General features: G+C 42.0%; 36 protein-coding genes and 1 tRNA gene. 17 read left to right on the top strand and 20 right to left on the bottom strand.

What is annotated here, in order from left to right:
* Nucleotide 1: 1 nt before the first annotated feature.
* Nucleotides 2-75, bottom strand: a tRNA-Arg gene (locus AC4PL9_RS10050).
* Nucleotides 76-229: 154 nt separating this feature from the next.
* Between AC4PL9_RS10050 and porZ the strand changes: the two genes are divergently transcribed.
* Both porZ and recO read left to right on the top strand, forming a co-directional pair.
* Nucleotides 230-2,554, top strand: coding sequence for a type IX secretion system anionic LPS delivery protein PorZ (porZ, locus tag AC4PL9_RS10045; protein ID WP_491604619.1), 2,325 nt, complete (start codon nucleotides 230-232; stop codon nucleotides 2,552-2,554).
* 2 nt (nucleotides 2,555-2,556) lie between these two features.
* A complete protein-coding gene (gene recO / locus AC4PL9_RS10040) occupies nucleotides 2,557-3,273 on the top strand; it encodes a DNA repair protein RecO (protein WP_491604618.1) in 717 nt (238 codons plus the stop codon).
* Here the strand turns inward: recO and AC4PL9_RS10035 are convergent.
* Complete coding sequence (locus AC4PL9_RS10035; protein ID WP_491604617.1) at nucleotides 3,270-3,620, bottom strand: hypothetical protein; 351 nt, start codon at nucleotides 3,618-3,620, stop codon at nucleotides 3,270-3,272. The two genes, recO and AC4PL9_RS10035, sit on opposite strands and share 4 nt — an antisense overlap.
* A 74-nt stretch (nucleotides 3,621-3,694) precedes the next feature.
* On the opposite strand from AC4PL9_RS10035, the gene hemW reads away from it, so the two are divergent.
* The 3 genes from hemW to AC4PL9_RS10020 are packed head-to-tail and all read left to right on the top strand — an operon-like array spanning nucleotide 3,695 to nucleotide 7,021.
* Nucleotides 3,695-4,819, top strand: coding sequence for a radical SAM family heme chaperone HemW (hemW, locus tag AC4PL9_RS10030; protein WP_491604616.1), 1,125 nt, complete (start codon nucleotides 3,695-3,697; stop codon nucleotides 4,817-4,819).
* Nucleotides 4,820-4,874: 55 nt separating this feature from the next.
* Nucleotides 4,875-5,357 (top strand): GAF domain-containing protein, encoded by a 483-nt coding sequence (locus AC4PL9_RS10025; protein ID WP_491604615.1) that lies wholly within the window; start codon nucleotides 4,875-4,877, stop codon nucleotides 5,355-5,357.
* Complete coding sequence (locus AC4PL9_RS10020) at nucleotides 5,348-7,021, top strand: Ig-like domain-containing domain (protein ID WP_491604614.1); 1,674 nt, start codon at nucleotides 5,348-5,350, stop codon at nucleotides 7,019-7,021. Before AC4PL9_RS10025 ends, AC4PL9_RS10020 begins: the two co-directional genes overlap by 10 nt.
* Here the strand turns inward: AC4PL9_RS10020 and purQ are convergent.
* Both purQ and AC4PL9_RS10010 read right to left on the bottom strand, forming a co-directional pair.
* Nucleotides 7,018-7,701: a phosphoribosylformylglycinamidine synthase subunit PurQ gene (purQ, locus tag AC4PL9_RS10015; RefSeq protein ID WP_491604613.1), complete on the bottom strand. Its 684-nt coding sequence runs from the start codon at nucleotides 7,699-7,701 to the stop codon at nucleotides 7,018-7,020. The two genes, AC4PL9_RS10020 and purQ, sit on opposite strands and share 4 nt — an antisense overlap.
* A gap of 90 nt (nucleotides 7,702-7,791) precedes the next feature.
* A complete protein-coding gene (locus tag AC4PL9_RS10010) occupies nucleotides 7,792-8,742 on the bottom strand; it encodes a hypothetical protein (RefSeq protein ID WP_491604612.1) in 951 nt (316 codons plus the stop codon).
* Nucleotides 8,743-8,805: 63 nt separating this feature from the next.
* Here AC4PL9_RS10010 and AC4PL9_RS10005 point away from each other — a divergent pair, with 63 nt between their 5' ends.
* On the top strand, nucleotides 8,806-8,994 hold the full coding sequence (locus tag AC4PL9_RS10005) for a hypothetical protein (protein ID WP_343785692.1): 189 nt from the start codon (nucleotides 8,806-8,808) through the stop codon (nucleotides 8,992-8,994).
* Nucleotides 8,995-9,073: 79 nt separating this feature from the next.
* On the opposite strand, the gene AC4PL9_RS10000 is transcribed toward AC4PL9_RS10005, so the two are convergent.
* The 3 genes from AC4PL9_RS10000 to AC4PL9_RS09990 all read right to left on the bottom strand — a co-directional run bounded on the left by AC4PL9_RS10000 (nucleotide 9,074) and on the right by AC4PL9_RS09990 (nucleotide 12,359).
* The gene (locus AC4PL9_RS10000) at nucleotides 9,074-10,045 is read right to left on the bottom strand and encodes an OmpA family protein (protein WP_491604611.1); all 972 of its coding nucleotides are present in this window, start codon (nucleotides 10,043-10,045) and stop codon (nucleotides 9,074-9,076) included.
* An 89-nt stretch (nucleotides 10,046-10,134) separates the two neighbouring features.
* The gene (locus AC4PL9_RS09995; protein WP_491604610.1) at nucleotides 10,135-11,073 is read right to left on the bottom strand and encodes a PorP/SprF family type IX secretion system membrane protein; all 939 of its coding nucleotides are present in this window, start codon (nucleotides 11,071-11,073) and stop codon (nucleotides 10,135-10,137) included.
* A complete protein-coding gene (locus AC4PL9_RS09990; protein WP_491604609.1) occupies nucleotides 11,070-12,359 on the bottom strand; it encodes a T9SS type B sorting domain-containing protein in 1,290 nt (429 codons plus the stop codon). The genes AC4PL9_RS09995 and AC4PL9_RS09990 overlap by 4 nt, the downstream gene beginning before the upstream one ends.
* Nucleotides 12,360-12,474: 115 nt before the next feature.
* On the opposite strand from AC4PL9_RS09990, the gene AC4PL9_RS09985 reads away from it, so the two are divergent.
* The gene (locus tag AC4PL9_RS09985) at nucleotides 12,475-17,769 is read left to right on the top strand and encodes a hypothetical protein (RefSeq protein WP_491604608.1); all 5,295 of its coding nucleotides are present in this window, start codon (nucleotides 12,475-12,477) and stop codon (nucleotides 17,767-17,769) included.
* Between the two features lie 54 nt (nucleotides 17,770-17,823).
* On the opposite strand, the gene AC4PL9_RS09980 is transcribed toward AC4PL9_RS09985, so the two are convergent.
* Nucleotides 17,824-18,576: a uroporphyrinogen-III synthase gene (locus tag AC4PL9_RS09980; RefSeq protein WP_491604607.1), complete on the bottom strand. Its 753-nt coding sequence runs from the start codon at nucleotides 18,574-18,576 to the stop codon at nucleotides 17,824-17,826.
* A gap of 12 nt (nucleotides 18,577-18,588) precedes the next feature.
* Nucleotides 18,589-19,290 (bottom strand): DUF4271 domain-containing protein, encoded by a 702-nt coding sequence (locus AC4PL9_RS09975; protein ID WP_491604606.1) that lies wholly within the window; start codon nucleotides 19,288-19,290, stop codon nucleotides 18,589-18,591.
* A 174-nt stretch (nucleotides 19,291-19,464) separates the two neighbouring features.
* Between AC4PL9_RS09975 and AC4PL9_RS09970 the strand changes: the two genes are divergently transcribed.
* The 6 genes from AC4PL9_RS09970 to AC4PL9_RS09945 all read left to right on the top strand — a co-directional run bounded on the left by AC4PL9_RS09970 (nucleotide 19,465) and on the right by AC4PL9_RS09945 (nucleotide 24,049).
* A complete protein-coding gene (locus tag AC4PL9_RS09970; RefSeq protein WP_491604605.1) occupies nucleotides 19,465-20,664 on the top strand; it encodes an acyl-CoA dehydrogenase family protein in 1,200 nt (399 codons plus the stop codon).
* Between the two features lie 53 nt (nucleotides 20,665-20,717).
* Nucleotides 20,718-21,074 carry an arsenate reductase family protein gene (locus AC4PL9_RS09965; RefSeq protein WP_491604604.1) on the top strand — a complete coding sequence of 119 codons (357 nt, stop codon included), beginning with the start codon at nucleotides 20,718-20,720 and terminating at the stop codon, nucleotides 21,072-21,074.
* Between the two features lie 3 nt (nucleotides 21,075-21,077).
* The gene (locus AC4PL9_RS09960) at nucleotides 21,078-22,022 is read left to right on the top strand and encodes a DMT family transporter (protein ID WP_491604603.1); all 945 of its coding nucleotides are present in this window, start codon (nucleotides 21,078-21,080) and stop codon (nucleotides 22,020-22,022) included.
* 23 nt (nucleotides 22,023-22,045) lie between these two features.
* Nucleotides 22,046-22,936 (top strand): glycerophosphodiester phosphodiesterase family protein, encoded by an 891-nt coding sequence (locus AC4PL9_RS09955; RefSeq protein ID WP_491604602.1) that lies wholly within the window; start codon nucleotides 22,046-22,048, stop codon nucleotides 22,934-22,936.
* Nucleotides 22,936-23,529 (top strand): Crp/Fnr family transcriptional regulator, encoded by a 594-nt coding sequence (locus tag AC4PL9_RS09950; protein ID WP_491604601.1) that lies wholly within the window; start codon nucleotides 22,936-22,938, stop codon nucleotides 23,527-23,529. Before AC4PL9_RS09955 ends, AC4PL9_RS09950 begins: the two co-directional genes overlap by 1 nt.
* A 70-nt stretch (nucleotides 23,530-23,599) precedes the next feature.
* Nucleotides 23,600-24,049, top strand: coding sequence for an SRPBCC family protein (locus tag AC4PL9_RS09945; protein WP_491604600.1), 450 nt, complete (start codon nucleotides 23,600-23,602; stop codon nucleotides 24,047-24,049).
* A 12-nt stretch (nucleotides 24,050-24,061) separates the two neighbouring features.
* Here AC4PL9_RS09945 and AC4PL9_RS09940 read toward each other — a convergent pair whose 3' ends face one another.
* On the bottom strand, nucleotides 24,062-24,454 hold the full coding sequence (locus AC4PL9_RS09940; RefSeq protein ID WP_491604599.1) for an RNA-binding S4 domain-containing protein: 393 nt from the start codon (nucleotides 24,452-24,454) through the stop codon (nucleotides 24,062-24,064).
* Between the two features lie 102 nt (nucleotides 24,455-24,556).
* On the opposite strand from AC4PL9_RS09940, the gene AC4PL9_RS09935 reads away from it, so the two are divergent.
* Nucleotides 24,557-25,627, top strand: coding sequence for an Mrp/NBP35 family ATP-binding protein (locus AC4PL9_RS09935; protein WP_491604598.1), 1,071 nt, complete (start codon nucleotides 24,557-24,559; stop codon nucleotides 25,625-25,627).
* Between the two features lies 1 nt (nucleotide 25,628).
* Nucleotides 25,629-25,877, top strand: a complete 249-nt coding sequence (locus AC4PL9_RS09930; protein WP_491604597.1) for a NifU family protein — start codon at nucleotides 25,629-25,631, stop codon at nucleotides 25,875-25,877.
* A gap of 81 nt (nucleotides 25,878-25,958) precedes the next feature.
* Here the strand turns inward: AC4PL9_RS09930 and AC4PL9_RS09925 are convergent, their stop codons facing one another.
* From AC4PL9_RS09925 to AC4PL9_RS09915, 3 genes are all read right to left on the bottom strand, one after another.
* A complete protein-coding gene (locus AC4PL9_RS09925) occupies nucleotides 25,959-28,655 on the bottom strand; it encodes a PKD domain-containing protein (protein WP_491604596.1) in 2,697 nt (898 codons plus the stop codon).
* Between the two features lie 400 nt (nucleotides 28,656-29,055).
* Entirely contained in the window at nucleotides 29,056-30,522 is a 1,467-nt protein-coding gene (locus tag AC4PL9_RS09920; RefSeq protein WP_491604595.1) for a lipopolysaccharide biosynthesis protein, read from the bottom strand.
* Between the two features lie 142 nt (nucleotides 30,523-30,664).
* Nucleotides 30,665-31,219, bottom strand: coding sequence for a hypothetical protein (locus AC4PL9_RS09915; protein ID WP_491604594.1), 555 nt, complete (start codon nucleotides 31,217-31,219; stop codon nucleotides 30,665-30,667).
* A gap of 204 nt (nucleotides 31,220-31,423) precedes the next feature.
* Between AC4PL9_RS09915 and ileS the strand changes: the two genes are divergently transcribed.
* Nucleotides 31,424-34,825 (top strand): isoleucine--tRNA ligase, encoded by a 3,402-nt coding sequence (gene ileS / locus AC4PL9_RS09910; RefSeq protein ID WP_491604593.1) that lies wholly within the window; start codon nucleotides 31,424-31,426, stop codon nucleotides 34,823-34,825.
* Nucleotides 34,826-34,943: 118 nt separating this feature from the next.
* Here ileS and AC4PL9_RS09905 read toward each other — a convergent pair whose 3' ends face one another.
* The 5 genes from AC4PL9_RS09905 to hemJ form a co-directional block, all read right to left on the bottom strand.
* On the bottom strand, nucleotides 34,944-35,720 hold the full coding sequence (locus AC4PL9_RS09905; RefSeq protein ID WP_491604592.1) for an enoyl-CoA hydratase/isomerase family protein: 777 nt from the start codon (nucleotides 35,718-35,720) through the stop codon (nucleotides 34,944-34,946).
* Nucleotides 35,721-35,780: 60 nt separating this feature from the next.
* Complete coding sequence (locus tag AC4PL9_RS09900; protein ID WP_491604591.1) at nucleotides 35,781-35,957, bottom strand: type II toxin-antitoxin system antitoxin; 177 nt, start codon at nucleotides 35,955-35,957, stop codon at nucleotides 35,781-35,783.
* Nucleotides 35,957-36,118, bottom strand: a complete 162-nt coding sequence (locus AC4PL9_RS09895) for a hypothetical protein (RefSeq protein WP_491604590.1) — start codon at nucleotides 36,116-36,118, stop codon at nucleotides 35,957-35,959. Before AC4PL9_RS09895 ends, AC4PL9_RS09900 begins: the two co-directional genes overlap by 1 nt.
* 13 nt (nucleotides 36,119-36,131) lie before the next feature.
* Nucleotides 36,132-36,986 carry an SPFH domain-containing protein gene (locus tag AC4PL9_RS09890; RefSeq protein WP_491604589.1) on the bottom strand — a complete coding sequence of 285 codons (855 nt, stop codon included), beginning with the start codon at nucleotides 36,984-36,986 and terminating at the stop codon, nucleotides 36,132-36,134.
* Nucleotides 36,987-37,120: 134 nt separating this feature from the next.
* A complete protein-coding gene (gene hemJ, locus AC4PL9_RS09885) occupies nucleotides 37,121-37,672 on the bottom strand; it encodes a protoporphyrinogen oxidase HemJ (RefSeq protein WP_491604588.1) in 552 nt (183 codons plus the stop codon).
* A gap of 40 nt (nucleotides 37,673-37,712) precedes the next feature.
* Here hemJ and AC4PL9_RS09880 point away from each other — a divergent pair, with 40 nt between their 5' ends.
* Complete coding sequence (locus AC4PL9_RS09880; RefSeq protein ID WP_491604620.1) at nucleotides 37,713-38,225, top strand: acyl-CoA thioesterase; 513 nt, start codon at nucleotides 37,713-37,715, stop codon at nucleotides 38,223-38,225.
* Here AC4PL9_RS09880 and AC4PL9_RS09875 read toward each other — a convergent pair.
* Both AC4PL9_RS09875 and polA read right to left on the bottom strand, forming a co-directional pair.
* Nucleotides 38,222-39,205 carry a glycosyltransferase family 9 protein gene (locus AC4PL9_RS09875; RefSeq protein WP_491604587.1) on the bottom strand — a complete coding sequence of 328 codons (984 nt, stop codon included), beginning with the start codon at nucleotides 39,203-39,205 and terminating at the stop codon, nucleotides 38,222-38,224. The genes AC4PL9_RS09880 and AC4PL9_RS09875 overlap by 4 nt on opposite strands.
* 45 nt (nucleotides 39,206-39,250) lie before the next feature.
* Nucleotides 39,251-42,046 carry a DNA polymerase I gene (polA, locus tag AC4PL9_RS09870; protein ID WP_491604586.1) on the bottom strand — a complete coding sequence of 932 codons (2,796 nt, stop codon included), beginning with the start codon at nucleotides 42,044-42,046 and terminating at the stop codon, nucleotides 39,251-39,253.
* Nucleotides 42,047-42,123 lie beyond the last annotated feature (77 nt).

The raw sequence follows: 42,123 nt of genomic DNA, 5'->3' as shown, positions 1-42,123 counted from the left end.
GTGACCCCGGCAGGATTCAAACCTGCAACCCTCAGAGCCGAAATCTGATGCGCTATTCAGTTGCGCCACGGGGCCATTTTTGACTTATAAAGCGCAAAGGTAATAAAAATACGAATCCATCAAAACAAAAATATTCTTCAACCTCATCCTGCTTATTTCCGGAATTATCCGGTTCATTTATTCAATAATTCGGATATTTGTTCGTTCCATATTTGATTAATTATTGATTATGCGGAAAATTCTGGTTTTCTTCTTTCTTTTCGGTTGGGTGATGACCCCCGCTCTTTTTGGTCAGACTCCCATGGGAGAATGGCGTCTTTTCACTCCTCCGGGAAAGGCAATTGATATCACCGCTTCCTCGACGCATGTATACGCCGCACTGGAAAACGGGCTTCTGGAACGCGAAATTGATGGTGTTGAAAAATACTTGTGGACCGCAGCAAACAACCTTTCTGACATTGACTTATCCACAGTACATTATGACGCAACAAGCCAGACGCTATTCATCGGTTATGCCAACGGAAATCTTGATTTGATCAAAAACAATACAGTTTACAATATTCCGGCACTTCTTTTAGCAAATATGTCCGGAAACAAACGATACAACACCTTCACCTCTTCGGATGGCTTTGTTTATGCAGCTACGGGCGTGGGGATTATCAAATTTGACCCTGTTAAGCAGGAAGTTCGGGACACCTATTTCCCTTTTCCCACTACTACCGCGATCATGGATGTTGCCTTTAAGGGAGATACCATCTTTGCACTGGCCGGAGACCGTGTGCGGTACGGAAATAAAAATAACATCGCCCTCGCCGATTATACCCAGTGGAATGATTACACACTTATTCCTACCGCATCAGGGGGTAACTATCACAGTTTGCTGAATAAAAACGGCCAATTGTTGTTACAATTTGACAGTGACACCAATTTCGAAGACACGTTGTTTATCCAGGAAGGCAGTACATTTTCTCCGTTCAACCCACTTTTAGACAAGGAAATTAAATCCGTATCGCTTTCGGGTGAAAATCTCCTGATCAGCACGGAAGGAACACTGTACGAAATGGATGCCGATTTTAACCAGATAGATATTGTCTTTCAATACAGCGAAGGCGAATATGTCTATCCCAACAACGCAGTAAAGCCGGGAGAAGATTATTACATCGCCGACAACAACAACGGACTGGTGAAGGCCCGAAACTCGTTCAGCCACGAAAAAATACGCATTCCCGGACCTTCCAGTAACAGTTATTACCGACTAACCTGGGAAGGGGGCAAACTTGCCATCGCAGGAGGAGGGTTGTCCGGAAATCAGGCTACCTACAACACTGCAGGAGTATATCTTTTCGAAGACGAAGAGTGGATCGGCATCAACTTGATGAACCAACCGGAAATGACCGTCAACACCTGGGACATTTTAAGTGTTTCCATAGATCCGAATAATATTGATCACGTTGCTTTTGGCACACAATCCGGACGGGGTCTGTTTGAAGTGACAGACGGACAAAATATTGCCGCGTGGTTTGATGAGAATAACTCTCCGCTTGAACTGACCACATTGGGAAATAACATGTACGCCGTACCCGAAGTGTTTTTTGATAACAATTCCAATTTGTGGATCGCTCAGTCGTATTCGAACCTTCCCCTGAAAGTAAAAACAAAAGACAATGCCTGGTACGAGTTTGATCTCGGTGCTCCGATGAAATCCAAAGCAATTACTGATCTGGCAATTGACTTCAATGGTATAAAATGGGTCGCTGCCTCCGGATCCGGAGTTGTTGCATTCAATGATAACGGAACGATAGAAGATCCATCGGACGACTCCTTTAAGCGACTGACGATGGGAGAAGGGTTGGGTAACCTTCCTTCCAATATTGTCCGATCCATTTGTGTGGATTATAACAACGACATCTGGTTCGGAACCGAAGCAGGGTTGGCAATTCTTTACAGTGCTGATAATATCACGGAAGCAACTGCCGGACAATACGACGCCCAACAGATCCTGATTCAGGTGGATGAATTTGTTGAAATTCTATTAGGAGAAAGTGTCATTACTAAAATCGTGATTGACGGAGGAAACCGAAAATGGATCGGAACCGAAGCTTCGGGTGTATTCCTGCTTTCTCCGGACGGAAGAGAAGAGATTTACCGCTTTACGGCAGAAAACAGCTCGTTGATCTCAAACAACATTCTGGATATCGCAATTGACCAGAATACCGGTGAAGTCTTTTTTGCCACCGATAAAGGATTGGTTTCCTTTAGGAGTGATGCCTCGGAAGGTGATCCTGAATTTAATTCGGTAAAAGTGTTTCCCAATCCTGTACGACCGGATTTCGCAGGACCGGTTACGATTCAGGGACTCGCTTATAACTCGGATGTAAAAGTGACTGATTCGGGAGGGAATCTGGTCTATCAGACGCAATCCAACGGAGGAACAGCTACCTGGAACGGGAAAACCTTACAAGGTGAACGCGCTAAATCGGGAGTCTATCTGATCTGGACCGCTGATCCCTCAGGCAAAGGAAGAAAAGTAGGAAAAGTCGTTTTCATTAACTGATTATGAAAACCAAAGACCAGGCAATTCTTCTGCGTAAAATCAATTACTCGGAGACCAGTCTTATTCTGACACTTCTGTGCAGACAATCCGGACTTCGTACATTTATCTTTCAGGGAGGGAAAAAAAAACACGGGAATATACTCCAGCCCCTTACCTTACTGGAAATCGAATTTTATGAACGACCCGGTTCGGATTTGGCTAAAATTTCCGCTGCTTCTCCTGAGTTCGTTTTCACGTCGATACACAGTCATCCTTACAAATCAGCGACAGCATTTTACCTGGCCGAACTATTGTACAATGTAACAAAACAGGAAAGTGAACAGGAAGAAGATTTTTTTCTTTTTCTGGCGGCGGAAATTCACGAATTGGATCTGGCTCCATTTGAAGCCAATTACCCGCTTTGGTTTACAACGGAACTGACACGGTGGATTGGTATAGAACCGCAGGTCAATTCACCAGATGCCGGTTTTTTCTACCCGGACGAAGGGATCATAGCAGACCGGGCAGAGAGTACATCAGGAAATTACGAAACAGGTGAACACATCCGGATAGTGTCCCGGTTTTTTTCAGCCCCTAAAGACATCGTATTACAATACAGTTTAAACGGAAAACTCAGGAACAGGTTGTTGCGACTAATGCTCAGGTATTACGCTACACACATCAATGGATTTCACTTCCCGAAATCGGTCGAAGTGCTTGAAGAAGTCTTTAATGATTAATTCCAGTGAATTACTGATTTCATTCTGAAAGACTCGTTAAAGGTTTCACGCATTCTGTCCATCTTAAGTTTGGCAGATACATCACCGTTTCGGGCTTTCTCTTTCAATTGATAATACCGATCCAGTGAAAGACCAAAAAGATCGTGATCAAGAATCATTTTCAGATCTGAGATACGTGCATTCACCTCAATCAGAAAGTATTCCAGCTCTCCTAATTCCGTCAGCTCCTCCTCACTCAACTCTTGCTTTCCTACCAGTTCCGAATACCGGGGTATTAAACTTCTGAGTGTAGTCAGAAATTGCTCCAGCTCATGATTGACCTGCTCTTGTTTATTTCTGTACTTCATACTCTTATAATTTGGAGGCAAATTACAAAAGTTGTTCAACGAATAAAATTTATTTTTGTTAAAATAATCATAACATGGCAGGCATCTATATCCACATACCTTTCTGTAAAAAGAAATGTACTTATTGTGACTTTCATTTCTCCACGACTTTTGAATCGTACCGGAAAGAAATGATTGCAGCACTTTGCAATGAAATTCAGATGCGGAGCCCAGATTTCTTCTCCGGAGAACTGGTAACAACGATCTACTTCGGAGGAGGAACGCCCAGTTTGCTGACACCCGAGGAACTGGAAACCATTCTTACTACTGTTCATCAGAATATCTCGACCGATACCGTCGAAGAAATCACGCTGGAAGCCAACCCGGATGACATCACGGAAGAAAATCTGACGGGCTGGAAAAAAGCAGGCATCAACCGACTGAGTATAGGGTTGCAGTCATTCCGAGAACAGGATCTGCAATGGATGAACCGGGCACATTCTGTAGAAGAAGGAGAATCCGCCATTCGCAAAGCACAGGAATTTGGTTTCACCAACCTCACTGTAGATTTGATGTACGGACTTCCCAATCTCTCTCAAGCGGAATGGAAAGAGCATATTTGCAAACTAACGGATCTGAACGTTCCCCACATATCCGCCTATTGTCTGACCGTAGAACCGAAAACAACACTGCACCATCTGGTAGGAACTAATAAAATCCATGTCCCGGATGAGGACACCCAGGCAGAGCAGTTTGAACTGCTAATCCAAACCTTGCGGGAAAAAGGATATGAACACTATGAGATTTCCAATTTTTGCCTTCCCGGACAATACGCCAAACACAACTCCAATTACTGGAAGAACAGAAAGTATCTTGGAATTGGTCCTTCAGCACACAGCTATGACGGAGAAAACAGATTTTGGAATCCTGCGAATAATACGCGCTATATACAATCTGTACAATCCGGAGAGCATACACCTGAAAAAGAAGCGCTTTCTCCCGAAAACCGCTTTAACGAATTATTGCTCACCGGACTGCGAACAATCTGGGGAGTGAATTTGCAACAACTTTCTGCTGCGCTTCCACTGACAGATGCCTTTCGTAATGAAATGGATCATTTTATACAAGCGGGAGACATGCAGCAATCCGGAAATACAATACGGTTAACCCAACAGGGAAAATTAAAGGCAGATTATATCGCTTCAGCCCTTTTTGTCTGAAATATACAATCGCTTTTTTCGCTATCTTCACGGGATAAAGCATTATTTTTGAAACATGGCAGAAGATTTAGATATCGTAGAGGGAACCAAACAGCAACGCTATGATTCTCTATACCCGCAACTGGAAGCATTACTCGAAGGTGAAGAGGATACAATTGCCAATCTCGCAAACATTTCAGCTGCACTAAAAGAGATGTTCGGTTTTCTTTGGGTCGGTTTCTACCGCGTACAAGAAAACGAACTGGTTCTCGGGCCTTTTCAGGGAACAGTTGCCTGTACACGTATTGCAAAAGGTAAAGGGGTTTGTGGAACATGTTGGGAAACTGCCGCTGTACAGGTCGTACCTGATGTGGATGCGTTTCCGGGACATATTGCCTGTAGTTCACTTTCCCGATCGGAAATCGTACTTCCGCTTTTTAAGAATGCACAGGTAGTGGGTGTTCTTGATATTGACAGCGAAAGACTCAATGAATTTGATGCAATAGATGTTCGTGAACTAAGTAAAATTTGCCGATTGGCAGAACGCAAATGGGATTGATTCGTTTTTTAGTACCCGTCTTACTGATTTTGTTTTTTGCCGGATGTGCACAAATGGTTCCGCTGGAAGGAGGTCCAAGAGACATGGCTGCACCCGTACCTGACAGTGCAGGCATTACCCCTCCCCACGCATCCGTCAATACAGTACCCGAAAAAATACGGATTCCCTTTACGGAATTTATCCGCCTGAATAATCCCACTGCAAATATTGTTGTTGTACCGGAAATCAAACCCCGACCCGAATATAAAATCAAGGGGAAAGACCTGATCATTGATCTGTCTAAATCCCAACTCGATTCGAATACAACGTATTCCTTTTACTTTAACCGCGCCATACAGGATTACAGTGAGGGAAATGACAGCATCATGAATTATGTATTCGCAACGGGACCTATTATCGACTCACTCACCTATTCCACCGTTGTTATCGATGCCGAACAGGGAGTGCCTGTGTCAGAAGTTCTGGTTGGTCTTTACACCCCTTCGGATACCTTAGATCCATACTTGCATAAACCGAAATACTTTTCCCAGACAAATCAACAGGGGATTGCTAAATTTTCGTACCTCGCAGAGGGAGAATTTGAAGTGTTTGCTTTTAGTGGCTCGACGACTACTCTTCGACCCGGGAAAGCCGACCCGGTCGCTTTTCTTTCGCACACCATACAAATCGACACTACGGCAAATACAGATACCTTGTTCATCTTCCCGACATTTGAGAAACGTATGCGCCTCTTGACAAAAGAGATCACAGCCCCCGGGAAAATTCTGTTAACCGCAACCCGGGAATTTACCGACGCGGATTTTGTTGTAAAAAAGGATTCAGTTCCTATTGATTTTCTTTTGCAGGAAACGGAAAAAACAGATTCGGTTTACCTCTGGATCAAAGCGGAAGAACTCAATTCGTACAGCGTTGACATCAACTGGCCGGATACCAGTCTCAGCGCACGATTATTTCTAAAGAGATCTTCTTTTTCAGAGCCTTTCACGTTGAAGACAAATCTTGCCCGCGAAAACCGGTTGGGAATTTTTGATACCTTACAACTCATTTCAACAGTGCCTCTGCAAGATTTCGATACCAGTTTACTCTCTGTGGTAGATAAGGACACAAACCGTGTACATGTTAAAAGCATTTTTCAGGAACCATCTACTCTGGTTATAGACGGAGATTTCACTCCCGGAGAACCTTATGAAATAACATGGCTACCGGAATTTGCAACTGATTTCTATGACCGAAAACTGGAGGACACTGTAGTCGTACGTTTTCAGCGGAAGGAAGAAAAAAACTACTCAGTTCTTGAACTTGTTTTGAAAGATCGCCCTGATCGCCCAATGGTATTGCGCCTGTTCAACGATAAAAACCTCATTGCCGAGGAAATGGTATACAATCCGGAAGATACACTCTATACGTTTTCGTATCTGGAACCCGGGAGTTATATTGTCCAGTTCGTACGGGATGACAACCGCAACGGTCAATGGGACACCGGATCGTATAAAGATAAAATTCAGCCTGAAAACTGCCTGTGGTTCAGAGATCCGATTACACTTCGCGCCAACTGGGAAAACAGAGTAACTCTTGAGTTCTCTACTCCAAAAGAAGAAAACCCGGATGAGCAGAAAGAAGAAACAGGAAACTCCTCAGAATCAGGAGAAGTGAATGAGGATTAACAGAACTTAAGAAGCGAATCAAAAATCAGCTTTCCGTCTGTATTCGCCAATTCAGAATCAGCAGCACGTTCAGGGTGTGGCATCATTCCGAACACATTTTTTCCTTTGTTGGTAATTCCGGCAATATTATCCAACGCTCCGTTAGGATTCGATTCAGGAGTAGCAGCAAGTTCTTCGTTTACATACTGAAACAAAACCTGGTCATTATCCCAGATGCTTTTCAACATTTCATCCGGCGCGAAGAATCGTCCTTCACCGTGTGCAACAGGAATTTTGTACGCCTTGTCCTCTAACCCTTTAGTAATTGGTGCTGACTCGGAAACAGGCTTCAATAAGACATTCTTACAAATAAACTTTTGGTTGTTATTGTGTAACAATGCTCCTTCCAACAAACCTGATTCACAAAGAATCTGGAAACCGTTACAAATCCCCATCACATATCCGCCTTTTTCTGCGTGTTTGATCACTTCAGTCATAATAGGGGAAAAACGTGCAATGGCTCCGGAACGCAAATAGTCACCATAGCTGAAACCTCCCGGAAGAACAACAAAATCAACTCCTTTCAGATCAGTATCTTTATGCCAGAGACGCTCTACTTTTTGTCCAAGCTTCGTCTCAAGTACATATACCATGTCTTCATCACAATTTGATCCGGGAAAAGTTACAACACCAAATTTCATCTTTTATCTCATTTAAAGGGCAATACCCTGTTTGCTAACACCCTTTTCATCATGAAAAGGAATAATTCACTGCAAAAATAGTCAATTCTTTCAGAAGAATTTCAAACCTACCTGTATGTAAATTGCAAACAGGAGTAAAAAATACAGTAAAATGTTATAAACAGCAGGGACGCGGGCCAATGAAATTCCGGTCGCAACCAGAAAAGTAGTACCTACCTGACTGATCATTACATATTCTTTGATATTCAGAAAATGGATAAACTCGGAAAAGATCAATAGCAAGACAGAAATCCAGGACAATGTAATTAAACGCTTGAACCGCAAACCACTTCTGATGATCTTTTTGTTAATCACAAAAAAGGAAACCAACAAAAGTAAAACCCAGGCAGAAAACTGAATAAGGCTGATAAGCGACCAGGAGAACCCTGAGTTCTGCTCCCAAAAATGATGAATAAAGTTTCCTGAAGGATAGTAGTGTTCGTAAGTGATAATATAGGCCAACACGCTCACGTATGCCAAAAAAATCAAGGCGTACTCCCGCCATACAAACGGACGAATAACTATCAGAGTAAAGAAAGGGAAAAGTAATAACGGAAAAGCATGCGGGAAGAAACTCAACCCAATACCAAGTAATAATGCTCCGTTGAATATCGCCCTTCTGGCGTCTTCATTTTGACGAACAAAAAACAACTGGCGAATGCTCAGGATATCAAAAAAGTGGAAAAGAAGTACCCCCGGATTATCAACAATACTGATCGTAAAACATCCGACGATATAGACGAATCCCACAACGTAGGTGTTCCGTTCAAGGAAATCATTCGAGTTAAATGTATTGTTAATGAGATAAGCATTAAAAGATACGGTAACTGCAGAAATGACCGTAAGCCAGATGATATCCGGAGAAGGATAATTCCCCCACACGCCCAAATCCAGCTCTTGCGGAATCTCCTGGTACATGAGAAAAACACCACTCATCACCATTGCCAATACCGGAAACAATAAAACAGCCAATGGCTGGTTCGATTTAAAAAGTCGTATCATTTCTGCGAATATACATCACAGAAAAGAAATTATTCATTACATTTGGAGCAAATATTTTAGGTTATGAATTCATCTGTAGTATTCAACGGAATTGCTGACTTGTTACAGTGGACGTTGCAAATTTTTGACGTTATCGGTAACTCTTTTAATTATGCAGTTATCGCTCTTGGTTTTTTCGGACTTTTCTACTGGTTGCGTTACCAGGCGAAATTTAATGCCGAGGCAGCGAATAACCCGAACCAACTCAAATAAGAGATTATACAATCGGGATAAAGAAATTAAAAAAGGGTGGTTAATTAACCGCCCTTTTTTTGTGATTTGCTTTTTCTAATTACTCGTCACTGTTCAGAATTTCGAACAGTTGATCAAGATTCGGCGCTATAATAATCTCAATCCGACGATTCTTTGCCTTGTCATTCTCATCCACAGGGTGGTATTCCGAACGACCCGCAGCAGTTAAAATCTCCGGTTTTACGGATGAATTATTCAGAATAATATCAATTACCGAAGTGGAACGGAGAACAGAGAGTTCCCAATTATTCTTCGGATGACTTGAACTTGCCAAACGATCGGTATCTGTATGACCTTCTACGACAATTTCAATATCTTCTGTTGTTTCCAGCACTTTTGCCAGATCAACCAGTGCCCGTTTTCCTTCCGACTCGACACGCGTTGAACCGGAAGCAAATAACAACTTGGCCTCAAGACTAACATACACCTTACCGTTTCTTTCCTCCACAGTAAGACCTTTTCCTTCAAACCCTAGTAGTGCTTTTGCAACACGCTCTTTTAATGCTTTTACGGCTGAGTCCTTTTTTGCAATTAATTCTTCCAGCTCGTTCACTCTTGCTTCACGTTGCGCCAATAATCTTTGCTTTTCAATTAATTCGGCTTCAAGCTCCCGCAGTGCGTCTTCTTTTCGCTGTACTTCCAATGCTTTTGATTCCAGTTCAGCCTGCAAACGAGCCGTTTGTGCCGCACTGAGTGACCGGTTCTCGTCAAACTTCTTCTCCAGAATAATATTCAGTTCAGTTGCCTTATCATATTCTGCCTGCAACGATCTGAATTGCTGCCCCAACTCAGTCGTATCACTTTTCAATGCGCTGACATCTTTCTTCAGATTTTCGGACACAACCTCCAGATCTTTATACTTCGCCTCATTCTCTATTGCCATCGACTTATACTTCGCCAGCTCCTCAGCACAAACGCGTTCTTTTTCCAACAATTCGTTATACTTCTTTGAAGGAACGCAAGCAAAGAAAAGCGGCATCCCCACCAGTAGTAACCCCAAATTTCTTTTCATGATCTTGACTTTTTTACAAAGTAACAAGAATTAAAGGTTCTCCGGGAAGAGGTGAAACCTTTCTTATACACAACCCGGCTTTAACAACTCTACTCAAACACCGGGCAAACGTCAGATTGTGTACTTTTCTTTTTGCAGGTAGTAATTCCGATCGACAATTCGTGCGTATGCCCCATGCTCCCCTTTAATTTGTTCGTAATGAGATCAAACGAGTACGCAACCGTAAAATAACCTAAGAACTTAACCCGCGCCAGGAACAAAACCGATTCCTGTTTCCGGTATCCGACTCCGAATGTAAACGTATTCCGAAAATCAAGAAGGGCATGAAGATCTATCCCAATAGGCCCGGCAGGTGGAAAGCGAAAAGTAGCTACAGGTAAAAGACTTAGTCCGGCATCATTCAGTTTTATCTGACCACCCCCATTGAGATAAAAATGTAGTCTCTTGGATGCTTCATAACCAATCGGGTAATCCAAAGGAATTAAATTCTGCAGGGTAGCCCCAACAAAGAAATGCTTTCCTGTTAACCAGGTTCCGAACGAAGCATCCGGTCCCAAAAAGGAAAAAGAGGAGGTCTGCACTGCAGGATCCGGATCGATCGAAGTCACACGCGATGCATCAAAAGTCATATTATCAATTCCTGCATAAGCTCCCATCGAAAGGGTAAGCTCCTTTTTTAAGGGAATATGTAACGCATAGGCAAACTGTAAACGATTATGTGCAAACGGACCAAACGCTTCGCGCTCGAATTTGAGTCCGACTCCATGGTAAGCCCCCATGTACTTTCTCTTTTTCCCTCCAACACGCGCCGACAAGGTGAAAAAACCACCGGACGGAGCTTGTGGAACCCCGATCCATTGCTGCCGGTACAAAATACGCATATCCACACACGTATTTATTCCTGCTAACGCCGGATTCAGTGAAAACTGATGAAAAGGCAATTGAGAATACTGAGGCATCTGCTGGCCGGATACCCGAACAGTAAACAAAAGAAAAATTACTAGTTGTATGGTTAAAAATCGTCTCATCGTACAATTGTCACTGCCCCTTTATATACCGTATCATTCGGCCCCTGCTCATTTAGTGAGATCACATAGTAATAAGTCGATGTAGGCAACAACTTGCCGTTGAATGTTCCATCCCAGAATTTTTCTTCGTTGTAACTGACACTTTCAAAAACCCTTTGCCCCCATTTATCATACACCTCTATTCGCATATTCGGATAACGGGAGGCGCCTTTGATTTCCCAGGTGTCATTAATTCCGTCTCCATTCGGGGAAAAAACATCCGGAATTAGAAGGTCACTTGTAACTGTTATGACCATTTCGTCTGTTAATTCACACACTCCATTAGTTGCCGTAAGAAAAAATGTGGTCGTTTGTTCCGGAAAAGCAATCGGATCCAGAACATCTGTTGCACTGAGCCAGATTGCCGGTTCCCAATAAAAATTTGCCCCATCTGTATAACCGTTCAACTTTACGGACTCTCCTGCATAGATATCCAGATCCGATCCGGCATCTATAATAAATTCCAGCACTGTGAACTGGATGTCTCCACTCGTTACCGCTACCGGACAATCTTCATAGCAAGCTGTTTCCGCGCGAATGATATCATCGTCTTCTATCTCGGCCGTAATAATTTCTGTCCCGACGGAAGTAAACCAGAATACACCATTCCGGTACCAGTTTACTGAAGCGGGTTCGGGACATAGTGTAGTATCTACGCTCAGATTAACGGTTTGTCCCTTGCAAAATATAGTGTTGGAGGCAACCAAAGCAATCGAAGAAGCCGGACGGTTCACTCCCGGTCCTGCAACCTGCAAATCAAGTTCAAACTGACTGGGGTCAATAGCTCCTGCGCCAACCATCGTACCTGTTAAGGCAATGTAATACTCCGAATCAGGTGCAAGTCCTGTTATCGGAAGATTAAACGCCCCGTTTTGATCCGTTAAACAACCCAACTGCACATAACTGGCAGCATTGCATGGAACAGAAGTTTCAAGTACTGCAATACTCAACGAATTGTTTGTGTTATTAACGGAATTATCAAAAAGAAGATTCGTTCCCGAAACGGTTACATCTCCCCCCGTTGCATTCGTTCTGAAAACAAACCAAATCGTATTCAGCGGTGTAAAGCAAGTAGTAAAATCATCTTCACAGGAAGGACAGAAAGTAATGTTCGCATTATAGTTGTTGACACGAACGGTTTCCTGCGGACAAAGTGTATCTGCATTACTACATTGGTTATAATCCTCTTGTGAATAAACAGAAGAGATCAGAAAGAAAACAGATATGCAGAAAATTACGTATTTCATTACTAAAATGGTATGTAAAACTATAAATTTCCATTCAGTTATCCATACATTTGCATGGTAATGAACAAAATTGGCATGAAAAATGTATTAACAGGTTTGTTCAAAAAAACTACGTATGAAAAAAATTTACGCACTGTTTTTAGCTGTCTTTGTGCTAAACACTTTATCTGCTCAACGCGTTTTTACGGAGTACGAAACAGATTCCAAATGGTTTATCGGCCTAAATGCCGGGGCAATCTGGCACACCTCTGATGTGAAAAACAAGACCCAATTGGGTTGGGGATTTATGGTCGGTCGATCTTTCAATTACAACTATGGAACTCCCGTAAGTTTTGATGTCCGGTTGCGCTATCTTCGTGGATTCTGGATTGGTCAGGACAACGACCTGTCGATAGTATCTCCGAATGATGCTTCGCTAAGTGGATCTGCCTACCCGCAGGTAAATTACTACAAACCCGACACAGCTACTATTGTGCGTAATTTCCAAACCGACCAGCACAGAATAGCACTCGAACTGGCTATTCATGCGAATCGTCTGCGTGAACGTACAGGACTTGACCTCTATCTTTTTGGAGGAATCGGACTGAATTGGTGGCAGACCTATTCCAACGTGTTAAACAATACCGATTCTACAGCCTATATGTACGATTACACATCATTGAATGGTGATTATTCAAATACTGTTATCAATAATCTTCAGGATGCAACGTACGACACGCCTCTTGACGGAAGCACCAAGACGGGGTATAACGTTTCCTGGATGCCCAGTGTGGGATTGGGAATCGGGTATCAGGTTGGACCTCGATTTCAGGTTGGTGTAGAGCATAAAACTACATTTACCAGAACGGATCTTTGGGACGGAAAGAATTATGATAAATCAGGAAACCCCAGCGGATCCAATGATATATATCACTACACAGGAATTTATCTGAAGTTTAACCTGCGAAAAGGAAAGAAAAAATTCCCCAAAGAGGAAAATGAACAAACGACAGAAACACCGGTAGACAACCTCACCCCAACTACACCCGGCGGAAATTGTCTGACACCAACCGTAGCTATCACAGATCCAGCGCGAACAAATTACTCAGTACAGAATCAATCATTCCTATTCAGAGCAACGGTAACTCATATCGAAGGTGCACATCAGGTAGCTTTTAAAATCAACGGTCAGTACAACACGAACTTTACGTATGATCCGGCAACGGATCGTTTTCAGAGTAATGTAGTTCTTTCACCCGGACAGAACATTTTGGAAATACTTGCTACCAACGCATGCGGAAGTGCAGAAGACAATAGAATTCTTATTCTTGAAACACCACAGATAACTCCTCCTATTGTTAGTTATCAAAACCCTCCGCAAAGTCCGTACGAAACAGAACTTACTGTTTTCCCTCTTGCTGCTCAGGTTTTGAATGTGGATACCAAAAATCAGATAACACTTTCTCTGAACGGCACCAACATCAGTACATTTACGTTCAATCCTACATCAAAAGCTGTTACAGCCCAACTTTCTCTTGTTGAGGGCAACAATAGCGTTGTTCTGACAGGAATCAATCAGGCAGGAACAGATAGTAAGCAAACGATTATCATTCGGAAACGACCTCGTTTGAGACAACCTCCGGTAGTTAATTTTATCAATCCTGCCAGTTCACCCATTACTGTAGACCAGCAAAGAGCTTCTATACTGGCAACCGTTCTTTATGTCGAACAGAAAACCAATATTTCCGTACTGGTTAACGGCAGATTGTTAGGGCAACACCAATTTGAGTACAATACCGCCAATAACATGGTTTCGTTTACTACAGATCTGATTGAAGGAGCTAATATTGTCCAGATAAAAGGAAGTAATGAAGCAGGAACAGCTGAAAAATCAACAACTATTATATACAGAAAAGCTGTTGTTGAGTATCCTCCAATCGTAACTTTCCTCGATCCGTTCGAAAATCCGAAAACGGTTACCATTTCGAATTACGGAGTACGGGCACGCGTACAAAATGTAACCAGTCAGCGACAAATAAGTGTTTGGGTAAACAGCATTCCTACGACGAATTTTACTTACAGTAATTCGTCTCAGGAGGTCTTTCTGCAAACAGGATTAGTAAATGGCGCCAATACCATTACCGTTCGGGGAACCAATTCGGCCGGATACGATGAAAAGTCAACGACTATCATCTATCGCCAATATAATCCGGTTAAACCACCTGTTGTGGACATCACATTCCCCGTTGGAAACCCTGCTGAAACAAGCACACCTACAGCACAGGTACAGGCTACCGTATTGAATGTAAATTCTCAACAAGAAATTTCGGTCTTTGTCAACGCGACACAACTGACTTCTTTCTTCTATGACGGAAATACACATCAGGTAAGTTTTAACGCTCCCCTGAATATAGGTTCCAACCTTGTAAAAGTTGTGGCGTCTACTACTTCCGGATATGCTGAAGACGTACAAACGATTGTCTACAAACGTATTATCCAACAACAACCGCCTGTGGTTACTTTCGTCAACCCGGCTTCTTCACCACAGACAGTTACACAACAAGCATACAATATGCAGGCAACCGTTCTGAACGTTGCTAATAAAGGACAAATCCGAATCCGTCATAATGGAGTTATCATCACTCCTGATCTGTACACATTTACAAGTATATCCAAACAAGTATTCTTCACCACCAATCTGGTTCCCGGAAACAATATATTTGAAGTAACAGGGACCAATGAAGCGGGAAGCGATACTGAAACAGCAACCGTTATTTACAAACGGGAAGTAACTCCGTGTAATAAACCGGTGATAACAATAAATCAACCGCAGCAGAATAGTACGAGCGAAAATCAATCGGTACGTTTTGCCGCACAAGTGACCGGAGTTTCCTCCGTTAATGATATCACAGTTCTCTTAAACGGACTGCCGCAAAACAATCTAAATTTTGCTGCTACAACCGGTCAACTGGCAGGAACCTTCACACTAACTGAAGGGATGAACAACATTGAAATACTGGCAACAAACCAATGTGGTTCTTCCAGAATTTCTACTAGTGTAAAATACACACCAGTTCAGGAACCTTGTTTTGTTCCCGAGGCAAGCAGGGTGAATCCGGTAAATACCACTGCACAGATTCAGGAAGGACAAATCAGTATAACAGCCTCTCTTCTGAATATTACGGAAAGCGGACAGATCACGCTCAACATCAACGGACAGGAAAGTCAGGCCTTTATTTATGACCCCGCACGTCACCTTGTAACTGCAACGATACCTTTATCAGAAGGCAACAACACGATACGTGTAATTGCAGAAAACAAATGTGGTGCAGCCAGTGTATTCTGGAACATCGAGTATGTACGCTGTACACCTCCCGTATGGAATTTAACCAGTAATGTACCTGCAGGAAATGTTACCAGTTCTCCGTCGTTTAATATTAGTGGAAACGTTGAAAACATAAGCTCTCCCCGACAAATTGTCGTCAATCACAATGGTACTCCGGTTAACTTCAACCTGAATACAATGACGGAGATTTTTAGTTCAACAATTACACTTTCCGAAGGAAATAATACAATCATCGTTACAGCCACAAACGAGTGTGGAAAGGATGTTGAAACGTATCAGGTTATTTATAAAAAACCCGTTACCGTACTCCCTCCTACAGTTGATATCATAATCCCTGAAGAAAATCCGCATCACACAACAACCCCGTCAATGACCATTGTCGCCACTGTTGAAAATGTAAGCAACTCTTCACAAATAACTGTCACTATCAACGGTGCTCCGCGTAATTTTGCTTATAACGCTTCGCTGAATCAGGTGAGTTTCTCACAAAACTGGGTAGAAGGAGCCAATGTCGTCGTGGTAAGTGCTACAAATACGGCAGGAAGTAGTTCAGATACAAAAACAGTCATTTATTCGGAGCCGGTTATCATACAACCTCCGGTAATCACATTTACCAATCCGGTGACTACTCCGTATATCATTACCGGAACACAGTACACCGTTACCGGTTATATAACGAATATTTCCTCATTAAACCAGGTGCAGTGCTATGTGAATAATGCGGATTTCGCTCAATACAATCCTTCTTTATCCGGTGGACAGCTTAATTTTACGCTTCCATTGACTTTTGACAATACACATCCTGTATATGAGGTGCGTTTTGTAGCAAGCAATGAAGCAGGTACGGATCAGTCCTCCCGAATCATTCGTCAGAAAAGGGAGGATAACACCGGAAATTGTATGCCGGAAACAGGAGCTGTGTTCGCAGCAAATCATGTATCTGTACAAGTATCCAGCACAAAAGACCTCTCTAATGTAGTCTTGAAGTTCCACGACAATACCACACAAAAATTTGATAACCTTTCCGGAAATACAGGAACGTTTGCAGGAACCGGAACACAGGAAGGAAAATGCATTATCGGAGTTTGGATTAAGTCAGGATGTAACTCCAGCAATGACGGACCGGGATATGGAACGTGGACGCCCAACACAACATTCAACGGACAGTGTAATACAGACAAGCCATGCGGACCGCGGTTCAACCCGGGTAATTCAACCTGGCAATTCTGTCTGATAACTCCTTCGGGCACATTTACACGTGATGATTTGCAATCCAATCCGAATTTCTCCTACCAGGGACCAGCAAGCAGTGCTTATTTCTTGCCGATTGCAGGTGGAGCAGATGCAACGGTTAATGGTGCATCATACCCTATTCAAAGTGGAAGATATTATCTGTTCACAGGAAATCTGAATGTACGGGTAAGCAATAGTCATCCGGGATCAATGGGACATTGGCAAATCTGTATTGAATCATCGACAGCTCCTCGTAGCGGGAATGGAAACAACAGACCACAAAGTCCTTGTGAAACGACTGGAAATACAAACGGAAATAGCAACGGTTCAGGACAGTCAAACAGTTCGTCTATTGAAAATGATTGTCTTCCAAAAGTAAATGCTACTTTCCGTAATGCACACCAAACCGTAACTGTTTCAAGTGACAAGAGCATTTCTAATGTTGTTCTCAAATTTTCGGATGAAACAACGCAGAAATTTGAGAACTTATCCGGAAGAATCCGAACCCTTTCCGGAACAGGAGCAAATTCAGGAAAGTGTATCAAAGGCGTTTGGATTAAATCCGGATGTAACTCAAGTACAGATGGTCCGGGATACGGAGAGTGGGTTCCCAATAGCCAGTTTGACGGGCATTGTACTTCGGATTCACAACAGGAAGAAAGTCCTGAAACGGACGACACACCAACCTCAACCACTCCGGGTGTAATTCGAAAGCCTTCGGGAACAACCATTTCACGTCCCCAAACGACCTCCCCCACTACAGCACCTCAAAGAGGTAGTGGCGGAAGTTCTTCTGGAACCCGATCACCCGGAAACAGATCATCAACAACAATTGTCAAGCCAAGACCTTAAACAGAAAGGGCGGAAGTAATACTTCCGCCCTTTCTGTTATAATATACGTGTCGTTTATTTCTTCTTTTTCTTTGCTGCCTCCACGTACTTTTCAATAGCCATTGTCATTGAAGGAGACTCCGGCTGAGGAGCATGAACATCTAAACGAAGATTATGCTTCAGAACCGCACTTGCTGTAGTTGGTCCAAATGCTGCTATCCTTGTTTCGTTTTGCTTAAAGTCAGGGAAATTCTTGAACAAAGACTCAATTCCCGAAGGACTAAAGAAAACCAACATATCATACTTTACATCATCTAAATCTGACAAGTCAGAAGCAACCGTTCGGTACAAAACAGCCCGAGTGTACTTCACTCCCTGCTCATCTAGTGTATCCGGAATACGTTCTCGTAAAATGTCCGAACACGGAAGTAAATACTTCTCATCCTTGTGCTTTTTGAAAAGATCGATCAAATCATTGATAGTCTGCTTCCCAAAAAAGATCTTTCTCTTTCGGTAAGTAACGTACTTCTGAAGATAGTAAGCTACAGCTTCGGAAATACAAAAATACTTCATAGAATCAGGAACAGTAAACCGGGTTTCTTCAGCGATTCTGAAGTAATGGTCAACGGCTGTCTTACTGGTTAAGATAACAGCAGTAAAATCCGCGAGGTTGACACGTTGTTGTCTGAATTCCTGCGCTCCAACACCTTCCACGTGTATAAAAGGTCTGAAATCAATTTTCAGCTTGTACTTTTCAGCCAGGTCAAAATACGGCGATTTGTCACCCTCTGGTTTGGGCTGAGAAACCAAAATCGTTTTGATACTCAATTTTCCCTAGTTTTAATGGTTCAACATATTCAAAATCCGATCTGCCATAAACGCATCAAAAAACACATTGAATGGCAGAATTTCGAGGGTGCAAATGTACAAAATAATATAATACAACGGAATACCTTGCTGTAAACCAAAAAATATCGCCCGGATATTTATAAACAAAATAAACAGTGTGTTACACACGAAAAAGGCCCATCCGGCAGGCACGATCAGTGAACTGTTCAGGTGTCCGATCACAACAATTGGCAAAAGCAACAAGCCTAGTAGCTGCGGCAGCAAAACGAGGTTAAATCCATTCTCCCGAATGACACTTTTTTTGCCCGTCACAAAACCTACCAGTACAAGAGGAATCATAAAGAACAATTGAACAGCAATCGGCCACAAAAGATGTACAAAAAAGGGTATATTAATACCCCCGAAAAACAAAAGACTCCCCATGGAAGTGACCAGCCAAAAGTTAATGAGTAACAAAAAATCCGAAAAATGAACGACTCCGTAATTCTCCCGGATAACCTGATTAATGGAATTATTTCTGATCAGAATACGAAACAGGGCGGAGAAAATCTCCGGACGGACAAATTTTGCAACAGAGATAAGAATTAACGCAAAGAAAATGCCGTAATTAATGATTGCCTGTGTTCCTTCATTTCTTTGAACGGCCTCAAAAAGAGGCCACATATCATGATCGTATGTCAGTATATCAAACATGTGTTAGCAAAGGTAGTATAATCTTGATTATATTATATGCATCTTCCGCTCCCGGATATGGCCTTTTCATAATCAGACATTTTTGCATGCAAAATTCATTTCTTCCTTCAGTATGTAAGAAGTACCTATGAAAAATTTATATTAGTTTTGTCGTGGAATTTCAAAAATGAAGAAATGAAAACTGATTTATATACGCATCCGGATTATTACAACATGGATGATTTGTTGACGGAAGAACACAAAATGATCCGTGACGCTGCCCGTGCATGGGTGAAAAAGGAAGTTTCTCCTATTATAGATGAGCATTATGAAAAAGCTACTTTCCCTTCTCATTTATTGAAGGGTCTTGGTGAGATTGGTGCGTTTGGACCTTATATCCCTGAAGAATACGGAGGCCCGGGTCTGGATCAGATTTCTTACGGATTGATCATGCAGGAACTGGAACGTTGTGACTCAGGTCTTAGATCTACTGCTTCAGTTCAAAGTTCTCTTGTGATGTACCCAATCTGGAAATACGGAACAGAAGAACAAAAGAAAAAATACTTGCCTAAGCTGGCAACCGGAGAAATGATGGGGTGTTTTGGATTAACAGAACCTGATCATGGTTCTAATCCGGCAGGAATGATTACCAATTTTAAGGACATGGGAGATCATTACCTGTTGAACGGAGCCAAAATGTGGATTTCGAATGCTCCTTTCGCTGATATCGCTGTTGTATGGGCGAAAAATGAGGAAGGACGAATTTGGGGAATGGTTGTTGAACGCGGTATGGAAGGATTCTCAACTCCGGAAATGCACGGAAAACTATCACTTCGCGCTTCATCTACAGGAGAGTTGATCTTTGAAAACGTTAAAGTACCAAAGGAAAATCTTCTTCCGGGAAGAAGCGGACTAGGCGCTCCGTTGAGCTGTCTTGATTCCGCTCGATTCGGTATTGCCTGGGGAGCTTTGGGAGCAGCTATGGATTGTTACGATCAGGCTCTTCGTTACTCAAAGGAAAGAACGCAGTTCAATGTTCCTATCGGAGCCTTCCAGTTAATTCAAAAGAAGTTAGCTGAAATGATTACGGAAATTACAAAAGCTCAATTATTGACATTGCGCCTGGGACAATTGAGAAACGAAGGTAAAGCAACTTCGGCTCAGATATCAATGGCAAAAAGAAACAATGTTGAGATCGCATTAAATATTGCCCGTGAGGCTCGTCAGATCCACGGTGGAATGGGAATCACTTCCGAATATTCTATGATGCGTCACATGGCGAACCTTGAGTCAGTAGTGACCTACGAGGGAACACATGACATTCATCTGTTAATTACAGGTATGGACGTAACAGGAATTCCATCATTCACCCGCGAGATGCCTGATTTGAATTAATTTTAATTTTCAAAAAGGCTCCTTCAACGGGGCCTTTTTTATTCATTGACAGTATGAAAAAAATATTCCATTTATCAACGTGTACCACTTGTCAAAGAATTCTGAATGAGTGGTCTGTTCCTGAATCAGTGACATTACAGGACATCAAAAGTGATCTGTATTCGGAAGAGGAACTGGATAAAATGAAAGAATTAGCAGGATCGTATGAAGCTATTTTCTCAAAACGGGCTATGAAATACAAAGAGTGGAACGTTAAAGATAAAGTGAAAACGGATGATGATTACCGGGAATTTCTTCTGAAGGATTATACATTCCTGAAACGTCCTGTTTTGGTTTATGAAGACACTATTTTCGCCGGAAACAGTAAAAAAACGGTAGAAGCTGCGGGTAATTTTCTGGCATCGCTTTAGCACATGAAAACAGTTGAAAATTTGTGGGCTCACCTCGCCTTACTGACGGTGAACCTCATTTATGGTGCTAATTATGTGTTGGCTAAAGACATTATGCCCGATTACATATTACCCAATGGTTTAATTCTTATTCGCGTAGCCGGGGCAACCTTGTTGTTCTGGATCGTACGTCTATTTATCTGGGAAAAGGTAAATCGAAAAGATCTTATTCTGATTGCTTTTTGCGCTCTCTTCGGTGTTTCACTGAATCAGCTGTTCTTTTTTAACGGATTAAACCTCACCTCGCCTATTAACTCTTCCATCATCATGACCTCAAACCCGATAATGGTTGTCATTCTAGCGTTTTTCCTGTTAAAAGAGCGCATACAGACCCTTAAAATAACCGGAGTGGTTGTCGGAACGTTCGGAGCGGTATGGCTTATCCTTCTCGGAAATCCGCATGGCTCTGGAACCTCTTCTATTCTGGGTGACGTCTATATTTTTATTAATTCCCTGACCTATGCACTGTATCTTGTGCTTGTAAAACCATTAATGTCCAAATACAAACCCATTACGGTCATTACACTGGTGTTTACTTTCGGACTGGGATACATTATGCTTTATCCTCCCGTATGGACAGAATTACGTCTTGTTGACTTTTCTGCAATTCCGGCTTTTATTTATTGGGAAATCGCTTTTGTGATCGTTGCGGTAACTTTTCTGGCCTATCTGCTCAATATTTTTGCCTTAAAGATTGTCTCCCCTTCTATAGCCAGCAGTTATATTTATCTTCAGCCTGTATTTGCAGGAATCTTTGCCTGGCTCTTCGTGAGTTGGTTAAAAGCCGATTATGTGCAGGACATTACACTGGAAAAAGTGTTTTGTTCGCTGTTGATCGCATTAGGAGTCTACCTAATATCTGTTAGCTCTAAAAAACAGAAAAGACTGGAGCAACAAAGCAAATCATAGAAAAAATCCGTAAATTTCAATTCATGAGAGTACAGTTGATTTACGGAATTTTTCTGATACTATTTTCCTGTTCTTCCGAATCGACTGATACGCGTCAAGAAGAAGTAATGGAAACAAAAAATATCGATTGGCAGGGACACAGAGGCGCACGCGGATTGATGCCTGAAAATACCGTCGCCGGATTCCTGAAAGCTCTTGAGTTTCCTGTAACGACACTTGAGTTGGACGTTGTTATTTCTAAAGACGGAAAAGTGATCGTCTCCCATGAACCCTGGTTCTCATCCGAAATCTGTTCCGTTGACAATGGTGATTCGATCCGAATTTATAACTTAACTGCTGATGAAATTGCTACAATTGATTGTGGAAGTAAAATTCATCAACGATTTCCCCAACAGCAAAAACTGTTTACCAGTAAGCCCGTTTTAGAAGAAGTTGTTCATGCTGTTGCCAATTATTGTGAAGAGAACAACCGGCCTCTTCCCAACTTCAATATTGAACTGAAATCAATGCCCGAGTGGTACACAATCTTTGTTCCGGAACCTCCTATATTCACAGCTATCGTTTTATCGGAAACAGATCGTCTTGAAATTTCAGAAAGAACAACAATACAAAGCTTTGACCCAAATATTCTGAATGAAGTTTTTAAAACTAAATCAGTAGTTAAAACGGCTTTTTTAGTTGAAAATTCGAAAGACAAAACGAACTTGTTTCCAGTGCTTTCCCAACAACCAGACATTTACAGCCCACACTACTCGCTGCTGAATAAACAGGAAGTAAAGGAAATGCACAGCAAAGGAATGAAAGTAATCCCCTGGACCGTTAATGATCTGCCTACCATGCGCTCTCTTATTACTATGCATGTAGACGGCATTATCACAGATTATCCGAACCTCATCACAAAAGCTGTACAATAATGACTTCCGACTTCACTCATTTCTTTCGTTTGCTGAATACCCTCTCCGAACTCAATGAAGCTGAAAAAGAGATAATGAAGACCCTCTTTCACGTCCGTCATGTTCCCAAAAAAACAATTCTGACACAAGCAGGAGAAACTGCCAACGAACTCTACTTCATCAATAAAGGCTTATTGCGATTATACTATCGTAAAGAGGGTGAAGAAATTACTGCATATATCTTTCGGGAGCATTTATTTGCTTCCAGTTATGATAGTTTCCTCAAACAAGAACCGGGGATTCAATATCTCGAAACACTGGAAGATTGCCAGCTACTAGTAATCAATTACCGACACATGCAGGAACTCTATCAAACGGTTCCCAAGATGCACATCATTACCCGAAAAATTGCAGAGCAACGCTTTATCAATGCACAACAAATACTGTCTTCCTTTCTGCTCGACTCTCCGGAAGAACGATATGCAAAATTCGAACAATCGAATAAAGACCTTCTTCATCGGGTTCCACATCACATTATCGCCTCGTATTTAGGAATAACACCTGTTTCGATGAGTCGAATCCGCAAAAGGAGAATAGAACAGCAACGAAAGTAATCTGAACCCTTAACAATTGTTAATGGCGGAACATCAAACACATCCTAACTTTGCAAAAAACAAACAAATTATGGACAAACAGATTCACACTGAAATCATTATCAACGCACCTCTGCAAAAAGTATGGCAAATCATTATACAACTGGAAGACTATAAAAACTGGAATCCCATACTGATAGAATGCCACGGAATCGCCAATCCAGGACAGCGATTGAAAAATGTTATGAGAACCCAAGGGAATAAAACAATGTCGTTTAAACCCATAGTCACAAAAGTGGAAGAAGACCAGTATTTCGAATGGTTGGGTTCGTTGCTGGTTAAAGGGTTATTTGATGGGCGTCACTCTTTCCGTCTCACCGAAATTAGTCCGAATCAGGTACGGTTAGTACATCGGGAAGAATTCTCAGGAATCGCCAGTAGTTTTATTCTAAAAAAGATCAAAGAACAAACAACCGCGAATTTCATTTTATGGAATCAGGCGCTTAAAGCCCGTGCAGAAGAAAAGAATACCGCAAGGTAGACGAATACCTTTCTATTCCTCATCCCAATCGTCCCATCCTTCCCAGAAGTCGCTGAGATCCCGTCGATCTTTTTTCGTCGGTTTACCCGTACCATAGTCGCGATAAATTTTCTGGGACTCCTGATAGAGCTTATATTTCTCCAACTCTTCAGGGGTTGTTTCTTCGGAAAGATATTCAGGAACCAGTTTTGCCCCTACCCGCTTATCCAGTAAAGCCAGAATCTTGTATTCAAACAAAGCTCCGTTCCGCGAAAAAGAAAGTGTATCTCCCACCTTTACCTCGCGGGATGGTTTAATATCCTCTCCATTCAAACGGATTTTTCCCTTTTTCACCTGTTCCGTCGCCTGAGATCTTGTTTTTGTCAGACGCACACACCATACATATTTATCAATCCTTATTGCCACATTTACAAAGTTAGCAGGTTTCCCACATCTTTATACCACACCGTAAACTTTCTTCATAAGAATGATTCCAAACAGCGCGAATATCCCTAAATTTGTACGCAAATGGAAGTTACAAGAGAAAAAGTTCTGGAAATCCTTTCCAACGTAATAGAACCGGATTTAAAGAAAGACATTGTCACACTTAATCTGGTGGAAGAATTAGAAATTGAAAACCGTACGATTAAGACGAAAGTAAAAGTCTCCAATCCGGCACTTCATGCAAGAAACCGCATGAAAGAAGCTGTAAAATTTGCACTCACCAAAGTACTTGGGGATGATTTGCAACTGGACATCCACGTAGTCGGACTGGCCAAAGATGAACAACATATTGTTCCGCGCAAAATACTTCCTGAGGTAAAACACATCATAGCTGTGGCTTCAGGAAAAGGAGGTGTGGGAAAATCAACAGTCACTTCTAACCTGGCAGCAGGACTTGTTAAAGCAGGCTATAAAGTAGGTATTGTCGACGCCGATATTTACGGTCCTTCTATGCCTACCATGTTTGATGTAGTCGGGGAGCGTCCAACAATGATTGATGTGGAAGGAACACCGAAAATAAGTCCGGTAATGGCGTATGGTGTGCAAATTCTTTCCATTGGATTCTTCACAGATCCGGACAATGCTGTTGTATGGAGAGGACCTATGGCCTCTAAAGCTCTGACACAATTATTTACCGATGCTTATTGGGGAAAACTGGATTACCTTCTGATTGATTTACCTCCCGGGACAGGAGATATTCACCTGAGTTTGGTACAGACCGTTCCTCTTGATGGTGCAGTGATAGTAAGTACTCCTCAAGAAGTCGCATTGGCCGATGCCCGTCGGGGTGTAAATATGTTCCAATTAGAAACAATTAAGGTTCCGGTGGTTGGAATCGTTGAAAACATGGCCTGGTTTACACCAGAGGAGCTTCCTGAGAACAAATATTATATATTTGGCAGAGACGGAGCAAAAAATCTTGCTGCAAGTATGAATGTTCCGTTTTTAGGACATTTACCTTTGGTTCAGGGAATACGTGAAGCCGGAGATGTCGGAAGACCTGCCGCTTTTCAGGAAAATAGTCCGATTACAGAACCACTTGAAGAATTAGTTCGTAACTTTGTAGCTCAGGTGGAAACGGTTGTAAATAAATAACATGACGCTTAATAAAACAGATATAGAAAAAAAGGTTCAGGCGGCAATCGAGCAGCTTCGACCTCATCTTCACAGTGATGGAGGTGATATGGAATTGGTTGAAATAACTGACGATGGTATCGTACGTGTACAGTTATTAGGCGCATGCTCTGATTGTAACATGAGCCTCATGACCTTAAAAGCCGGATTGGAAGAAGCGGTCAAAAAGGCTGTTCCTGAAATCATCTCTGTTGAAGCGGTGAACTTTTAGTAACGGATTCAATTTATTGTGTCAATAAAAAAGTCGGTGGAATACTCCACCGACTTTTATTTTTATCTCTTATCTAATCAGTTATTTACGAACCAGTGTCAGATATCCATGACCGGAAACCTCTTGTCCGTCAAGTCCCAGAACTCTGTATTTAAAGAAATAGACTCCTTCAGCGGCTTCTCCTCCTGAGGGAGTTGTTCCATCCCAACCCGGAGACTTCACGTCTATAATCTCTGCCATGGTATTTCCCCATCGATTGAAGATATATAGTTCTATCTCCGCCGCGTGCTCTATTCCCAAATGGAAATGATCATTACTTCCATCACCATTTGGTGTGAATACATTCGGAACGTGGTATACTAAAGGCGGAAACTCAACAGTAATATTGAAAGACGCTGTATCTGTACACCCTTCATTAGAAGCAACAACAGTCACTGTGTACTCTCCTTCATTGTATATATTCAGATAAGTGTCAAAATCTTCATCTGAGAAAGTTCCGTCTCCAAAACTCCACTCGTAATCTGTAACATCACCGGTTGTTTCATTAAAGATTGTCGCTTCCAGAGGAGGGTATCCTGTTTGAGGATCTACTGACAAACCAGCTTCCGGGTAGGAATACACCGTTACAGAAACCACAGACGAATTCTCACAACCATTTGCATCTACACCTGTCACCGTATAGGTTGATACACCTACTGGTGGTGTAAACGGAACTCCATCCTGAATACCGTTATCCCATGTATAAGAAACACCACCTGTTCCGGATAAAGTAACTTCTTCTCCCTCACAAACTCCTGCTCCTTCCGCAGAAATCTGAGGTAAATCGTTTACCGTCACAGTTACCTCATCACTTGCCTGACAACCATTCGGACTTGTATAAGTAACCGTGTAAGTTGTTGTCTGTGTCGGTGAGAAAGGAACTCCATCCTGAACACCATTATCCCACGTATAATTAGATGCTCCCGAAGCCGTTAACGTCACCGATTCTCCTATACAGATCGTTTGATCTGCTCCCGCATCCGGTTCATCAATTTCATCGACAAAAATTGTGATCGAATCTGTAGCTGTACAACCGGTTGGACCAACTCCTACAACTGCATAAGTTATTGTGGTATCACCAATGGCTATTTCTACTCCGTCTACCAATTCCTGGTCCCACGTATAAGAAACACCACCTTGTCCCTGTGGAGTAAATGGCTCTCCGGGACATAAAGTCAAATCGGGTCCGGCAGAAATCGGAGGTGCAGGAGAAACCAATATTTGCTCCGTAGCTGACGCCGCACAACCTGCATCCGATGTTACTGTAAGCGTTGCAGTAAAATTCCCGGACGTAGTGTAAGCGTGTGTAGGATTGTCATACGTTCCTATCGTATTTGTTTCCCCGGTAATCGGCCCACTCGCTGATTGTGTCGTAATCCCATTACCAAAATCCCATTGCCAAAAATCGATACTACCCGAACTTATCGTAGAATTATCCGTAAATGTAACCGAATCATTTTCACAAATCGATGTTGGAACGGCGGTGAAATCTGCTACAGGATATGGCGCTGTTCCAATCGTTATCGAAGCGGTTATCGAACAAGAAGACCCGGTAACCGGAATCATTTCCACCTCGTAATAACCTCCTGCTGTAATGGTAATAGCCTGTGTGGTTTCTCCTGTGTTCCAAAGATAAGAACTGGCTCCCGGAGGTGCAGTTAATACCAATGGATCGTTACCACAAATAAAAGCATCACCCGTTGAAGTAATGATCTCTGATCCACTGCATGAAGCATCAACATAAGCATATCCGTAATGTCCGGACTGAGAACAGTCGGCTACACGGAACTCAACTGTAACATTCTGGCCTATGTATGCTGTTAAAGGAGCAAAAGCTGTTCTCCAGGTCTGATAAAGTACATCATTTCCTGCACTGATGAAATCAGGGTTACTGGCAGTTGACTGAACACTGTAACTTCCACAAGGTACATCATTACCATTCTCGTCGTAAACTCTAACCACAAAATAAGGTTGTTCTGCCAGTGTATGCCCCGGTTCCTCAACAATCACAGCATAACTATAAGTAAACAAATCATTTGTAGCATCGACCAAATACGTTTGTCTTAACAAAGAAACATCTGCTCCACTCACGTTTCCATTTCCCAACAATGCCGAGTATTGACCTCCATCGGGATTTACACGTGGAATACCTACAACCCCGTCTGTACCACCAGACATGATTGAGTGTTGCAAACCAGGTGTTACTGTACTAACTCCTGTAACGCCATATGCATTACCCGGATGAGATCCGGCGGACAATTCCCAACCGTTGAATGTACCATCTTCGAAATCCATGTTAACACATGGTCCGTTCAGAACTCTTGAAGTACGTTGATGTGCCTGTTCATCCTGATTTTCTTTGTCCAAAGGAATCAGATCTACCTCTTCCTTCAGTTCTTCGATCCAGTCTCCATACATCTTATATACCTCTTCCAACGATTGTACCTTTCCGGACTTCAACTGTTTTGCAAGATTTCTTGCAAATTTATGCCGACAGTCCAGAATAAAGTCAATTGTTTTCTGATGACTTTGTTTGTAAAGATTCAAGCGGATATCATCTGATATTTTCATAAATGATATTTCAGAAGTGATATAATCTACAATATCACCAACACTTGATTTTTTAATAAATGAGGTGAGTTCCTCCTGACTGTGAATATGTTCATGCTTCTCTTGAGAAAAAGTTTTAGTAGTAGCCAAAAGAAACAAAACCAGTAGATAAAAGCTATACTTTTTCATAACTAGTTGTTTTAAATTAAATAATGATTAGATTTTTCCTTTAACGCAGCGCGACAACATCACGCCCATATTACATCCTGTATCACAGCCTGTTAATTGAATAACGTCCGAGTAGCAACTATGATAAGAGATATCTGAAGAACCCGCTCTCGCCTGAGCAAAAAATAAGAATTGCACGAAAGGAAAGAGGAGTATAAAAACCACCTTTTTCATAATAAATAGTAATAATAGTTAGCGATCAAAACGTGGTTTTCTGGAAACCACCTTTGACTAGACAGCAAATGTAACCAAAAGGTTGCACTAAATGTATTTTTTTGTTTTTCCTAACAAAACGAGAGGGATTTGTTAGGAATTATTTGATTTTCAACACTAAAAGAAAGCAATCAAAAAATAAATTAGATTAGCGCTTGTAGAATTCAATTCTGTAAATAACTCCTATAAAAATCAACAATAGCATATTGTGAATAAAGAACTGAACAAAACCAAACTCAAGATTCAACAACCATGTTATGGTATAAAATATCAGTGCCAAAACAAAGTAAAAACCAGCTTTTCGCAGGTTGTATTTAATCGGGTAATGTTTTTGTCCCAGAAGATATGAAGCTGTCATTTGTCCACCATATACCAAAAGTGTTGTCCAGGCAGCGGCCATATACCCGAAAACCGGGACCAGTGAAACCAATAGAATGATAGTTGCAGTAGCACCCACAATAGAAATATAAGCACCGTATTTAGTCTGTCCCGAAAGTTTGTACCAAATAGACTGATTCATATATACTCCCAGAAATATATTGGCAATCAAAAGCACTGGTACAACCTTTAATCCCTCCCAATAAGCTTCGTTACGTATAAAGTATTTAAAAACATCAATATTCAATGTTACTAATAAAAAGAAAGCAGCCAAAGCAGCAATCAGGTAATTCATGACCCGCCCATATATTTTTCGTTTGGGATCTTCTTTTGCCTGTGCAAAGAAAAAAGGCTCTGCCGCATAGCGAAATGCCTGCAGAAAAATGGTGATCAGCATCGCCAGTTTATAATTGGCACTATAGATTCCCACCTGGCTTTCCGCATACCGCAAAGCACTCCCTAAATAGCCTTCAGGAACCAGTTCCGCATTATTCAGCAGCTGCTTGATCAGGATTCGGTCTATCGTTTCGTTAATGATTCCGGCAAAACCAGCAATAACAATAGGAAAAGCATACCACCACATCTTCTTTAGCAGTTCCGGATCCACTTCAAGTCGAATCGACAAAAATTCTCTCCAAAGAAGCACCGGGCGAATTAAAGATGAGACCAGGTTAGCTATAAAAATATACAACACTCCCATAGCCGGGTCATCAGTCTCCGGATCAAACAGGACAAGAAGAAAGAATAAGTTGAGAACAATGTTGGTAAAAATAGAGGCCAGTTGGACTATGGCGAATTGCTTAGCCTGTTCTCTTGCTCTCAAACGGGCAAGGGGCAAGCTGGACATTGCATCTACAGTAACAATGATGGCCAAAAGTGCAATGTATTCAGAATGGTCCGCATATAGCATTGCTTCTGATATCGGCCCCAGAAAAATAAGAACTACCAGAAGGAATAAAGCATTAATCCCCGTAAGTGAAACGAAAGCATTGCTAAATACTTTATCCTGATTCTGCTCGTTATTAATAAAACGGAAAAATGTTGTCTCCATCCCAAAGGTTAGCAGGACAATAAAGAAAGCAACATAAGCATATAGCTCCGAAACAACACCATAATCCGCGGGATCAGCAAAAACCATCGTGTAAATAGGCACCAGCAAATAATTCAACAGCCGACCTACGATACTTGACATACCATAAATCGCTGTCTGACCCGCTAATTTCCTGATAGCACTCAACCTGTGTTCTTTCGTTTAATTTCAAAAGTAGTGAAAGAATCCGAATCGAAGTACGTAATCACATCATGTTCGAAATTTGAAAAGGGTTCGTACCTACATCCGCAGAGTTGCTTGCAATGAAAAATCAGATATGCAAACACACTTAATGTATCTTCATTATCAATAACCCATTCATCTCACAGAGGTATGCAACATATTTTTCATCCGGAGAAACAGATAGACTATGACAGTTCTCTCCTTCTGATTTCCAAAGCACTTCTGGTTTCTGCCCCTTTTTTGTCACAACTAACGCAACTTGGAATCCCTCCATTCGTAACTCAATCTTGATCCCATCAGAAGTAGTTACTTCTCTGGGATGTAACTCGGATACTTTCATAAACGCCTCTATTTCTTTATCCGTCATTTTACTTACAGCGTTTTTTGTGCTTATAAAGCCAATTGTTTGATTTCTCCAGGTAGCCTCTCCCAGGCGGATATTTGTCAGCCTGATCTTGAACCACTTCCCCATTACGTTACACCCAACGTAATCAGATTCTGCTGACCATATCGGATATTCATCAATTGCTTGTGACTGAACAACAAGAACTGTCTCCGTTTTTATGCGAAGCATCTCTGCATCTAACGTCTTCTTTCGAGGTTTTTGAGCAACGGAGCCAATTGAAATTGTTAGAAAAAGTATAACTACTAATTGTTTCATAGTAAATAGGTCTTGAAATTCAACGATTCTGTATTTAAATTATTGTGGTTGTATCCCTTAAAAAACAATACTTGTTACTTTGCATAACTGTCGGTTAATACAATTAATATCAACCATTTTTTGGATGAAGTAAACAAGCGTTTTTGAATCGAAAAGGTTGTTACTAAAATTTCTATCTTTGCGACTTCTAATTAACTGAGTAAAATGAGCGCAAAATATCAGGAGTACAAAGGGTTGAATTTGCCGCTAATGGCAAAAGAAGTGATGCAGGAATGGGAAAACAACAACATTTTTGACAAATCTATCTCAACACGGGAAGGTAAGAAGCCTTTTGTCTTTTTTGAAGGGCCTCCTTCGGCAAATGGACTTCCGGGAATTCACCATGTTATGGCGCGCTCTATTAAAGATATTTTTTGTCGCTATAAAACGCTTCAGGGATTCCAGGTAAAACGTAAAGCAGGTTGGGATACGCACGGGCTTCCTGTTGAATTAGGTGTAGAAAAAGAACTGGGAATTACCAAAGAAGATATCGGAACGAAAATTTCCATCGAAGATTATAACAAAGCCTGTCGCGAAGCGGTGATGCGTTATACTGATATCTGGAATAACCTTACCCGCGATATGGGATACTGGGTGAACATGGATGATCCGTATATTACGTATGAACCGAAGTATATGGAATCTGTTTGGTGGCTGTTGGGTCAGTTGTACGAAAAAGGGTTAATCTACAAAGGATATACGATTCAACCGTATTCTCCGAAAGCAGGAACCGGTCTTTCTTCTCACGAATTGAACCAACCCGGATGCTACCGTGATGTAAAAGATACTACGGTTGTTGCCCAGTTTAAAATGGTAGACGGACAGAATACACCTTTTGGGGTAACACATGACGTTCATTTCCTTGCCTGGACAACCACACCCTGGACGCTTCCTTCGAATACGGCACTTGCTGTAGGACCTAAAATTGAATATGTACTGGTACAATCGTACAATCAATATACTTACGAGCCTATTCACGTTGTACTGGCCAAAAATTTGGTTTCGTATCAGTTTGCCAAAGGATACAAAGCTGTTGAAACAGCAGACGAACTAAAAACATACAATAAAGGAGATAAAACCATTCCTTACTTCATAGCAGGAGAATGTACCGGATCTGATCTTGTAGGTCTGAATTACGAACAATTGTTACCGTATGCTCTGCCTTACGAAAATGCAGATCAGGCGTTTCGTATTATCCCGGGAGATTTTGTTACGACAGAAGACGGAACCGGAATTGTACATATCGCTCCGACTTTCGGAGCAGATGATGCCAAAGTAGCTAAAGATGCGGGTGTGCCCGCCATGTTGGTTCTTGATGACAAAGGAAATCCTGTTCCACTTGTTGATTTGCAAGGTCGTTTTCGCCCGGAAATGGGAGAGTTTGCAGGTATGTATGTAAAAAACGAGTACTATGCAGATGATGAGGCTCCTGAAAAATCAGCAGATGTTCAGATTGCCATTAAGCTCAAAGAGGAAAATAAGGCCTTTAAAGTAGAAAAATACGAACACTCATATCCACATTGCTGGCGTACCGATAAACCGGTGTTATACTATCCGTTGGATTCGTGGTTTATCAAATCTACGGAGAAAAAAGACCGTATGATTGAACTCAACAAAACGATTAACTGGAAGCCCGAATCAACGGGAACCGGTCGTTTTGGAAACTGGTTGGAGAACCTGAATGACTGGAACCTTTCCCGTTCACGTTACTGGGGAATTCCAATCCCAATCTGGTCTACTACAGAAGGGGACGAACGTATTTGTATTTCTTCCGCAGAACAGTTGAAAGCAGAATGTGAAAAAGCAGTTCAGGCCGGAGTTATGGACACAAACCCACTGGCAGGTTTTGTACCGGGTGATATGTCAAAAGAAAATTACGATAAAATCGACCTGCATAAAAACTATGTGGATCAGATCACACTGGTTTCTCCTTCCGGAAAACCAATGAAACGAGAAGCAGACCTGATTGATGTATGGTTTGACTCCGGATCAATGCCCTATGCACAATGGCACTATCCATTTGAAAACCGGGAATTGATTGAAAACAGAACGGGTTATCCGGCAGACTTCATCGCTGAAGGTGTCGATCAGACACGCGGATGGTTCTTTACTCTTCACGCGATCTCTACGATGGTGTTCGATTCGGTGGCTTATAAAAATGTTGTTTCCAACGGGCTGGTTCTTGACAAAAACGGACAGAAAATGTCCAAACGTCTTGGAAATGCAGTCGATCCGTTTGAAACATTGCCCAAGTATGGTCCTGATGCGACACGTTGGTATATGATCACCAATGCGCAGCCCTGGGATAACTTGAAGTTTGATGAAGACGGAATTGTAGAGGTACAGCGTAAGTTCTTCGGAACCCTGTACAATACCTACAACTTTTTCGCACTTTATGCAAATATTGATGGGTTTACATACAGTGAAGCGGACATAGATTATGCAAAACGTCCAGAAATTGATCGTTGGATTTTATCGAAATTAAATTCACTGATCAAAGATGTAGAAAATGCCTTTGATCAGTATGAGCCGACCCGTGCGGGACGTTTGATTCAGGATTTTGTAAATGACCAACTGTCAAACTGGTATGTACGCCTTTGCCGTCGCCGTTTCTGGAAGGGTGATTATACAGAAGATAAAATTTCAGCGTATCAGACTTTATACACCTGTCTGGAGGTTGTCACTATTCTTTCTTCTCCTATTGCTCCATTCTTTATGGATAAACTTTTCAGTGATCTGAATAAAGTTTCCGGAAAACACGACGCGGAGTCAGTTCACCTGGCGTATTTCCCGAAAGCAAATGAGGACTTTATTGATCTCAATCTGGAAGGACAAATGGACATTGCTCAACGCGTTTCTTCACTGGTGTTGAGTCTCCGTAAAAAAGAGAAAATAAAAGTTCGTCAACCCTTACAAAAGGTAATGGTTCCAATTCTGGATCCTACGTTTAAGTCCCGTATCGAACATGTAAAAGACCTGATACTGGCGGAAGTGAATGTAAAGGAAATGGAACTGTTGGAAGACACTACCGGAGTTTTGGTAAAGAAAATCAAACCTAACTTCAAGACCATTGGTCCGAAGTATGGTAAACAAATGAAAGCTATTTCGGCAATGGTAAACGGTTGGGATCAACAAGCCATTGCAGAGGTGGAAACGAACGGAGGCTGGAACGGTGAAGTAGATGGTGCTGCTATCGAATTGACCCTGGAGGATTTCGACATTCAGGCAGAAGACATTCCGGGATGGCTGGTAGCGTCGGAAGGAGAAATTACAGTAGCTCTGGATATTACCATTTCGGAAGAATTGCACAACGAAGGGATTGCCCGCGAACTGATTAACCGCATCCAGAATTTCCGTAAAGAAAGTGGACTGGAGGTAACTGATAAAATCAGATTGACAATAGCCTCTACAGCTGAAATTCAACAGGCTGTAGCAACCAACAAGACCTATATTTGTGAAGAAGTACTCGCAACAGATATTGTTTTCGAAGATACATTGAAAGCAGATGCCTTGTTGACGGATATTGAATCGGAAGGTGATACGCGTATCGTATTGGAAAAAGCGTAACTCACGATATTTATTGTTTATTAAGGCTGTTGCACCCTGTGTAGCGGCCTTTTTTCTATCCACTAAAAAAGGCGTGCTCACTGCACGCCCTTCAAAATATTGTATGAAATGCTAATCGTTAGTTAAACGCTGCTTTCCGTTTTTCGATAAATGCAGTTGTACCTTCCTTAAAATCAGGTGTACCAAAGCACTTTCCAAACTCTTCTACTTCGATTGTATAACCATTTATACCTTCCTCGTAGTTTGCATTAATAGAACGAATCGCAGAAGCAATAGCTGTTCCGGAGTTGGCTGTTATTTTACCGGCAATTTTGTGTGCCAGGTCTAACAATTCAGCCTGTGGTACTACATGGTTTACCAATCCCCATGATTTTGCTTCTTCAGCAGAGATCATTCCTGCAGTAGCCACCATTTCCATGGCTTTGCCACGACCTACCAATTGTGCCAATCGCTGTGTCCCTCCGTATCCTGGAATAACTCCCAAAGAAACTTCCGGCAAGCCCATTTTTGCATTATCCGAAGCAATACGGATATGAGACGACATAGCTAACTCCAATCCACCCCCCAGTGCGAAGCCATTCACTGCAGCAATAACCGGCTTTGTCATATTTTGCACATAGTTAAAAAGTAACTCGTGCCCTTTTGCACTCAACTCTTTCCCTTGTGCTACATCAAAATGCGCAAACTCTTTTATATCTGCCCCTGCAACAAATGCCTTCTCTCCGCTACCGGTCAGAATAACCGCACGCACGCCTTCGTCTGTATTCGCATCCGTAAGTGCTTTGTTCAATTCTTCGATTGTCTCTTTATTCAGTGCATTCAGCTGGCTGGGACGGTTAATCGTAATTACTGTTGTTTTCCCTGCCTTTTCTACTAAAAGATTATTGTATGACATGTTTTCCTTTTTTTCGTAAAAATAACGTTTTTATGAAAGTAACAGAAATGATCTTCCCTTCTACTTGTCTTCTTTATCAAATTTGGGCTTGGGTTCTCTTTTTGCTTCCTGCAAAGCCTTATGAATAATCCACTCCAACTGACCATTAACGCTTCGGAATTCATCAGCTGCCCACTTTTCCAGTGCTTCGAATTTGTCTGTATCAATTCGCAGAAGAAATGATTTTTTATTTGCCATTACTTTTTCACTTCACGTTCCAACAATACAGTAATTGAACTGTTCGCATCCGAAATGGATATTGCTTTCCATCCACCAGCACACTCTTCATTCAAACGCTGTTCAAATTTCTTTAGCGATTCAAATGCTCCCTTTTTTATTAGTCTGTATTTCGGATTCATAACCTACCCGTTTCTAATTATACAATGTTCCCGTATTCACAACAGGAGTTGCTTCTTTGTCTCCGCAAAGCACCACCATCAGGTTACTGACCATAGCTGCTTTCTTGTCCGCATCTAATTGGATACCTGCTTGCTTATCCAGCTCTTTAATTGCCATCTCAACCATTCCAACTGCTCCCTCAACGATTTTAAACCGGGCAGCGACTATAGCCGTAGCCTGTTGGCGCTTCAACATCGCCTGAGCAATTTCCTCCGCATACGCAAGATAACCGATTCGCGCTTCCATCACTTCAATACCTGCCATTGCCAAACGCTCCGTAATTTCATCTTCAAGAGCGGTGTTCACCTCATCCATTCCAGAGCGCAACGTAATTTCAGACTGGTCATCATCAAAATTATCGTACGGATATGAACCCGCCAACTTTCTGACGGCCGCATCTGTTTGTACCCGTACAAACTCTTCGTAATGATCAACCTCAAAAGCCGCCTTAAACGTATCCTGTACCCGCCAAACCAGAATTACGTTTATCAAAATCGGATTTCCGACTTTATCATTGACCTTCACACGCTCACTGTCAAAATTACGCGCCCGAAGTGAAATACTTTGCTTGGAGTAAAACGGGTTGGCCCAATAAAATCCATTCGTCCGAACAGTCCCTTTATAAGACCCAAACAGCACCAATACTTTTGAACCGTTCGGCTGTACAATAAAAAAACCGGGAAGAAGGAAGACAGCAAGTATGTCCAGCGTAATAAATGCAACCGTATTGGTCAGGGCAATACCCGCAATACCTCCTGCAATTAAAACCAACACTGCCAACAGAATAAGATACCCATTAAAAGCAGACACATTCTTTTCTTTTTCCATAATGATATTGTTTTGATATCACTAATATATAATAAAAATTGAAATATCTTCCGAATTTTTCGGAAAACACACTGCATACTGACTACTACACAGATTAGTATGGACAGCAACCTTATTTTGTTCCGTAATAGAATTTATGATTTTCTAAGTCGTTTGTAGAGCTTTATCCCCATCATCAGACCTATGGCAACGGCAAAAAAACCAACGGTACCCCAAATCCAGTTGAGGGACGATTTCAGAACGACAATGAACACAATGGCGACCAGTAATAGCGTAGCTACTTCGTTCCAGATACGCAGCTTTCCTGACGACCAGTTAAAAACACCTCTTTTCAATTGATTGAGAATACGCTGACAGGCAAAATGATACACTAAAAGCACTACAACAAAACCTAATTTCAGGTGCATCCATCCTTGCGCCAGATAACCGGGAACAAGTATCAGCATCCAGATACCGAACACAATTGTTAATACCATGGCCGGCCAGGTGATAATGTACCACAGTTTACGCTCCATGATTTCAAACTGATCTCTGAGTATTTTGCCTTCCACTTCAGGTTTTTGCAGCGATTCTGTATGATAAATAAACAACCGGACAATATAGAAAAGTCCTGCAAACCAACTTACTACAAAAATTATATGTAGGGCCTTTACCGTTCCTAAATCCATGTGTCCAAATGTACGCATTTTCACAATTCTACTTACCTTTGTGCAAAAATTCAGAATGATGAAGGCAAAGAAAGCTTCTGAGACTCTGGCAATATCAACAAAAGTTGTTTTGCCCAATGATACCAATACATTAGGAAATTTGTTCGGCGGTCAGTTACTGGCGTGGATGGATGTAATTGCAAGTGTTTCAGCACACCGTCATTGCAGAAGAGTGGTGGTTACGGCTTCTGTTAATAATGTTGCTTTCAATGCTCCCATTAACCACTCATCGATTGTAACACTTGAGGCAAAGGTTTCCAGAGCCTTTAATTCCTCTATGGAGGTGTTTGTGGATGTTTATGTTGAAAATCCGGTTACGGGGAATAAGTTTCGTTCGAACGAAGCCATTTATACATTCGTTGCTGTCGACCAGAACGGAGGCCCGATTCAGGTTCCGGAACTGATCCCTGAGACACAAGAGGAAAAAGAACGCTATACGGCTGCTTTACGGAGAAAACAACTTGCATTGATCCTTGCCGGAAAAATGAACCCGAAGGATGCAAATGAGTTGAAAAAGTTGTTTATCGATTAGTCAAACGCTTTTCTGACTTTGATAGCAATTTCGTCTATATTTTGATCGTTCATACACTTAAAATGTCCTTTTGGGCATTTTTGGTATCCGATTTTACTGCACGGACGGCAGGAAAGCTCTTTTTGTTCGAACAATTCGCTTCCCTCACCGGGAAGATAGGGATACATCCCCAACTCCGGAGTGGTATTCCCCCAAATAGAAAAGATTCTTTTCTTAAAGGCACTTCCGATATGCATTAACCCCGTGTCGTGTGTGACCAAACAAACGGATTGTTTCACCAGTGAGGCACTCTGACCAAGTGTACATTTCCCCGCCGCATTGAACACATTGGACGGAGCGATTGCTGCCAATTGGCTCCCTGTACGTTCATCTTCTTTTCCTCCCAGCAGAACAACCGGAAGTTGTATTTTACGCACCAGTTCTTCGAGCTTTTCCAGAGGCAATCGTTTTGTAGCAAACTGCGCTCCCAGTGCAATAGCAATATAACCCGGGTGGAAAATCTCCGGAAGAAAGCTCGTCACATCCACTTCTTCACTTTCCGGAATAAAGTAATCGAGTCCTTTTTGATCGTTGTTAACCCCCAGATGCCGGACTGTTTCAAAATAGCGGTCGACAATGTGGAGGTCCGGCATCGTCTTCCACCCCAAACGCACGTACAGAAACTTTTGGATATTTAATTTCGGAAATGACTTTGCTGGTCTTTTCAACTTGCGCTTTAGTCGTAGCGTACGTAAATTGTGATGCAGGTCAATTATGTAGTCGTACTGTTCGTTCTTCAATTCTTCCACTACCTCATCTATATCTTTTTGAAAGGTAATGACCCGATCGATATACGGATTAGGGGCTACTATTCCTGTGAAGGGTTGTTTGGTAAGGTAATGAACTTCTGCCCCGGTCTGTTCCTTGACAGCCCGCACAACCGGCGTAGTAAGAACAATATCCCCAATGGAGCTAAAACGAAGAATCAGAATTTTTTTCATCCGCGACAAAAATAGAACAACTCGTTGACCTTACAATAGAATCTTTTAATGGGCATCCAGCCAGTTGTGACCAAACTCAGCTTCTACAGTCAGAGGCACAGCAAATTCTATGGCATGCTCCATTTCTTGTCGCACCAAAGCTTCCATTCGCTCTTTCTCCTCCTTCTCCACATCAAACACCAATTCATCGTGTACCTGCAACAAAAGCCGGCTTTTCATCTGCTCTTTCTTCATCGCATTCTGCACGCGGATCATTGCCAGTTTAATGATGTCCGCAGCTGTACCCTGAATAGGTGCGTTAATCGCATTTCGTTCAGCAAATCCCCGTACTACTGCATTGTTCGAAGTAATATCCGGTAGGTATCGTCTTCTCTTCATGAGTGTTTCTACGTATCCGTGATCTCTTGCAAACGCAATAGATTTCTCCATGTAGGTTTTGATCTCCGGGTATTGTTCAAAGTAACTATCGATAATTGTTTTCGCCTCTGTTCTGGATATTCCCAGATTCTGCGCCAGTCCGAAAGCACTTTGCCCGTAGATAATTCCAAAGTTTACCGCTTTTGCATGGCTTCTTTGTTCCCGGCTGACTTCTTCCAGAGGTACATTGAAAACTCTTGCCGCAGTAGCTGCGTGAATATCTTTCCCTTCTTTAAAAGCCTCCATCATGTTCGGGTCTTTACTCAGTACGGAAATGATACGCAATTCAATCTGGGAGTAATCGGCAGCCATCAATTCAAAATTTGCATCTCGCGCCACAAAAGCTTTCCGGATTTCACGTCCTCTCTCGGTACGAATCGGGATATTTTGCAAATTCGGATTGTTGGAGCTCAATCTACCTGTTGCAGTGACCGTTTGCATGTAGTTCGTATGAATTCTCCCATCTACAGGATCGGCCAGTGTAGGCAATGTATCTACGTATGTATTCTTCAACTTCCGAAGTTGTCTGTATTCCAAAATCAGCGGAACAATAGGGTGGTCATTACTGTGTTTGTTCAGAATATCTTCACTGGTTGCATACTGACCGGTCTTGGTTTTCTTTGCTTTTGCAGAAATTTTCAAATGCTCGAACAAAACATCTCCCAATTGTTTCGGAGAGTCAATATTGAACTCCATTCCCGCCAGTTCCAGAATCTCTTTTTCAAGTCTGTCGATGTGTTCCCCCAACTCCTTAGAATAAGCCTGCAGGTTTTCTATATCAATTGATATCCCTTCTTTCTCCATCTCTTGCAGAACCAATACCAAAGGCATTTCAAGATCATAGAAAAGATTCTTCAGATGCGGTTTTTGCATTTCCGGTTCAAACAGTTCTTTTAGCTGCCAGGTGATATCAGCATCCTCACAGGCATAATCTTTAACCTCAGCCGGCTCCAGATCCCCCATAGAACGCTGGTTTTTGCCTTTCTTCCCGATCAGATCTTCTATAGAAACGGGTTTATAATGCAAATAATATTCTGCCAACTGATCCATCGCGTGTTTACTCTCCGGTTGAATCAGGTAATGTGCCACCATGGTGTCAAAAACCGGACCTTCGATGGCAATTCCATACCGATCCAACACATGTGCATCGTATTTCATATTGTGTGCCACCTTCTCAATAACCGGACTTGTAAAAAAGTCGGTAAAGGGAGTTAAAATTTCTTTTGCTTTGTCAAAGTCCTGCGGAATCGCTACATAATATGCTTCTCTCTGTTTCCAGGATAAAGCCAACCCGACAATATCCGCATGCCGCGCCTCCAGCGATGTGGTTTCCGTATCAAAACAAACGGAAGGTTGTTTCAGCAATTGAGCAAGTAATTCTTTTCGCTCTTCCGGTGTAGTAACCAGATGATACGATGGTTTTTCGGTTGCTATTGTTTTCAATTCCGCCGTTTCGGTTGGTACCTGATTCTCTACAAGGGATTGGGTTCCGAACAAATCCAATTGTCCTTCATCATTAACGGGAGCCGCAACAACGATTTCTTCACCGATCACCCGTTTTGCCAGGTTACGGAATTCCAGCTCCGTAAATATCTCCTTGATTTTTTCTTCATCGACCGGAATAACCCGCAAATCCTCTTCATCCAACTCCACATCCACGTCCGTGATGATCGTCGCCAGCATTTTGGAAATCATCCCCTGCTCTGCAAAATTGATGACATTCTCTTTTTGCTTTCCTTTCAGTTCATGAGAATGTTCAATCAGGTTTTCTACCGAACCGTACTGGGCAATCAGTTTTTTCGCAGTCTTCTCTCCGATGCCCGGGATACCCGGGATATTGTCCACCGAATCGCCCCAAAGCCCCAGGATATCAATTACCTTTAAAGGGTCGTCCACTTCAAATTTTTCGCAGACTTCTTTCACCCCCAGAATTTCGGGACCGTTCCCCATCCGGGAAGGTTTGTACATAAAAATATGCTCCGACACCAATTGACCAAAATCCTTGTCCGGTGTCATCATGTAGGTAATAAACCCTTCCTTTTCTGCCTTTTTTGCCAGTGTTCCTATCACGTCATCCGCCTCAAAACCGTCTCTCATCAGAATAGGAATATTAAACGCATCGATAATCCGCTTGATCGGTTCTATCATACTGCGAATATCTTCCGGCATTTCCTCCCGGTTGGCTTTATAAAAACTGTGTTCCTCTGCACGATTCGTAGTTGTCGGAGCATCAAACACCACCGCAAGGTGGGTGGGTTGCTCTTTTTTCATCACATCGATTAACGCATTTGTAAACCCAAAAGCCGCACTGGTATTCTGCCCCTTTGAATTTACCCTCGGGTTTTTCGAAAAAGCAAAATACGCTCTATAAATCAATGCAAACGCATCCAGTAAAAACAGTTTTTTTTCTGCGGGAGGAGTCATAATTTATCTTTCAATTTGAATCATTTCAAAGGTAGTGAAAAATTATTGTAGCAGAAGAACAAGAAGATCCGGGTAGG

The sequence above is a fragment of the Wandonia sp. genome, from assembly GCF_984588085.1.
This window is presented reverse-complemented; position numbering and strand designations above follow the sequence as displayed.

Coding starts and splice junctions, on each gene's coding strand:
- AC4PL9_RS10005 (WP_343785692.1), top strand. CDS start 8,806: ATGAATTCATCTGTAGTATTCAACGGAATTGCTGACTTGTTACAGTGG.
- AC4PL9_RS09925 (WP_491604596.1), bottom strand. CDS start 28,655: ATGAAAAAGTATAGCTTTTATCTACTGGTTTTGTTTCTTTTGGCTACT.
- AC4PL9_RS09965 (WP_491604604.1), top strand. CDS start 20,718: ATGAAAAAAATATTCCATTTATCAACGTGTACCACTTGTCAAAGAATT.
- AC4PL9_RS09905 (WP_491604592.1), bottom strand. CDS start 35,720: ATGTCATACAATAATCTTTTAGTAGAAAAGGCAGGGAAAACAACAGTA.
- AC4PL9_RS09955 (WP_491604602.1), top strand. CDS start 22,046: ATGAGAGTACAGTTGATTTACGGAATTTTTCTGATACTATTTTCCTGT.
- purQ (WP_491604613.1), bottom strand. CDS start 7,701: ATGAAATTTGGTGTTGTAACTTTTCCCGGATCAAATTGTGATGAAGAC.
- AC4PL9_RS09950 (WP_491604601.1), top strand. CDS start 22,936: ATGACTTCCGACTTCACTCATTTCTTTCGTTTGCTGAATACCCTCTCC.
- AC4PL9_RS09935 (WP_491604598.1), top strand. CDS start 24,557: ATGGAAGTTACAAGAGAAAAAGTTCTGGAAATCCTTTCCAACGTAATA.
- AC4PL9_RS10025 (WP_491604615.1), top strand. CDS start 4,875: ATGGCAGAAGATTTAGATATCGTAGAGGGAACCAAACAGCAACGCTAT.
- recO (WP_491604618.1), top strand. CDS start 2,557: ATGAAAACCAAAGACCAGGCAATTCTTCTGCGTAAAATCAATTACTCG.
- AC4PL9_RS09875 (WP_491604587.1), bottom strand. CDS start 39,205: ATGAAAAAAATTCTGATTCTTCGTTTTAGCTCCATTGGGGATATTGTT.
- AC4PL9_RS09975 (WP_491604606.1), bottom strand. CDS start 19,290: ATGTTTGATATACTGACATACGATCATGATATGTGGCCTCTTTTTGAG.
- AC4PL9_RS10000 (WP_491604611.1), bottom strand. CDS start 10,045: ATGAAAAGAAATTTGGGGTTACTACTGGTGGGGATGCCGCTTTTCTTT.
- AC4PL9_RS09915 (WP_491604594.1), bottom strand. CDS start 31,219: ATGAAACAATTAGTAGTTATACTTTTTCTAACAATTTCAATTGGCTCC.
- AC4PL9_RS09960 (WP_491604603.1), top strand. CDS start 21,078: ATGAAAACAGTTGAAAATTTGTGGGCTCACCTCGCCTTACTGACGGTG.
- ileS (WP_491604593.1), top strand. CDS start 31,424: ATGAGCGCAAAATATCAGGAGTACAAAGGGTTGAATTTGCCGCTAATG.
- AC4PL9_RS09970 (WP_491604605.1), top strand. CDS start 19,465: ATGAAAACTGATTTATATACGCATCCGGATTATTACAACATGGATGAT.
- AC4PL9_RS09900 (WP_491604591.1), bottom strand. CDS start 35,957: ATGGCAAATAAAAAATCATTTCTTCTGCGAATTGATACAGACAAATTC.
- AC4PL9_RS10020 (WP_491604614.1), top strand. CDS start 5,348: ATGGGATTGATTCGTTTTTTAGTACCCGTCTTACTGATTTTGTTTTTT.
- AC4PL9_RS10035 (WP_491604617.1), bottom strand. CDS start 3,620: ATGAAGTACAGAAATAAACAAGAGCAGGTCAATCATGAGCTGGAGCAA.
- AC4PL9_RS09985 (WP_491604608.1), top strand. CDS start 12,475: ATGAAAAAAATTTACGCACTGTTTTTAGCTGTCTTTGTGCTAAACACT.
- polA (WP_491604586.1), bottom strand. CDS start 42,046: ATGACTCCTCCCGCAGAAAAAAAACTGTTTTTACTGGATGCGTTTGCA.
- porZ (WP_491604619.1), top strand. CDS start 230: ATGCGGAAAATTCTGGTTTTCTTCTTTCTTTTCGGTTGGGTGATGACC.
- AC4PL9_RS09945 (WP_491604600.1), top strand. CDS start 23,600: ATGGACAAACAGATTCACACTGAAATCATTATCAACGCACCTCTGCAA.
- AC4PL9_RS10010 (WP_491604612.1), bottom strand. CDS start 8,742: ATGATACGACTTTTTAAATCGAACCAGCCATTGGCTGTTTTATTGTTT.
- AC4PL9_RS09930 (WP_491604597.1), top strand. CDS start 25,629: ATGACGCTTAATAAAACAGATATAGAAAAAAAGGTTCAGGCGGCAATC.
- hemJ (WP_491604588.1), bottom strand. CDS start 37,672: ATGCGTACATTTGGACACATGGATTTAGGAACGGTAAAGGCCCTACAT.
- AC4PL9_RS09995 (WP_491604610.1), bottom strand. CDS start 11,073: ATGAGACGATTTTTAACCATACAACTAGTAATTTTTCTTTTGTTTACT.
- hemW (WP_491604616.1), top strand. CDS start 3,695: ATGGCAGGCATCTATATCCACATACCTTTCTGTAAAAAGAAATGTACT.
- AC4PL9_RS09895 (WP_491604590.1), bottom strand. CDS start 36,118: ATGAATCCGAAATACAGACTAATAAAAAAGGGAGCATTTGAATCGCTA.
- AC4PL9_RS09990 (WP_491604609.1), bottom strand. CDS start 12,359: ATGAAATACGTAATTTTCTGCATATCTGTTTTCTTTCTGATCTCTTCT.
- AC4PL9_RS09890 (WP_491604589.1), bottom strand. CDS start 36,986: ATGGAAAAAGAAAAGAATGTGTCTGCTTTTAATGGGTATCTTATTCTG.
- AC4PL9_RS09880 (WP_491604620.1), top strand. CDS start 37,713: ATGAAGGCAAAGAAAGCTTCTGAGACTCTGGCAATATCAACAAAAGTT.